General features: G+C 59.4%; 52 protein-coding genes (2 of these 52 running past the window's edge). 30 read left to right on the top strand and 22 right to left on the bottom strand.

The features are described 5' to 3' along the window. From HPDFL43_RS15180 to HPDFL43_RS15165, 4 genes are all read left to right on the top strand, one after another. A protein-coding gene (locus tag HPDFL43_RS15180) for a cobyrinic acid a,c-diamide synthase CobB (RefSeq protein ID WP_007198266.1) crosses the window boundary here: on the top strand, nucleotides 1-769 show its 3' portion. 530 nt of this gene lie to the left of the window's left edge; the window shows 769 of its 1,299 coding nt (coding positions 531-1,299); its start codon lies beyond the left edge, outside the window; the stop codon is at nucleotides 767-769. Continuing rightward, nucleotides 769-1,794, top strand: a complete 1,026-nt coding sequence (gene cobD, locus HPDFL43_RS15175; RefSeq protein WP_007198265.1) for a threonine-phosphate decarboxylase CobD — start codon at nucleotides 769-771, stop codon at nucleotides 1,792-1,794. Before HPDFL43_RS15180 ends, cobD begins: the two co-directional genes overlap by 1 nt. Then, the gene (gene cbiB / locus HPDFL43_RS15170; protein WP_007198264.1) at nucleotides 1,794-2,762 is read left to right on the top strand and encodes an adenosylcobinamide-phosphate synthase CbiB; all 969 of its coding nucleotides are present in this window, start codon (nucleotides 1,794-1,796) and stop codon (nucleotides 2,760-2,762) included. The genes cobD and cbiB overlap by 1 nt, the downstream gene beginning before the upstream one ends. A gap of 131 nt (nucleotides 2,763-2,893) precedes the next feature. Then, a complete protein-coding gene (locus HPDFL43_RS15165) occupies nucleotides 2,894-3,325 on the top strand; it encodes a L,D-transpeptidase (RefSeq protein WP_040449268.1) in 432 nt (143 codons plus the stop codon). Between the two features lie 248 nt (nucleotides 3,326-3,573). Here HPDFL43_RS15165 and HPDFL43_RS15160 read toward each other — a convergent pair whose 3' ends face one another. The 7 genes from HPDFL43_RS15160 to hemN all read right to left on the bottom strand — a co-directional run bounded on the left by HPDFL43_RS15160 (nucleotide 3,574) and on the right by hemN (nucleotide 10,505). Further along, the gene (locus HPDFL43_RS15160; protein ID WP_007198262.1) at nucleotides 3,574-4,500 is read right to left on the bottom strand and encodes a lipid A biosynthesis lauroyl acyltransferase; all 927 of its coding nucleotides are present in this window, start codon (nucleotides 4,498-4,500) and stop codon (nucleotides 3,574-3,576) included. Nucleotides 4,501-4,519: 19 nt separating this feature from the next. Further along, entirely contained in the window at nucleotides 4,520-5,548 is a 1,029-nt protein-coding gene (locus HPDFL43_RS15155; RefSeq protein WP_007198261.1) for a zinc-binding dehydrogenase, read from the bottom strand. A gap of 167 nt (nucleotides 5,549-5,715) precedes the next feature. Then, on the bottom strand, nucleotides 5,716-7,002 hold the full coding sequence (locus tag HPDFL43_RS15150) for a beta-ketoacyl-ACP synthase (RefSeq protein WP_040449266.1): 1,287 nt from the start codon (nucleotides 7,000-7,002) through the stop codon (nucleotides 5,716-5,718). 13 nt (nucleotides 7,003-7,015) lie between these two features. Next, the gene (locus HPDFL43_RS15145; protein ID WP_007198258.1) at nucleotides 7,016-8,224 is read right to left on the bottom strand and encodes a beta-ketoacyl-ACP synthase; all 1,209 of its coding nucleotides are present in this window, start codon (nucleotides 8,222-8,224) and stop codon (nucleotides 7,016-7,018) included. Beyond that, complete coding sequence (locus HPDFL43_RS15140; protein ID WP_007198257.1) at nucleotides 8,221-8,706, bottom strand: 3-hydroxyacyl-ACP dehydratase FabZ family protein; 486 nt, start codon at nucleotides 8,704-8,706, stop codon at nucleotides 8,221-8,223. Before HPDFL43_RS15140 ends, HPDFL43_RS15145 begins: the two co-directional genes overlap by 4 nt. A gap of 24 nt (nucleotides 8,707-8,730) precedes the next feature. Further along, the gene (locus HPDFL43_RS15135) at nucleotides 8,731-9,015 is read right to left on the bottom strand and encodes an acyl carrier protein (protein WP_156970293.1); all 285 of its coding nucleotides are present in this window, start codon (nucleotides 9,013-9,015) and stop codon (nucleotides 8,731-8,733) included. Nucleotides 9,016-9,155: 140 nt separating this feature from the next. Then, the gene (gene hemN / locus HPDFL43_RS15130; RefSeq protein WP_007198255.1) at nucleotides 9,156-10,505 is read right to left on the bottom strand and encodes an oxygen-independent coproporphyrinogen III oxidase; all 1,350 of its coding nucleotides are present in this window, start codon (nucleotides 10,503-10,505) and stop codon (nucleotides 9,156-9,158) included. Between the two features lie 158 nt (nucleotides 10,506-10,663). On the opposite strand from hemN, the gene HPDFL43_RS15125 reads away from it, so the two are divergent. The 3 genes from HPDFL43_RS15125 to HPDFL43_RS15115 all read left to right on the top strand — a co-directional run bounded on the left by HPDFL43_RS15125 (nucleotide 10,664) and on the right by HPDFL43_RS15115 (nucleotide 14,328). After that, nucleotides 10,664-11,389: a Crp/Fnr family transcriptional regulator gene (locus tag HPDFL43_RS15125; RefSeq protein ID WP_007198254.1), complete on the top strand. Its 726-nt coding sequence runs from the start codon at nucleotides 10,664-10,666 to the stop codon at nucleotides 11,387-11,389. Nucleotides 11,390-11,637: 248 nt separating this feature from the next. Further along, nucleotides 11,638-12,372: a PAS domain-containing protein gene (locus HPDFL43_RS21435; RefSeq protein ID WP_007198253.1), complete on the top strand. Its 735-nt coding sequence runs from the start codon at nucleotides 11,638-11,640 to the stop codon at nucleotides 12,370-12,372. 291 nt (nucleotides 12,373-12,663) lie between these two features. Next, a complete protein-coding gene (locus HPDFL43_RS15115; RefSeq protein WP_040449265.1) occupies nucleotides 12,664-14,328 on the top strand; it encodes an electron transfer flavoprotein-ubiquinone oxidoreductase in 1,665 nt (554 codons plus the stop codon). Between the two features lie 106 nt (nucleotides 14,329-14,434). On the opposite strand, the gene HPDFL43_RS15110 is transcribed toward HPDFL43_RS15115, so the two are convergent. Both HPDFL43_RS15110 and HPDFL43_RS15105 read right to left on the bottom strand, forming a co-directional pair. Beyond that, on the bottom strand, nucleotides 14,435-15,100 hold the full coding sequence (locus HPDFL43_RS15110; protein ID WP_007198251.1) for a DNA-3-methyladenine glycosylase I: 666 nt from the start codon (nucleotides 15,098-15,100) through the stop codon (nucleotides 14,435-14,437). Then, nucleotides 15,093-15,698 carry a TetR/AcrR family transcriptional regulator gene (locus HPDFL43_RS15105; RefSeq protein ID WP_084594675.1) on the bottom strand — a complete coding sequence of 202 codons (606 nt, stop codon included), beginning with the start codon at nucleotides 15,696-15,698 and terminating at the stop codon, nucleotides 15,093-15,095. Before HPDFL43_RS15105 ends, HPDFL43_RS15110 begins: the two co-directional genes overlap by 8 nt. Before the next feature lie 101 nt (nucleotides 15,699-15,799). On the opposite strand from HPDFL43_RS15105, the gene HPDFL43_RS15100 reads away from it, so the two are divergent. Both HPDFL43_RS15100 and HPDFL43_RS15095 read left to right on the top strand, forming a co-directional pair. After that, on the top strand, nucleotides 15,800-16,096 hold the full coding sequence (locus tag HPDFL43_RS15100) for a DUF1330 domain-containing protein (protein WP_169743255.1): 297 nt from the start codon (nucleotides 15,800-15,802) through the stop codon (nucleotides 16,094-16,096). 66 nt (nucleotides 16,097-16,162) lie between these two features. Further along, entirely contained in the window at nucleotides 16,163-17,143 is a 981-nt protein-coding gene (locus HPDFL43_RS15095) for a haloalkane dehalogenase (RefSeq protein WP_007198248.1), read from the top strand. 120 nt (nucleotides 17,144-17,263) lie between these two features. On the opposite strand, the gene HPDFL43_RS15090 is transcribed toward HPDFL43_RS15095, so the two are convergent. From HPDFL43_RS15090 to HPDFL43_RS15075, 5 genes are all read right to left on the bottom strand, one after another. After that, nucleotides 17,264-18,160 carry a heme-dependent oxidative N-demethylase family protein gene (locus tag HPDFL43_RS15090; protein WP_007198247.1) on the bottom strand — a complete coding sequence of 299 codons (897 nt, stop codon included), beginning with the start codon at nucleotides 18,158-18,160 and terminating at the stop codon, nucleotides 17,264-17,266. A gap of 85 nt (nucleotides 18,161-18,245) precedes the next feature. Then, the gene (locus tag HPDFL43_RS15085) at nucleotides 18,246-19,745 is read right to left on the bottom strand and encodes an AMP nucleosidase (RefSeq protein WP_007198246.1); all 1,500 of its coding nucleotides are present in this window, start codon (nucleotides 19,743-19,745) and stop codon (nucleotides 18,246-18,248) included. A 94-nt stretch (nucleotides 19,746-19,839) separates the two neighbouring features. Continuing rightward, nucleotides 19,840-20,010 (bottom strand): hypothetical protein, encoded by a 171-nt coding sequence (locus HPDFL43_RS22125; RefSeq protein ID WP_007198245.1) that lies wholly within the window; start codon nucleotides 20,008-20,010, stop codon nucleotides 19,840-19,842. A 19-nt stretch (nucleotides 20,011-20,029) separates the two neighbouring features. Beyond that, nucleotides 20,030-20,206, bottom strand: a complete 177-nt coding sequence (locus HPDFL43_RS15080; protein WP_156970292.1) for a hypothetical protein — start codon at nucleotides 20,204-20,206, stop codon at nucleotides 20,030-20,032. Between the two features lie 233 nt (nucleotides 20,207-20,439). Further along, nucleotides 20,440-20,778, bottom strand: coding sequence for a DUF2147 domain-containing protein (locus HPDFL43_RS15075; protein WP_007198243.1), 339 nt, complete (start codon nucleotides 20,776-20,778; stop codon nucleotides 20,440-20,442). A 472-nt stretch (nucleotides 20,779-21,250) separates the two neighbouring features. On the opposite strand from HPDFL43_RS15075, the gene HPDFL43_RS15070 reads away from it, so the two are divergent. After that, complete coding sequence (locus HPDFL43_RS15070; protein ID WP_007198242.1) at nucleotides 21,251-21,517, top strand: sel1 repeat family protein; 267 nt, start codon at nucleotides 21,251-21,253, stop codon at nucleotides 21,515-21,517. Between the two features lie 159 nt (nucleotides 21,518-21,676). On the opposite strand, the gene HPDFL43_RS15065 is transcribed toward HPDFL43_RS15070, so the two are convergent. Next, nucleotides 21,677-22,789 (bottom strand): pyridoxal phosphate-dependent aminotransferase, encoded by a 1,113-nt coding sequence (locus HPDFL43_RS15065; RefSeq protein ID WP_007198241.1) that lies wholly within the window; start codon nucleotides 22,787-22,789, stop codon nucleotides 21,677-21,679. Between the two features lie 437 nt (nucleotides 22,790-23,226). Here HPDFL43_RS15065 and HPDFL43_RS15060 point away from each other — a divergent pair, with 437 nt between their 5' ends. From HPDFL43_RS15060 to HPDFL43_RS15045, 4 genes are all read left to right on the top strand, one after another. Continuing rightward, the gene (locus HPDFL43_RS15060) at nucleotides 23,227-24,183 is read left to right on the top strand and encodes an AEC family transporter (RefSeq protein ID WP_007198240.1); all 957 of its coding nucleotides are present in this window, start codon (nucleotides 23,227-23,229) and stop codon (nucleotides 24,181-24,183) included. Nucleotides 24,184-24,317: 134 nt separating this feature from the next. Continuing rightward, on the top strand, nucleotides 24,318-25,823 hold the full coding sequence (gene glpD / locus HPDFL43_RS15055; protein WP_007198239.1) for a glycerol-3-phosphate dehydrogenase: 1,506 nt from the start codon (nucleotides 24,318-24,320) through the stop codon (nucleotides 25,821-25,823). A gap of 74 nt (nucleotides 25,824-25,897) precedes the next feature. Continuing rightward, complete coding sequence (gene glpK, locus HPDFL43_RS15050; RefSeq protein ID WP_007198238.1) at nucleotides 25,898-27,385, top strand: glycerol kinase GlpK; 1,488 nt, start codon at nucleotides 25,898-25,900, stop codon at nucleotides 27,383-27,385. Nucleotides 27,386-27,614: 229 nt separating this feature from the next. After that, the gene (locus tag HPDFL43_RS15045) at nucleotides 27,615-28,325 is read left to right on the top strand and encodes a hypothetical protein (RefSeq protein ID WP_156970291.1); all 711 of its coding nucleotides are present in this window, start codon (nucleotides 27,615-27,617) and stop codon (nucleotides 28,323-28,325) included. A gap of 197 nt (nucleotides 28,326-28,522) precedes the next feature. Here the strand turns inward: HPDFL43_RS15045 and HPDFL43_RS15040 are convergent, their stop codons facing one another. Further along, nucleotides 28,523-29,413: an alpha/beta hydrolase gene (locus HPDFL43_RS15040; RefSeq protein ID WP_007198236.1), complete on the bottom strand. Its 891-nt coding sequence runs from the start codon at nucleotides 29,411-29,413 to the stop codon at nucleotides 28,523-28,525. Nucleotides 29,414-29,579: 166 nt separating this feature from the next. Between HPDFL43_RS15040 and HPDFL43_RS15035 the strand changes: the two genes are divergently transcribed. From HPDFL43_RS15035 to HPDFL43_RS15025, 3 genes are all read left to right on the top strand, one after another. Then, nucleotides 29,580-30,527, top strand: coding sequence for an AraC-like ligand-binding domain-containing protein (locus HPDFL43_RS15035; protein ID WP_084594673.1), 948 nt, complete (start codon nucleotides 29,580-29,582; stop codon nucleotides 30,525-30,527). A 101-nt stretch (nucleotides 30,528-30,628) separates the two neighbouring features. Continuing rightward, entirely contained in the window at nucleotides 30,629-31,522 is an 894-nt protein-coding gene (locus HPDFL43_RS15030; protein ID WP_007198233.1) for an alpha/beta fold hydrolase, read from the top strand. A 97-nt stretch (nucleotides 31,523-31,619) separates the two neighbouring features. Further along, nucleotides 31,620-32,018 (top strand): VOC family protein, encoded by a 399-nt coding sequence (locus HPDFL43_RS15025; protein WP_007198232.1) that lies wholly within the window; start codon nucleotides 31,620-31,622, stop codon nucleotides 32,016-32,018. A gap of 33 nt (nucleotides 32,019-32,051) precedes the next feature. Here the strand turns inward: HPDFL43_RS15025 and HPDFL43_RS15020 are convergent, their stop codons facing one another. The 5 genes from HPDFL43_RS15020 to HPDFL43_RS15000 all read right to left on the bottom strand — a co-directional run bounded on the left by HPDFL43_RS15020 (nucleotide 32,052) and on the right by HPDFL43_RS15000 (nucleotide 37,590). Beyond that, nucleotides 32,052-33,455, bottom strand: coding sequence for a L,D-transpeptidase family protein (locus HPDFL43_RS15020; protein ID WP_156970290.1), 1,404 nt, complete (start codon nucleotides 33,453-33,455; stop codon nucleotides 32,052-32,054). A gap of 221 nt (nucleotides 33,456-33,676) precedes the next feature. Further along, the gene (locus HPDFL43_RS15015; protein ID WP_007198230.1) at nucleotides 33,677-34,735 is read right to left on the bottom strand and encodes a 3-carboxy-cis,cis-muconate cycloisomerase; all 1,059 of its coding nucleotides are present in this window, start codon (nucleotides 34,733-34,735) and stop codon (nucleotides 33,677-33,679) included. 1 nt (nucleotide 34,736) lies between these two features. Beyond that, complete coding sequence (pcaF, locus tag HPDFL43_RS15010) at nucleotides 34,737-35,942, bottom strand: 3-oxoadipyl-CoA thiolase (RefSeq protein WP_007198229.1); 1,206 nt, start codon at nucleotides 35,940-35,942, stop codon at nucleotides 34,737-34,739. Further along, the gene (locus HPDFL43_RS15005) at nucleotides 35,942-36,739 is read right to left on the bottom strand and encodes a CoA-transferase subunit beta (RefSeq protein ID WP_007198228.1); all 798 of its coding nucleotides are present in this window, start codon (nucleotides 36,737-36,739) and stop codon (nucleotides 35,942-35,944) included. Before HPDFL43_RS15005 ends, pcaF begins: the two co-directional genes overlap by 1 nt. Then, nucleotides 36,736-37,590, bottom strand: a complete 855-nt coding sequence (locus HPDFL43_RS15000; RefSeq protein ID WP_007198227.1) for a CoA transferase subunit A — start codon at nucleotides 37,588-37,590, stop codon at nucleotides 36,736-36,738. The genes HPDFL43_RS15005 and HPDFL43_RS15000 overlap by 4 nt, the downstream gene beginning before the upstream one ends. Before the next feature lie 239 nt (nucleotides 37,591-37,829). Between HPDFL43_RS15000 and pcaQ the strand changes: the two genes are divergently transcribed. The 12 genes from pcaQ (at nucleotide 37,830) to HPDFL43_RS14940 (ending at nucleotide 53,646) form a co-directional block, all read left to right on the top strand. Further along, entirely contained in the window at nucleotides 37,830-38,747 is a 918-nt protein-coding gene (gene pcaQ / locus HPDFL43_RS14995; protein WP_007198226.1) for a pca operon transcription factor PcaQ, read from the top strand. Nucleotides 38,748-38,866: 119 nt separating this feature from the next. Then, nucleotides 38,867-39,859 (top strand): sodium-dependent bicarbonate transport family permease, encoded by a 993-nt coding sequence (locus HPDFL43_RS14990; protein WP_007198225.1) that lies wholly within the window; start codon nucleotides 38,867-38,869, stop codon nucleotides 39,857-39,859. A gap of 15 nt (nucleotides 39,860-39,874) precedes the next feature. Then, a complete protein-coding gene (locus tag HPDFL43_RS14985) occupies nucleotides 39,875-40,186 on the top strand; it encodes a DUF190 domain-containing protein (protein WP_040450307.1) in 312 nt (103 codons plus the stop codon). A 122-nt stretch (nucleotides 40,187-40,308) separates the two neighbouring features. Beyond that, complete coding sequence (locus HPDFL43_RS14980) at nucleotides 40,309-41,079, top strand: DeoR/GlpR family DNA-binding transcription regulator (protein ID WP_007198223.1); 771 nt, start codon at nucleotides 40,309-40,311, stop codon at nucleotides 41,077-41,079. A 244-nt stretch (nucleotides 41,080-41,323) separates the two neighbouring features. After that, complete coding sequence (locus tag HPDFL43_RS14975) at nucleotides 41,324-42,469, top strand: efflux RND transporter periplasmic adaptor subunit (protein WP_007198222.1); 1,146 nt, start codon at nucleotides 41,324-41,326, stop codon at nucleotides 42,467-42,469. Further along, complete coding sequence (locus tag HPDFL43_RS14970; protein ID WP_007198221.1) at nucleotides 42,466-45,609, top strand: efflux RND transporter permease subunit; 3,144 nt, start codon at nucleotides 42,466-42,468, stop codon at nucleotides 45,607-45,609. The genes HPDFL43_RS14975 and HPDFL43_RS14970 overlap by 4 nt, the downstream gene beginning before the upstream one ends. 165 nt (nucleotides 45,610-45,774) lie before the next feature. Next, entirely contained in the window at nucleotides 45,775-46,494 is a 720-nt protein-coding gene (locus tag HPDFL43_RS14965; protein ID WP_007198219.1) for a DUF1194 domain-containing protein, read from the top strand. Nucleotides 46,495-46,982: 488 nt separating this feature from the next. Next, nucleotides 46,983-48,083, top strand: coding sequence for an ABC transporter ATP-binding protein (locus HPDFL43_RS14960; RefSeq protein WP_007198218.1), 1,101 nt, complete (start codon nucleotides 46,983-46,985; stop codon nucleotides 48,081-48,083). 77 nt (nucleotides 48,084-48,160) lie between these two features. Then, entirely contained in the window at nucleotides 48,161-49,264 is a 1,104-nt protein-coding gene (locus HPDFL43_RS14955; protein WP_040449264.1) for an extracellular solute-binding protein, read from the top strand. Nucleotides 49,265-49,351: 87 nt separating this feature from the next. Continuing rightward, nucleotides 49,352-50,935: an ABC transporter permease gene (locus HPDFL43_RS14950; protein WP_040449263.1), complete on the top strand. Its 1,584-nt coding sequence runs from the start codon at nucleotides 49,352-49,354 to the stop codon at nucleotides 50,933-50,935. Nucleotides 50,936-51,374: 439 nt separating this feature from the next. Next, complete coding sequence (locus tag HPDFL43_RS14945; RefSeq protein ID WP_245271150.1) at nucleotides 51,375-52,118, top strand: ABC transporter permease; 744 nt, start codon at nucleotides 51,375-51,377, stop codon at nucleotides 52,116-52,118. 295 nt (nucleotides 52,119-52,413) lie between these two features. Further along, nucleotides 52,414-53,646 (top strand): M24 family metallopeptidase, encoded by a 1,233-nt coding sequence (locus HPDFL43_RS14940; protein WP_007198214.1) that lies wholly within the window; start codon nucleotides 52,414-52,416, stop codon nucleotides 53,644-53,646. A gap of 93 nt (nucleotides 53,647-53,739) precedes the next feature. Here HPDFL43_RS14940 and HPDFL43_RS14935 read toward each other — a convergent pair whose 3' ends face one another. After that, nucleotides 53,740-54,795, bottom strand: coding sequence for a diaminopropionate ammonia-lyase (locus tag HPDFL43_RS14935; protein WP_007198213.1), 1,056 nt, complete (start codon nucleotides 54,793-54,795; stop codon nucleotides 53,740-53,742). Between the two features lie 209 nt (nucleotides 54,796-55,004). Between HPDFL43_RS14935 and HPDFL43_RS14930 the strand changes: the two genes are divergently transcribed. After that, nucleotides 55,005-56,064, top strand: partial view of a M24 family metallopeptidase gene (locus HPDFL43_RS14930; RefSeq protein ID WP_040449262.1) — the 5' portion only. 140 nt of this gene lie beyond the right edge of the window; only the first 1,060 of its 1,200 coding nucleotides appear in the window; its start codon is at nucleotides 55,005-55,007; the stop codon falls past the right edge of the window.

Raw genomic sequence — 56,064 nt, 5'->3', positions numbered from 1 at the left:
TGAGCGCCTGGAGCTGCCGCAACGGCACCTGGGGCTTGTTCAGGCCGGCGAACATCCGGGTCTCGCGCAGCTTATCGAAGATGCGGCTGAGCTGATGGAAGCGCGTGTTGATCTCGACCAGCTGGTGCGCGTCGCGCAGCGAACCGGAAGCAAGGTTGCCACGGCCAACATCTCTCGGTTGCCGCCGCCGGCGCAGAAGATCGCGGTGGCGCAGGACAATGGCTTTGCCTTTGTCTACGAGCACATGCTGCTTGGTTGGCGCCGGCGCGGCGCGGAGATCTCGTTCTTCTCGCCATTGGCCGATGAAGCGCCTGATCCGGAATGCGGCGCAGTGTTGCTGCCGGGCGGCTATCCGGAATTGCATGCGGGCGAAATCGCTGCCGCAAACCGCTTTAAGGCTGGTATTGCCGCCGCAATTGAGCGCCGCGCCATCGTCTATGGCGAGTGCGGCGGCTTCATGGTGCTGGGCGAGGGGCTGATCGATGCGGATGGCACGCGGCATGAAATGCTCGGCGCATTGCCGCTGGTCACGAGTTTTGCTGAGCGCAAGCGCCATCTGGGCTACCGCCGGTTGAAGCCAATGCCTGGCATGTTCTGGGACATGGAGCTGTCGGCCCATGAGTTCCACTATGCCAGCACCGTGTCGGAAGGCGAGGCGGATCGGGTGTTTTCGGCCCGTGACGCGCTTGGCGGCACGCTTGAACCTGCCGGCCTCATGCGTGGCAACGTGGTTGGCTCCTTCATGCATGTCATCGACCGGATCGATTGATGGCCATACTCCACACGCCTGATCCGATTGCCCATGGCGGTGCTCTGAGCGAAGCCATCGCAAAGCATGGCGGCGAGCCTTCGCAATGGCTTGATCTGTCAACCGGGATCAGCCCGTTCTCGCTGCCCTTGCCGGAGTTCTCCAGGAACATGTGGCGGCGTTTGCCTGAGGCGGCGGAGGTGAGCCGGGTTTGTGAAAAGGCGATGAAGTATTATGGCGGCGCGGTGCTGCCGCTTGCGGTTCCGGGAACGCAAGCTGCCATTCAGCTGTTGCCGTTTCTCAGACCGGATTCGGGTGAGGTTGCGATCGTTTCGCCGACCTATGGCGAGTATGAGAAGAGCTTCCGGCGCGCAGGCATTGAAGTTGATCCGGTCGCCACGCTGGATGCCGCCGCGGCCACGCGCGCGGGCATCGTCGTGCTGGCCAACCCCAACAATCCTGATGGGCGCGAAACCATGCGCGATGACGTGTTTGGTTTCGTCAGAACGCAGCGCCACCGTTTGGTGATCGTGGATGAGGCTTTCGGCGACCTGCGACGGGACCTGTCCATGACAGGTGCTGCGGGTATGGAGCCCAATCTTTTGGTGATGCGGTCTTTCGGAAAATTTTTCGGACTTGCCGGATTGCGGCTGGGCTTTGTTTTTGCCGAACCGGCCCTTGTCGGGATATTGGCGGACCGGCTTGGGCCCTGGGCAGTGTCGGGCCCGGCACTGGCGATTGCTGACCATGCCTTTTCGCGCATGGACCTGGTTTCGGACCTGCGCGAACGTATCGACAAGGTGCATGGACAGACCCGCTCGGCGCTGAACAAGGCAGGCGTCACCATTGTCGGAGAGACGCCTTTGTTTTTCTGCTGCGAGGTCGGCGACGGCGAAGCCGCGCGCGATGCCCTGGCGAGCCATCAGGTGCTGGTGCGCAGTTTCGAGCACAGCCCGTCACATATCCGCATCGGGCTGGTTCCCGATGACCTGTCTGCGGTGCGGCTGCGCGAAACTCTGCGTCTTGTGCTTCCGCGGTCAGCGTGATGGGACATTTGCCGGTCTTGTTTCTGGCTTTGCTGCTTGACCGCCTGGTGGGTGATCCTGACTGGCTGTGGCGCCGGTTCAGCCATCCGGTGGTGGTTTTCGGCCGGGCTATCGGCTGGGCTGACAGGAGATTCAACCGGAGCGATGACAGTGCCGAAGTCCGGCGCCGAAATGGACGGCTGACGATCATTGTTCTGGTGTTGCTGGCAGCGTTCACGGGCTGGCTGTTTTCCGGTCTTTTCGAGCGTATGGGACTTGTTGGCACGGCGCTGGAAATCCTCATCGTTGCGGTCTTTCTGGCGCAAAAAAGTCTGGCCGATCATGTCAGCGCGGTGGCGCAGGGTTTGCGTGTTGGCGGGCTCAAGGGCGGACGCCAGGCGGTTGCGATGATTGTCGGCCGTGACCCGGAGGCTCTCGATGAGGCCGGGGTGTCGCGGGCGGCAATCGAAAGCCTGGCGGAGAATTTTTCCGACGGCATAGTCGCGCCGGCATTCTGGTATGCGGTCCTGGGTTTGCCGGGGCTGATGGCCTACAAGATGCTCAACACCGCGGATTCGATGATCGGTCATCTCAATGACCGGCACCGCGATTTTGGACGGATGGCAGCACGTATGGACGATGTTGCCAACTGGCCGGCCTCCCGTTTCTCCGCGGTTCTGATTGCAATCGGCGCGGGTATCGCCAAAGGCGGTGCTGCGATGAAGCGGGCGATGGAAATGGCGCTTGCAGATTCGGGGCTGCACCGATCCCCCAATGCGGGGTGGCCCGAGGCGGCGATGGCGGGGGCTCTGGATCTCGCTCTGGCCGGTCCGCGGCGCTATCATGGTGAGATGGTGATGGAGCCCAGCCTCAACGCGTCAGGGCGGGGCAACGCCGGTTCAGCCGAGATTGAAGCCGGGCTTGTGGTGTTCCACAGAGCCTGTGACAGCTTGGCGGTGGTGATCGTGTTTCTTGCCATTGGTTTTTGAAAACAATCAATTAGAGCGAAATGCCACTGTCGCTCCGGTTCGGGCTGACAAATTAACTTTACGTCCAATTTTAACTGTCTAAAGTAGCAAGCAATAGTTAAAAGAACATCGGGGTTGCTGGGAGAGTAAACATGCGTAACATGCTTCTGATCGGGGCGCTTGCTCTTGCACTGATGCCATTTACTCAGGCTTCTGCGCTGGCAGCGAAGCTGACTGCAAAAATCGACCTGTCTTCACAGACTATGGTTGTAAGCCACAACGGCGTCGTCAAATACAAATGGCCGGTGTCGACCGGGCGTTCGGGCTATTCGACACCCACTGGCAGTTACTCGGCGAAATGGCTGTCGCGCTACCACCGGTCCCGCAAGTACAACAATGCCTGGATGCATTATGCGGTGTTCTATCATGGCGGATACGCGATCCATGCCACCCGGGATACCAAGCGGCTCGGCCGCCCGGCCTCACACGGCTGCGTCAGACTTGCACCCGAGCATGCGGCGAAGTTTTTCTCGCTGGTTCAGCGCTCTGGCAACTCCAACACGCGCATCGTGATCAAACACTAGAGCGCCGTGCGTCCAATTGGACGCACAAAGGTCGCTCTAACACCTTGATTTGATGCATGTACGTTATCACTCAATTGAATCCAATTGAGTGCGACATGCATTAGAGCCTTCTCAAGTCAGGCGAAACCGCCTGATCGCAGACAAGCTGCTCTCCCCCCTTGCAAGGTGGAGCGTCAGTCGTGTGCAATGGGCGCAGAGCGAGCATGCCTGCTCCGGATCAAACGGGAACCGGTCTCGGTTGGGAATACCTATTTCACCATGTGCTTGATGTTCCAGCGGTCATGGAACCACTGCCACTGGCCGGGATATTCGCGCACCCAGCTTTCGACCTTGTCGTTTAACATTTGGGATGTGGCGGCCACATCAACGCCGCCATTGGCTTCGCGCGGAATGGTGACGGCCGGCTCGACGATCAGCCGGTGACGTCCGTTCGGGAGCCTGACCGAACGGGCGGGATAGACCTCGCAGTCAAACTGCCGGACAAGTTTGGCAAGCAGGGGATTGGTCTGCGCTTCAAGACCGAAGAAGCGGGTCTTGGTGCCCTTGTGGAATTTCTGATCAACCAGCACCCCAACGCCGCCACCGGCTTCGAGCCTGCGGGCGAGCGTGAAGGCTGCGCCGGCGCGCGAGGGGACCAGATGGCCCATCGATGTGCGGCGTGCAGCCAGAACCTTGCGCGCGATGTAGGGATTGTTGGGCGGGCGAAACATCGCCATCACATCCAGCCCGTAGGAGGCGGCGGCAATCGGCAGTAGCTCGAAATTGCCAGTGTGCGCGGTGAAGACAATGAACGGCTTGCCGCTGTCGCGCAGTTTCAAGAAAATATCGACGCCCTCGACCTCGATCCTGCCGGGTTCGGTGGCGTCCGGGTCGAAATCGAAAATCTGATCGAGAAACACATATTCGGCGGCAAGCCGGGCCATGTTTCCCCACATGTCGAGCGCGATCTGCTGCCGCTCCTCGTCGGATTTTTCCGGGAACGCACGTTTGAGATTGAACAGCGCCAGGCGATGCCGCGACGTCCTTGGCCCGATGAGGCGTGCGGCGCGATCGACAGAGTTGCTCGCGCTGGTCGCAGGGAGCAGTGAAATCAGCTTGAGCAGCGAAAGGACGATTGCCGCAATCAGCCAGTCCCTGGCGCGATTGAAGGCGATAACCAGCCGCGTGATTGCCATCCGGAAAGAGTGGGTCATGTCAGCTGATGTTCAGGATGATCTTGCCGAACACGTCACGGCCTTCCATGCGGGCGAGCGCCGTGTCGATTTCATCGAAGCTGACCTCGGTGTCGATGACGGGGTGGACCTGGCCTGCTGCCATTTTCTGCATGGCGTCAGCCATGTTCTCCATCCTGCAGCCAAAGGATCCGAAGATCTTCAATTGACGCTGGAACAGCATCATCAGGTTCATTTCGGTGGAGACGCCGGAGGTTGATCCGCAGGTGACCAGTCTCCCGCCGCGCTTGAGCGACAGGATGGAACCAGCCCAGGTGTCGGCGCCGACATGTTCGAACACGACGTCAACGCCCTGCTTCTTGGTCAGCTTGCGGACGACGCCCTCGAACCGGTCGTCGCGATAGTTGATCACGTGATCGGCGCCAAGTGCCTTGGCTGGCTCGATCTTGGCGTCCGAACCCACCGTGGTGATAACGGTGCAGCCGATCTTCTTGGCGAGCTGGATCGCTGCAGTGCCGATGCCGGAGCCACCGGCATGGATGAGAACCGTTTCACCGGGTTCGAGCCTGGCGTTGTCAAACAGCATGTGTTCGACCGTGCCGAAGGTGACCGGTGCGACAGCAGCGCCAATGGCGCTGACGCCCGGAGGTGCCGGGACCAGAAGACGGGCTGGCAAATTGACCTGCTCCTGGGCAAAGCCATCGAGGTGAAAACCGTGAACGCCGCCCACATGTTCGCACAGATTGTCACGTCCCTCGCGGCAGGGACGGCAGAGGCCGCATGTGCGTGCGCCATAAATCGAGACCAATTGCCCAGGAACCAGTCCGGCCACGCCGTGACCGACCGCATCGACCGTGCCGGAAGCCTCTGCGCCGATCACCAGTGGCATCTTGCGCTTGGCGAATGCCATGCCGCGCCAGCCCCAAACGTCGATGTGGTTGAGCGCGACGGCCTTGATGGAGACGGTCACCTCGCCAATGCCCGGCGGCGGCGGCGGTGGTAGATCCACCGTCTCGAGCTTGCGGTCTTCGATGAGCTGCAATGCGCGCATGATTGTCATCCCTTGCCGTCCGGTGCGACGTTTTTCACCAAGCAATGGTTTGCACGAGTGATCTTGTGCACCGGGTATTGTCTTGAGCGCACCACTCCGCGCGGCCGACGCTGTGAATGAATGCCTGGTTCATTTCGCCCGGCCTATCCGCCCGGGCGCGCCATGCCTTAAGCCGGTTCAGCCGACATGACAAGGCATGCGTTCTGCCCGCCAAAGCCAAAGGAATTGGACAGCACGCTGGTAACCGTCGCGTCACGTTTGACATTGGGGACCGCGTCCAGCGGAATGGCCGGGTCCGGATTGTCATAATTGATGGTGGGCGGGATCACGCCGGTTGCGATGGTCATCAGCGAGAAAACTGCCTCCACAGCACCGGCGGCGGTCAGCGTGTGGCCGATCATCGACTTGTTCGAGGAGACGGGAACCTCGGCCATCCGCTCTCCAAAGACTGTCGACAAGGACAGATACTCCATCTTGTCGTTCTCGGGCGTCGAGGTGCCGTGGGCGTTGATGTAGCTGATGTCATCGGCGGAAAGCCCTGCATCATCCAGCGCCGCGCGAATGGTTGCGATTGCCGGTCCGCCATCGGGCGATGAGCGGGTCCGGTGGAAATGATCCGCCTTCTCGCCACAGCCGCTGATGATTCCGTGAATGCGGGCGCCGCGGGCCAGCGCGGCTTCCAGCGATTCCAGAACCAGAGTCGCGGCGCCTTCTGCAATGACGAAGCCGTCGCGGTCCTTGGTAAAGGGACGCGATGCCTTTTGCGGCGGATCATTGTTGGTCGACAGCGCCGAGAGCAGCGAAAAGCGGATCAGCGCTTCGGCGCTGACCGAACCGTCGGTGGCGACGCAGAGTGCCCGGTCGGTGCGGCCCTGGCGGATGGCTTCGACGCCGAGCTGGATCGCCGTGGCCCCTGATGCACAGGCCGTTGACAGCGTCACCGGAAGGCCGCGGGTTCCGAACTGATCAGCCAGGCGTTCAGAAATCGAACCGAACAGCGCTGCTTCATGAAACACCGGATCGGCGTTTTCCCGCAGAACGGTGAGGAACTGCTCATAGGCATTGCCATTCAACTGCCCGGGCGGCACCCGGTCGCCCAGTTCAAAGCGGGCGCTCCATTCGGGCTCAATCGGCGGGGCTGCCAGAAACAACGGTCCGCCAAAATCGCCGGAGAGACCAGCTTGTGCCAGCGCTTCGATGGTGGTCTCGCGCGCGAATGCGAAGGAGCGTTCAACAGCGTTTGGAGTGGGAATGTCGATAAAATCGACCGTTCCGCAAATTCTGGTCGACAGGCTTTCCGATGGAAACCGGGTGATCGCATGAATGCCGGATTCGCCGGCGGTCAGGCGTGTCCAGTTGTCCTCGATTCCCTGGCCGAGCGAGGTGACGACGCCCATGCCGGTCACGGCGACCAGCGGGCGGCCAAGATGATCCTTGTATGCGGCTTTGGTCATGGTGGGCTCCGGGTCAGGACAGCTTGCTCAGACGGGCCACGCCTTCACCGCGCGCATGTCCGATGGTTGTCACAATAGCCGATTTTGCCGCTTCGGGCATTTCGGCATCAACGCCCGGCGCCATCGGCTTGATCGGGCTGGATTCGTCGAGCGCCAGGCTTGCAAGCGCCAGGCCGGTGATGAATTGCGCTTCGAGGGAATGCCCGAACAGCGCTCCGTAGCTGCGAAGCGGCGCATCGGGATAGCGTGTTTGCAGGAATGCGCGCTCGCGCCCGCTCAACCCGGGAAAGCCGCTCGCGCCGCAGAAGACCAGTGTTTCCGGAGACCCGGCTGCTGCGCCTGTTTCATCGCACAGGCGGGAGAGGCGTTGTTCGAGCTTGCCTTCGTCGCGTGAGCCCCTGTCACCCAGGGCGCCATCAAGACTTGCGTAGATATGCGCTCCTCGCGCTTCGGCATGAGCGCGTGATTCAAGCACAAGAAAGGCGCCGGCGGTGCCGAGGTTCATGCCGGCGGCATCGCCGTTCTGATCCCAGAACGGCTCGAGTCCGCCTTTCGCCAGCCCCTGAATGGCTTCCAGAAGCAGGATCATGTCGTAGCGTTCGGCGACAAAAGCGCCACCGACCAGGCAATGGGTCGATTGCCCCGCCGTAATGCGTGCATGTGCGGTCTCGATCGCGGATATGCCTGCGCCTTCCTCGCCCATCAGGGTTCGTGACGAGCCCGTGACCTTGTGGACGATGGAGATATTGCCGGCCAGAAGGTTGGAGAGCTGCGCCAGAAACAGCGTCGGGCGCAATTCGGTGGTCAGTTTTTCATTGAGCAGAACATCGCGGTCGTTGCGCTTGCGGCTCTCCTCAACGATCAGTGTGTCGACCGCGATGTCGCGTTCGCCGCCGCCGGCTGCGACAATCATGTCCATTGTCGCGCAGGCTTCGAGGTCATCCTTGAAACCTGCATCATCGAGCGCCATTCCTGCCGCGAATACGCCCAGGCGCTGCCAGTTTTCCATCTGCCTCTGGTCCCCACGCCGGGGTATCTGCTGCGACCAGTCGATTTCAGGCAGCGGAAACACGGTGTAGGGCGCGAAGTTTTCGCTGTCACTGATGTCGCGGGGTGAAACCGAGCCGCTTGTCAGTGCAGCACGATGGACATCGCTGCCGACGCCGAGCGCGGTGACAAGGCCTATGCCTGTTACAACAACAGCATTGTCGGGGTTGGTCATTGCCTGTCTCCATTGATGTCGTCCATGGCAGCCAACAGACCAACTTCCTCGGCCCGTTTGCGAACGATCTCGGCCAGTGGAACCTGGTCGAACGCCACCGTCTTGAGCTTGAGCTGGCAATCGGCGGTGCGTTTGCCATCACTTGAGATGCGCGCCTTTGCCACCACATAGCCCGAACCTTCGTGCTCCAACGTGGCCGATATTTCAAGTTTAGCGCCCGGCTTGACGAAATCGCGCATCTTGGCCCCATCCACGGACATCAAGAAGGGCATCGCCGCAAAGCCGGTCTTGGCGAGGATCAGAAAGCCGCAAGCTTGCGCCATGGTTTCGATCAGCAACACACCGGGCACAAGCGGCATTCCGGGAAAATGGCCTTCGAAGACCGGGCTTGCGTCAGGGACCGTGGAAGAGGCAACCAGTGTTGCCGCATCGAGGTCGAGCGCCTCGATCCGGTCGATCATCTGGAAATATTCAAGGTACATCGGACAAACCCGCCGCTTCAGGCGTCAAGCCTTGGCAGCCCTCAGCTCGTCGATCTTGGTGCAGAGATTGCCAAGCACGAAGTACTCTTCTGTCGAGGCCTTGCCGTCATTGACTTCCTGGGTCCACTGCTCAAGCGGAATCTTGATTCCGAATTCCTTGTCGACGGCAAAAACAATGTCCAGGAAATCGAGGCTGTCGATTCCCAGATCGTCAATGGTGTGGCTTTCAGGAGTGATGCTGTCGCGGTCAATCTCGCTTGTTTCAGCGATAATGTCGGCGACCTTGTCGAATGTTGCGGTCACGCTCAATTCCTCATTGGCTAAGGGTTTGGCCGAAGCTATAGAAAAATCCGGCGCAAAAGCCAATGGCTACTTTGCACGCGATTCCGTCCGTTGCTCTTTGATCACGGTTTAAGGCTTGGAAGCGGCCCTACGAGGGTACGCCGGGGCTACACCGCAAGTGAGTGCCTGGCAGCGCCTTCGCCGAAATAGCTGTCGAATGCCGAGGCGATGGAGCGGACAAAGGGCCTGCCCTTGTCGGTGACCTGAAAAAGGCCGCCTGAGAACTCGATCATTCCGTCGGTATCGCAGCCGGCAAGGTATTCCGCTTCATCGAGCACTTGCTCCGCGGCACCGCCGAATTCGTGCCGGATGGTGGAGAAGGAAAACGCGAAATCGCACATCAAAAGTTCGATGATGCGGGCGCGGAGGCGGTCTTCTTCGGACAATTCGAAGCCGCGCACGACTGGCAGCCGGCCCAAATTGACCTGACGCTGATACTCGCCGGTGGAAGGCTGGTTCTGGATGTAGCCCTGGGGCAGCTGTCCGATGGAAGAGGCTCCCATTCCGATCAGGGCATCGGCGGTATCGCTGGTGTAGCCCTGGAAATTGCGGCGCATCGCACCGGAGGCGGCCGCGATCGCGAGACTGTCGGCGGGCAGGGCGAAGTGATCGATCCCGATTGAGGTGTACCCCGCTGCTGTCAAGGACGAGCTTGCGCGGTTCATCTGTGCGAAACGCTCGGTGACATCGGGCAATGCTGCCTCATCAATCATCTTCTGGTGGGTCTTCATCCAGGGCACGTGGGCGTAGCCGAACAGCGCGATCCGGTCAGGCCTGAGTGAAACAACCTGCTCGATGGTGCGATCGACCGATTGCCGTGTCTGGTGGGGCAGGCCGTAGAGCACATCGCAATTGACCGAGCGGACTCCGCGTGCACGGACCTGTTCGACCACTTCGCGGGTCTGCTCAAAGGTCTGTTCGCGGTTGATGGCCTGCTGCACTTTCTCGTCGAAATCCTGGACACCAATGGAGGCACGTGTGAGCCCGATTTCGGCGAGCGCATCATATTTGTCGGCGTCGAGATCATTGGGATCCATTTCGACGCTGATTTCGGCACCGTCGTCGAAATGGAAACGGCTGCGCAGCGCCTTGTCGAGCCAAACCATATCTTCGGGCTTGAGCATGGTGGGCGAGCCGCCGCCCAGATGGAGCGCGGTGACCCTGCAGCCGGGATCGACAAGACCGGAGATGGTCTCAATCTCGTTTTCAAGGGCTGCGAGATAGGTCTTGAGCGGGTCATATCTGCGGGTCTGCTTGGTGTTGCAGCCACAAAACCAGCACAGCCGGTCGCACCAGGGGATGTGAATGTAGAGGGAAAGCGTCTGCCCCGGCTTGAGTTGCCTGAGCCAGCGGGCATAGACATCCCCATCGACGCCTGCATGAAAATGCGGCGCGGTGGGGTAGCTGGTGTAGCGCGGAGCTGGGCCCGCGTGTTTGCGCACATAATCTTTTTGCATCTGCAATTCACTCCCGGTTGTCACGATACAATGCAGATGGCACAGGCTGCTGCCTTGACTTTGATCAAACCCGCCTGTTCTTTGAAGTCATATGCGCGCTCTGGCAGGAGAGCGGAACGCCGTGCTTGCCAGTTGTGCTTCGTGATATCGAGGGTTGAATGGACGCACACCGCAAAGACATCCACAATTCCGACATTCCGGTGCTGTGCCGGGCATGCGAAGCCCGGCATCGCGGCGTATGCGGCGCTTTGACATCGTCCCAGCTTCTCAGTCTGAACAAGCAATCTACGCGCAAGCACATCGAAGCGGGATCGGAACTGATCGGGGAAAGCCAGGAAACCAGCAGCTACGCAAACATCATTACCGGCGTGGTCAAACTCACCAAGATGATGTCGGACGGGCGGCAGCAGATCGTCGGGCTGCAATTCGCTCCGGATTTCCTCGGGCGCCCGTTTCGCATCGACAGCGGAATCTCCGCGGATGCTGCGACCGATGTCAATGTCTGCAGTTTTCCCAAGGCGGCAATCGAGCGGATGATCAAGGAAGCCCCTGAACTCGAGCACCGCCTGCTTGAGCAAACCCTCAAGGAGCTGGACGAGGCTCGCGACTGGATGCTCACTCTGGGGCGCAAGACGGCGTGTGAAAAGGTCGCCAGTTTTCTCTATCTTATCGCCACGCATATCAATCCGGAGGCCGACCCGGATTCGGCAAGTTTCGAACTGCCGCTAACCCGATCCGACATTGCAGATTTTCTTGGTCTGACCATAGAGACGGTGAGCCGGCAATTGACCAAATTGCGCAAGGAACAGGTCATTGTGATTCGGAACAACCGGCATGTCGAGGTTCCTGATCTGGACAAGCTCGCGGAGTTTGCCTCGCAATAATCTTCAGCACAATGTTTCGTTGGCCGCTGCAGGCCCGGTTTTTGGTTAAGCTGTCAACTTGCAAGGGACTTTGACAGCCGTTGCTGTTTTGCAGGCTGCACTGTTGGAGATTTCAACGCGTTTCAGTGTTCAATTTTTCTGCGTATTTGAACGAAATGGATCATGCTCGTGTTATGCTTGGCGAGGTCGACAAACAGTCCTTGTGGATGTAGTGATGGCTGTCAAAAAGAAAATATTCTGAGGTTTGGATGCTGCTGAAACTTATTGGTACATTTGAAGATCAGTGTTCAGAATTGCTGTCGGCTGTTCGTCGTGGTGACGAAGCTGCAGTCAGTCATCTCGATTCAGAGATCCAGCCGTTGATTCAGCGGATTTTCCGTTTCTATGCATGTGACAACAAACAGGCGATCCAGCAGTTGCGTTTTTTTGCGCGGCTTGCTGTGCGAAACAGCGAAGATGATGACAGTGTCTCCCGCTACACAGATATGATGGCGGTCTTGTTCGAACGTTATCTCAGCGCGGGGCTTGTTTTCTCGCAGCCGGAGATTGCGCAGATAAAGGACTGGATGAGCGTGTCGCCAAAGGCGTCAGCCGATCCGGCTTTTGCGGAGGGTTATGATCCTTCGCCGCATGAACTGGTGCTTGATTCGCTGCCAGAGCGAATTGCCGTGGTTGGGCTCGATTACCGGTATATCTACACCAATAAGCGCAATGGCGAGTTTCATGGAAAGCCGCCATCGGCATTTGTGGGCAGACACCTTGCCGAATTCATCGACAAGCAACGCTTTCTATCCCGCGCCAAACCAAGGCTTGACCAGTGCTTTGGCGGCGCTCGGGTTTCCTACATCTATGAAATTGCGGATCTCCGTGGACGCATGTTTGAAGTCAATTGCACCATGACGCCATTTTTGGGGCCAGACAAATCCATCATCGGCGCATTGTTGACGCTGAGGATGAATCCGCTGTTCGCCCGGGTCGCCTGAAGCAGCCGCCCGAGAAAAAAGGGGCAACGGTTCTGAAGGGCGTTCGCCTGCGTCAAAATTGACTTTTACGTTCACGTCAATTTCTGATATCTGCTGGAATTGCTTCTTGCTGCCGTCTCGACTCTGGCCGCGTCTTTTGACATGAGAGTGCGAGGCCGTTGAGTTGTACGGAGCGGCTGCATTGCCGTTCTGCCGGACCGGACAGGGTGGCTGTGGCCGAAAGATGAAGAAGGTTAGCTTGCATGAGCCAGGTGAGACCGCTGCGCAGCAGCCAGAATGTGAGGGATTTTGATGACTGAAGTGGCTGAACTTGCCGAGCGCGAGAGCATGGAATTCGATGTGGTGATCGTCGGCGCAGGCCCTGCGGGTCTGTCGGCTGCGATCCGGCTCAAACAGCTCGATCCCGAGCTTACGGTGGTGGTGCTGGAGAAGGGCGGCGAAGTCGGGGCGCATATTCTCTCGGGCGCGGTGGTCGACCCTATCGGCATCGACAAGCTGATCCCCGATTGGCGCGACGACCCGGACCATCCGTTCAAGACCGCGGTCAATGCTGACCATTTTCTGGTGCTTGGCCCGGCTGGCTCGGTCAGGCTTCCCAATTTCATGATGCCGCCGCTGATGAACAATCACGGCAATTTCATTGTCTCGCTGGGCAATGTCTGCCGCTGGCTTGGTGAACGCGCCGAGGCCCTGGGCGTGGAGATTTATCCCGGCTTTGCGGCGAGCGAAGTTCTGACCAATGATGATGGCGCCGTGATCGGGGTTGCCACCGGTGACATGGGTGTCGAGCGCAATGGCGAGCCCGGCCCCAACTACGCCAGGGGCATGGCGCTGCTTGGCAAATATGTGCTGATCGGTGAGGGCGTTCGCGGCTCGCTCGCCAAGCAGTTGATCTCGAAATACAAGCTTGATGAAGACCGCGAGCCACAGAAATTCGGCATTGGCCTGAAGGAGCTGTGGGAGGTGAAACCCGAGCATCACAAGCCGGGTCTGGTGCAGCACTCATTCGGCTGGCCGCTCGACATGAAAACCGGCGGTGGCTCGTTCCTCTATCACCTCGAGGACAACCAGGTGGCCGTTGGTTTCGTGGTCCATCTCAACTACAAGAACCCCTATCTTTCGCCGTTCGAGGAATTCCAGCGCTTCAAGACTCATCCGGCGATCGCTCCGGTGTTCGAGGGCGGCAAGCGGCTGAGCTACGGTGCGCGCGCGATCTCCGAAGGTGGCTGGCAGTCTGTGCCCAAGCTTGCTTTCCCCGGCGGCGCGCTGATCGGCTGTTCGGCCGGCTTCGTCAATGTTGCCCGGATCAAGGGATCGCACAACGCGGTGCTGTCGGGGATGATGGCGGCCGAGCATGCGGCCGAGGCCATCGCGGCAGGCCGGACGCAGGACACGCTCGACGGTTATGATGCGGCATGGCGCGCCTCCGAGATCGGCAAGGATCTCAAGAAAGTGCGCAACGTCAAACCGCTGTGGTCGAAACTCGGCACCATTGGCGGTGTGGCACTCGGCGGTCTCGACATGTGGCTCAACACGCTGTTCGGCGTCTCGCCCTTCGGCACCATGTCCCATGGCAAGGCCGATTATGCGGCGCTTGAGCCGGCCTCCAAGCACAAGCAGATCGACTATCCCAAGCCTGATGGCGTGCTGACCTTTGACCGTCTGTCCTCGGTGTTCTTGTCCAACACCAACCACGAGGAAGACCAGCCGGTGCATCTCCAGCTTCAGGATTCGGCACTGCAGAAGTCGTCGGAACTTGATGTCTATGCCGGACCATCCAACCGCTATTGTCCGGCCGGCGTCTATGAATGGGTGGAAACCGACGGCACGCCGACCTTCGTGATCAACGCGCAGAACTGCGTGCACTGCAAGACCTGTGACATCAAGGACCCGAACCAGAACATCAACTGGGTCCCGCCCCAGGGCGGCGAGGGGCCGGTCTATACGAACATGTGAGGGCAGCGGTGCGGGCTAGGGCGGTCCGCACCTTCTCACTCTGTCATCTGGATTGGTTTCAAGCCAAGATCGCCGTTTCGCCCCAAGGGCGGACGGCTGCCTCAATTCATATGCTATACGCCAAAATCTGACTTATCTGGGTGAGGCAGTGGCCGGATTGTGCCATCCAGTCATTGAAGGCCTTCTGAATGGCCGCAAGGTCCCGTTTTGAAGCGGGCGGCTTGCCCACAATGCCCTCCGCCTTCAAGCGCGCAATCACATCGGGTGAGAGGATATAGCCGTCACGCCCCATTTGTCTGAGCATGCGCTGCCCCGTTACGGAACCCAGTCGGGCGCCTTGCTTGGCGATGAAATCGAGCAGCTCGTTGTGTGTCTCGGCGGGCCAGTTGGCGATGAATTTGCCGAAACCACCATGGTCACCGGCAATGTTGTGAACAAAGCGGGCGTTCTCGATCACCGCCATGATTTTCGCGCCGTTTCTGACAATCCTTTTGTCAGACAGCAGGCGATCAACATCGCCTTCATGATAGGCAGCGACTTTGGCTGTTGCGAAGCCGTCGAAGGCGGCCTCCATGTCCGGCCATTTTGCCTCGATCACTTTCCAGTTGAAGCCCGCCTGGAACAAACATTTCGCCATGGCAGCGAGCCAGCGATCATCGTCTGTTGCCGCCAGTTGTGCCGCCGTCAGAGGTGTGATCAGCAGCTCTTCAAGCGCATCCGGCCCCCCCTTCCGGTCAACAGCGATGGCGTAGATTTCTTCAAAGTCACGCATTCTCATCCTCACAATCAATGCCCAGCGCAATCAGGGTTGTTCTTGCGGTCAGCCAGAGTTCGGCCTCATCGCGCAATGCCTTGGAAAACACGTTCAGGCCGATCATCAGGTTCTGAAGGGCTAGTGCAGTTGCATGCGGGTTGGTCTGTTCAGGCAGTTCCTGTCTGCTGACTGCCAGTTCCAGCAGTTCTTCGAGGCGGGCTGCGCTGTTGAGGATGGCGTTTGCAATGGCGATGCCAAGCTCATCCTGTGTGGTGTCGAGCTCAGTCAGACTGTTTATGGCCAAACACCCGCGTGCTTCGGGGTCATCGGCGCGCGCTTTGCAGATTGCGCGGAACGTTCGGGTCAGCAGATTGCAGACCGGCATGTCCGGCAGGTCACCGTGTAAAACTGCGTCGGGTGACTGGGCGAAGTAGACGGCGAGCGCCTCCTTGAAGAGGTCCTCACGCGTGCCGAAGGCATTGTAGTAGCTGGAGCGGGTGATCCCGAGTTTCTTGGAAAGCGCCTTCACCGAACTCGCTTCATAGCCATCGCGCCAGATTTCCTGCATTGCTGCTTCGACGGCAGCTTCTCGATCAAAACCGGATGGTCTCGCCATTTCAGGCTCCTGATTTTTATTTTGTACACATGTGGACAAAATAAATGAAACATGTTTTATACATGGCTGTACAAAACGCTGAAGTCAAGGAGACAGACCCAATGACAGCCTTTTTCGTGTCGCGGATCAAAGTGAAGGATCCTGCCAAGATGCAAGACTATGCCGCTGCAACGGGACCAACCATCGCCGGGCATAAGGGGGCGCTTGTTCTTCGCGGCCGCGCCGTTCAAACGCTTATCGGAGAAGACGCAGGCCTGCACATGACGAGTGTTGTGCAGTTCCCTGATATCGAAGCCTTGACCGCGTGGTTTAATTCACCGGAATACCAGCAACATGCCGGCTTGCGCGATGAAGCGGGAGACATGCAATTCGTCGTCTACCAGGATCCCTCAGCCTAGCCCTCTTTTCCAGACATTTTGAACACGAACAATCGGGTCGCCGTCGTGCCCCGAACAGGAGAGATCATGTCGAATTTACTGAAAATAGCAGCGGTCACGACGCTGATCGCCTTGTCGTCCACACTGGTTGTCGCAGAAGACGCAGCGCCAAAGTTGCCCGCTGTTGCGGTCTCGGAGGAGCTGGTCATAGACCGGCGCGAGATTGCGGTTCTGGGCTCTACCATGTCCTATCTGGAAGAGGGGGAAGGTGACGTGGTGGTTTTCCTGCACGGGAACCCCTCGTCGGCATACCTCTGGCGCAATGTGATACCCTACGTCAGCAGCACCCATCGCGTGATTGCGCCTGACCTGATCGGCATGGGGGAATCCGGCAAGCCCGATATAGCTTACACCTTTGCAGATCATGCGCGATATCTTGAAGCGTTTGTGGACGAGTTGAACTTGCCGGCGATCACGCTGGTCAGTCACGACTGGGGCTCAGCCCTTGCATGGGATTTCGCCCGCAGGAACCCTGATAAGGTGGTCAGACTGGCATTTATGGAGGGTGTATTGCCTCCGGCCTTTCCACAGGACAGCTATCAAGCCATGGGCGAGGAAATGGGCGGCATGTTCCGGGCTCTGCGGGATCCGGAAAAGGGCCGTGAGATGGTCATGGAGGGCAACATGTTTGTCGAGAGCATCCTGCCGATGATGGCCAATCGGCCCTTGGGCGAGGCTGCCATGGAGACTTACCGCGCGCCCTACAGCACCGTCGATAGCCGCCTGCCGACATGGATGTGGCCACGGGAAGTCCCTATCAATGGGATGCCTGCCTCAAACGTCCAGCTTATGCAGGATATCCAAACGTTCATGGGTAAAACCGACATGCCGGTGCTGCTTGCCTATGCGGAACCGGGTGTCCTGGTGCCTCCGCAAGCGGTCCCATTTTACACCGATCTGATCGACAATCTGGAAACAGCCTTCGTTGGCCAGGGCCTGCACTTCATTCAGGAAGACCAACCCGATGCAATCGGGCGGGCAATCGCTGACTGGTTGCGCCGTAATTAGGGCTGGGCCCCGGCTAAATGGGGCGCCTTCTCCGGCGCCCCTTCCATACCTTGAATGCATATATTATCTTGAATGCATATATTGGCTGGATGGCGATCAGATTCCGGACAGCATGCCCCTTCAACCCGGCTCACTTGCCCCAATCCTCGCCAGCCGCGTGAGCAACCTTTCCTGTTCGGTGGCCAGCCCCTTGTAGGCGCGTTCGGCGGGGCTCAGCGCCTTAACCTGATCTGCGATGGCTGAGGCCAGTCTTGGGCCTTCGGGATGGGTTTCGAGCACGGTCAGCGGATCGATGTAGATCCGGATGGTGAAGACAATATCGCCGCTTTCGGGCAGTTTGCGCAGGGTCTGGCGCTCGAGCCGCAGATAGACGTTGCTGGCGATTGGGCCCGGACCGAAGCGGCCTTCGCCTTTCTCGTGGCCGTGCTGATGGAACAGCTCCGCATCGCCATAGACCGACCAGTTCCAGCGCACCACCGGCATGTCGACACGCAGATTGTCGAACATGCGCTCGATCAGCCCGGCATTGCGGGTGCCCTGGGCAAAGCCAGGGACCGGCCCGTGTATAATGTGCATCGGATGGCCGAACTTCTCCCGAAGGTTCCACGACGAGGGGAAGCAAACGGAAGCAGCGGCCAGCAGCCATCCGGTCTCGCCCTTGCGCATCAGCACCAGGTCTTCCTGAACGCCGAGAGCCGCCTGATGCAGAAGGGGCAGCGGTGTGCCATCCGGCGCTGTCAGCGCGGTGCCGGGCGGGGTGGGTCCGGCTGACGGGAAGCGGCCGCCGAGATGAGAGCGGATGAGGTCATGGACCTCGCGCTGGGCATCTTCGGTGCCCGGCTCGGCCACGAAGACATCCTCGTAGCGCTCGCGGGTCAGTCGGTGTTTTTCGGCGATGTAGCTTGGAAGGTTGCTGTCGATGTCGAGCCAGGTCTCGGGATCAAGCCGGGCCAGGCCGATGGCAAAGGGTGGCGCCGATCCGTCATAGGGCGTGTGAAGATCCGGCTTGTCGGTCATATGGCTCGGTCTGTCATCTGTCGTGCGGATGAAACCCGTTGCCGCGGCCCATGGACAATCGTCACCACGGGCCGCCCCAAGGGCTTTACTGGAACGCGGTTTCGAAGAAGCTTCTGAGTTTGCGCGAATGCAGGCGTTCGGGCGGCATGGCGGCTAGCTTTTCCATCGCCAGCAACCCGATCTTGAGATGCTGGTTGACCTGGGTCTTGTAAAACGCTGACGCCATGCCCGGCAGCTTCAACTCACCATGCAGCGGCTTGTCGGAGACGCAGAGCAGCGTGCCGTAGGGGACGCGGAAGCGGAAGCCGTTGGCAGCGATGGTGGCCGATTCCATGTCGAGCGCGATGGCGCGCGATTGCGACAGCCGCTGCACCGGGCCGCGCTGGTCGCGGAGTTCCCAGTTGCGGTTGTCGATGGTGGCGACCGTGCCGGTGCGCATGATCCGCTTGAGATCGTAGCCTTCAAGCCCGGTCACTTCCGCGACCGCGTCCTGGACTGCGACCTGAACTTCCGCCAGCGCCGGGATAGGCACCCATGCGGGGAGGTCGTCATCAAGCACGTGGTCCTCGCGCACATAGGCGTGGGCCAGCACATAATCGCCCAGCGCCTGGGAATTGCGCAGGCCCGCGCAATGGCCCAGCATCAGCCAGGCATGGGGCCTGAGCACGGCAACATGGTCGGTTATGGTCTTTGCGTTGGAGGGCCCGACGCCGATATTGACCATGGTGATGCCGCCATGATCCTTGCGCTTCAGGTGATAGGCGGGCATCTGCGGCAATCGCGGCGGAGCCAGGCCCTCGGTCGGGCTGCCATGGCCCGATGGCGTGATCAGGTTGCCCGGCTCTACAAAGAACTCATACTCGGAATTGCCTTCGGCCATCAGCGCGCGGGCATGGTCGCAAAACTCGTCGATGTAGAACTGGTAGTTGGTGAACAGCACGAAGTTCTGGAAATGGTCCGGCGCGGTCGCGGTGTAATGCGACAGCCGGGCCAGCGAATAGTCGACGCGTTGCGCCTTGAACGGGGCCAGCGGCAAGAGTTCACCCGGGCCTGGCTCGTAAAGCCCATTGACGATTTCATCATCGGTGGTGGCGAGATCGGGCGTGTCGAACAGGTCGCGCAGCGGCATGTCGAGCTTGTCGGCGACGGCGGCCTCGACATAGGCGCCTTCACCAAAGGCGAAATGCAGCGGGATCGGGGTGTCCGATTCTGACACTGTAAGGGGTGTGCCGTGGTTACGCAGCAGCAGCTCGAGCTGGGTCTTGAGGTAGGTTCGAAACAGTGAGGGCCGCGTGATGGTGGTTGCGTAATGCCCGGGCGAGACCACGTGGCCGTAGGAAAGGCGGGAATCGACCATGCCGAAGGAGGTCGTGGAAAGCCCTACCTGAGGGTAGAAGGCGCGGTAGCGGCCTTTTGGCTTGTCTGTCGCAAGGCTTTGGAAAGCCTCGCACAGGAAGCGGGTGTTGCGTTCATAAATGGCTTCAAGTGCGGCGACTGCTTCGGCCGCATCGGAAAATTCCTGCGGGGCGATCGGGTCGGGTGAAATGAAGCCGTTGGCGGTGTGTGAAGAGATTCGTTGGTCCATGCACCATCATATACGAGAAATCTTGACAAGGAAAAGACGAGCAGCGGCGAAAGGTGTTTCGGACAAAAGGCGCCAATCATTCGCCATGCCATTCTCAGCGGCCGCGTTGAATGCTCATGTAAAGCACAAAGCCGGCTCCTGAGAGACCCGGCCCCTTGTCGCCGGTCTGGGCATAGGCGAAGGCTCCGACCGGGCCGACGAAAAAGGCCGTGAAGGCGACGATGCGCAGAAGTGTCGAGAGTGTGCGGTGGGTGCGAATACGCATGGTACAGTTTCCTCGAAGGTCAGGATTGTTGGTTGAACCGGCACTGGGTGGTGGCTTGAAACGCACAGGTGTCGATCAGACCGCCGCGCCAGGCGCGGCTGTCGCGATCCGAATTGGCGACGGCGGCGGCCATCAGCATGGCGAAGATCACGAAGATCAGGCAGATGATTGTGAAGCGTCTTGCGATCGTGGCCATGCGTCTCATTCCCCAGTTGATGAGCGCATAATCGCACCGGCTGGCTGAACCAGTGCTGAGGGGGCCGTTCATGTTCGGTTCAAACAGGTTAACCGGGCGCACTGGTCTGCTCCGGTCAGGCCCGCCCGGTCCGGTGACGGGCCTGCTGCATCAAAAAACCCCGCACTGGCAGGCCAGTGCGGGGTTTGAGACAGACCGGCCTTGAAGCCGGTGCCGGATCGGGTGTCGGGCGGTTACATCTTGGCCCAGCTTTCCGAGCGGCAGAGAACGCCGAGCACGCAGCCGCGCATCTTCAGGCTGTTGCCGGAGATCGTGGCGGAGCCGGAATAGGTCTTGTCCTTGGATGGATCGGTGATGGTGCCCGAGTATTTGCCGCCGTCGGGGCTCATCTTGCCAATCTGCTTGCCGGCATATTCGCCTGTCTGCAGCTTGACGCAGAAGGCGCTGCCGCAGGCGGCGATGGCTGCGGTCTCGCCGCTCTTGGTTTTCCAGTTGCCGACAATCGGGTCAGCGAGCGCGGGGGCCGTCATGGCTGCGACAAGCGCGCCGGCGGCGATCAGTTTGCGGATCATGGTTTCCTCCCAGGTTGACGCCTGCGCACAGGCGAATTTCTTACTTAACTCAGAGCTACGTAAAGGTAAACTGGGTGAAATGCGGGAAATACACCATTGCAACCATGGTTTTGAGAACCGCGAACCATGCCAAATGACATGCAATTTCCGCTGTCCGGAAAGATTTTCAGAAAATGCGATGGATCTTTGGTTAGCCGTCCGTAACTTTTTTCGCGTGCCCTCAAACGGCCGATTTGACAGCTTCGGCGGATTCGCAACGGCTTTGATGTTTAACAAAATTGCAAATTTACCAAGCGTTTGAACTTTGTTCGGTTCCTCTTAAGCATGCCGTTTAACGTAGCTTTCAGCCGATACCCCCACACTCCAACTCAACAACAAGGCGCCGGGCCAAACCGGACGTAAGCATGAAGAAGATGGCTCCTCAAGAGCTGACAGGGACAACGAAATCGAACTTTTTACGGGGACTGGTAAAATGGCACGTTATGAAATTCACGATCAGGATCAGGCCAGCATCGGCGGTGAAGCCAAGGCTGACGTCTTTTGCGAAATGGGGCTGATGTATGCGACCGGACGCGACTGCGAGGTCGACTTCATCGCCGCACACAAATGGCTCAACATCGCAGCCATCAAGGGCTCGGACCGCGCCGCAACTTTGCGTGCCGAACTGGCTGAAAGCATGAGCAAGCCCGAACTCGCCGCGGCTCTTCGCGCCGCCCGCGAATGGATGACCATGCACTGATGCGGTCTCGGACGCCGTGTCGACGGCAGAGCCGAACCCAGATTGAATTGCCTCGAGGGGAACGGGGCGGGGGCCGAAACTCCGAATATAATGGAGAGGCTTTCTGCGAAGGCCGCAACTGACCGGAACGGGTTGGCTGCGGCCTTCTTTCTTCCAATTCTACATGAGCGCCGCCAGCACGTCGGGCAGGCGCTGCTCGAAGATGGCCAATTCCGCTTCGGGGGCTGCCGAGACCCGGATGCAGCGGTTGAGCGGGGCGACGCCGGGCATGCGGATGAACACACCGCGGCTGACCAGGCCGTCAAGAATGGCCTTGGCGCGGGCGCCGTCGCCGCCGCAATCCATGGTGACGAAATTGGTGGCCGAGGCAATCGGCGCCAGGCCGTTGGCGCGGGCGATGTCAGCGATCCGGTCGCGCGCGGCTGCAACCCTGGCGATGACGGATTGGAGCCAGGCCTGATCCTCAAGCGCTGCAAGGCTTGCCGCCTGGCCAAGCCGGTTGACGCCGAAATGATTGCGCACCCGATGAAACCGCGAGACGGTTTCCGCCTCGCCAAACACGTATCCCACCCGTTGCCCGGCCAGCCCATAGGCTTTCGAGAAGGTGCGGAAGCGCAGCACATTGGGCATGGACGAGAGGGCGTCGATCGCGGGGATGGCGCCCGCCGGGGCGGTTTCGCCATAGGCCTCGTCGAGCACCAGCATGGTGGTTTCGGGCAGGCTCTTTGCGAAAGCCACGATGTCAGTGGCCGGGTGCCAGGTGCCCATCGGGTTGTCGGGGTTGGAGAGATAGACGATCGCCGCGTTTTCGCGCATGACCGCATCAAGCAGCCCGTCAAGATCCTCCCGGTCATCGCGATATGGCACGGTGACCAGCTTGCCGCCAAAGCCCGCGACATGGAAATTAAAGGTGGGATAGGCGCCGAGAGAGGTGATAACCGGCGTTCCCGGTTCGACGATCAGCCGCGCCAGCAATCCCAGCAGCCCGTCAATGCCTTCACCGACCACCAAACACTCCGGTGAAAGCTCCAGATGGGCACCAAGCGCCATCCGCAGATCGTGGTTTTCCGGATCGCCATAGCGCCAGCTCAACGGCGCCTCGCGGGCAATCGCCGCAATCACCGATGGCGACGGGCCAAAGCCGCTTTCATTGGCGCCGAGCCGCGCGTCAAACACCTCGCCCCGGGCCCGTTCCTGGGTCTCAGGCCCGACAAACGGCACGGTGGGCGGCAGCGATTCTGCAAGGGCGGTGAAACGGGGGAAGGCTGTCATGGCTGGGGTTTCCGTATGTGAATGGCCGGAAATCTCTAAAGGCAATGGGGTCCGGCTTCAAGCGGGGATGGGGTTTGTGCGGCGCGGGGCAGGGGCGAAATGCAGCATCGCCACATGGAGGGAGCGCGTACTCAATGCCAACAAATGCCCCTCCCCAACCCCTCCCCACAGGTGGGAGGGGCCTACCCGGCTGCACCTGTCTTTGTGTCTCACCGCTCTCAACGACACGGGACTTCCCTGTCTTGAATCGGAACGAGCCGCACAACTAGCCCCTCCCACCTGTGGGGAGGGGTTGGGGAGGGGCTTTGGGCCGCTGCTGGCACGGACCGCGCGGCCAGCACCGGTCCCGCGCCCCGCGCCAATTGACCCCGGCGCTTTGCGCGCAAGCCCGGAGGGTCTATGAACAAGGTCTCGCCACCCTTCTGAGTCTCCCGCCCATGCCCGCCTTTGTTGAAACCATCCTGGTCGTCTTTGCGTTGATTGCCATCGGCTTTGGGGCTGCATGGGTGCGGCTGATCAGGAGCGAGACCGGCGACGGGTTGTCGGATTTCGTGTTCACGATCGCGGTGCCGCTTTTGCTGTTTCGCACCATTGCCACAGCAAGCTTTGATCACGGCGCGCCCTGGGCGCTTTGGCTGACCTATTTCACCGCCGTGCTGGTCACCTGGACAATGGCGCATCTGACAATCCGAAAAGGGTTTGGCCGTGATGCGCGCTCGGGCGTTGTGGCTGGGGTGACGGCGGCGTTTTCCAATCTCGTGCTTCTGGGCATTCCGTTTATCAGCGGACTTTATGGCGAAGCGGGGCTTGTGGTGCTGGCGCAGCTGGTGACGATCCATCTGCCGATCATGATGGCGGCGTCGATCATCCTTTACCAATGGGCGCTCAGGCGCGATGGTGCGGCGGGCAAGGCGGAGAGTGTCTCTGCGCTTGTGACTGGTTTCCTGCGGCAGCTGTTCTCCAACCCGCTGATCATCGGCATTCTTGGAGGGAGCCTGATGCGGTTTACGGGATTTGCAATTCCGGGTCCGGTGGATCGGGTGATTGCCAGCCTGGCCGGGGTCGCGGGCCCGGTGGCGCTGTTTGCCATGGGCGTATCGCTGTATGGCTACGGTATTCGTGGCCAGGTGCGTCAGGCGCTGTCACTGGTCTCGCTTAAGCTGTTCCTGATGCCCGCAGTGGCGCTCGGCATGGCGCTGGCGATCGGGCTACCGGAGTTTCAGGCGAAGATCGCCGTGGCAGCCGCGTCGCTGCCGGCCGGTGTCAATTCCTGGCTGATCGCCAGCAGGCTTGGCACCGGGCAGCGGCTCGCGTCAACCTCGATGACAATTGGAACCGCGCTGGCCGCGCTGACAACCGGGATCTGGCTGGCAATCGCAGAGGCACTGCTGTGAGGCCGGGGCGGCTGAACGTGTCTTGAGGCCTGCTGCTCTTGGTGACTGTTGGGCTTTCGTTTGTTTTCTTTTGACATTCGTATTTGGTTCGATTTAGAGAGTGACACCTGATCGCCGCAGGGCTGGAGAGATGGATGGCCGAGACCAAACTCTATGATGTTTTCGTCATTGGTGGCGGTATCAACGGCTGTGGCATAGCGCGCGACGCAGTCGGGCGCGGTTACTCGGTGTTTCTCGCCGAGATGAATGATTTGGCATCAGGCACCTCGTCCTGGTCCTCAAAGCTGATCCATGGCGGTTTGCGCTATCTCGAACATTACGAGTTCCGGCTGGTGCGCGAGGCCTTGAGCGAGCGTGAAGTGCTGCTGGCCAATGCGCCGCACATCATCTGGCCGCTGAGGTTCGTGCTGCCGCATCACAAGGGGCTGCGGCCGGCTTGGCTGCTCCGGCTCGGGCTGTTCCTTTATGATCACATCGGCAAGCGCAAATTGCTGCCCGCCACCACCACGGTGGATCTTAAGGATTCGGCCATGGGCAAGCCGCTCAAACCACTGTTTTCGAAGGGCTTCGAGTATTCCGATTGCTGGGTCAATGATGCGCGTCTGGTGGTGCTGAACGCCCGTGATGCCGCCGAGCGCGGCGCAGAAATCCGCACCCGTACGGAAGTTGTGAGCGCCGAGCGCAAGGATGGAACCTGGGAGGTCACGGTTGAGGACCGCGCCACCGGTGCGCGCGAGACGGTTCATGCGCGGCTGATGGTCAATGCCGGCGGCCCCTGGGTCGACCATATCCTGACCGGCGTAGTCGGCCGCAATGATGCGCAGAATGTGCGGCTGGTCCAGGGCAGCCACATCGTGGTGCCGAAACTGCATGCGCATGACCGGGCCTATATTTTCCAGAATGCCGATGGCCGAATCATCTTCGCGCTGCCCTATGAAGAGGACTTCACCCTGATCGGCACCACCGACCAGGATTACAAAGGCGACCCGAAGGAGGTGGCGATCACCGACGCGGAGATCGAGTATCTGTGCGCTGCGGCGAGCGAATATTTCGCCAAGCCGGTGGAGCGGTCCTCGATTGTCTGGACCTATTCCGGTGTCCGTCCGCTTTACGATGACGGCGCGAGTGCCGCGCAGGAAGCCACGCGCGACTATGTTCTCAAACCCGACCCTGCAGAGGGCGCGCCGCTGATCAACATTTTTGGCGGCAAGATCACAACCTATCGCAGGCTGGCGGAATCCATGCTGGATCTGATCGAGGACAGGCTTGGCAAGAAATCGGCGTGCTGGACCCATCGTGCGGCCCTTCCGGGGGGCGATTTCGCAGTGCATGACTTTGATGCCGAGGTCGACCGTTTGATAAAGGACTACCCGTTCCTCGCGGCCAATCAGGCGCGGCGCTATATGCGCCATTACGGCAGCCGGGCGCGGGTTCTGCTCGGGCAGGCGAGGGCACTTGAGGATCTGGGCCAGGAATTCGGCCACGATCTCTACGCGGCCGAGGTGGATTACCTGATCGCGCAGGAATGGGCGGTGGAGGCCGCTGATGTGCTTTGGCGGCGGACCAAGCGGGGGCTTCGGCTTGACGCATCACAGGTCGCTAAGCTTGAGGCCTATATGGTGGAGAAACGGGCAGTCTGAATGAAAAGGGCGCGGGCCGGGGCTTTTCGCGGGCACTGAATTCGGCTCAAATGTGAAGGCAAAGGGAGGACAGCATGAGCGGATACATTCTGGCGATCGATCAGGGCACCACATCAAGCCGGGCGATCGTGTTTGATGGCGACATGAAAATCGCGGGTGTCGGGCAGAAGGAATTCACCCAGCATTATCCGCAATCGGGTTGGGTGGAACACGATCCCGAAGAAATCTGGAAGTCTGTCGTCACCACAATCCGCCAGGCTCTCAAGAAAGCCGCGATTGAGGCTTCCGATGTGGCCGCGATCGGCATCACCAACCAGCGCGAGACGGTCGTGGTCTGGGACCGGGAGACTGGCAAACCGATCCACAATGCCATTGTCTGGCAGGACCGCCGCACGGCGTCTTTTTGTGAAAAGCTCAAGCGGCAGGGGCTCGAAAAGACCTTCACAACCAAGACCGGACTTTTGCTCGATCCTTATTTTTCGGGCACAAAACTGTCCTGGATGCTGTCCAATGTGAAAGGGTCACGGGCGCGGGCTTCGCGCGGCGAACTCTGTTTTGGCACCATCGACACATTCCTGATCTGGCGGTTGACGGGCGGCAAGTCCTTTGTCACCGACGCCACCAATGCCTCGCGGACGCTGATGTTCAACATCGCCACTCAGGAATGGGATGCGGAGCTGCTCAAGACGCTTCGTGTTCCCGCCGAAATGCTTCCGGAAGTGAAGGATTGTGCGGCTGATTTCGGGATCACCGACGGCAAGCTGTTCGGGGCCGAAATCCCGATCCTCGGCGTTGCCGGCGACCAGCAGGCGGCAACCATCGGCCAGGCCTGTTTCGAGCCGGGCATGCTCAAATCCACCTATGGCACTGGCTGTTTCGCGCTTTTGAACACCGGCGACGACATGGTGCGTTCCAGGAACCGGCTGTTGACCACAATTGCCTACCGGCTTGATGGAAAGCCGACCTATGCGCTGGAAGGATCGATCTTCATCGCGGGCGCCGCGGTGCAATGGCTGCGCGACGGCATCAAGGTGATCAAGAAGGCTGAACACAGCGGCGAGCTGGCGGCGGAGGCCGATCCGACCCAGGATGTGTACCTGGTGCCGGCCTTTACCGGGCTGGGCGCGCCGCATTGGGATGCGGAGGCCCGCGGTGCGATCTTCGGCATGACCCGCAACACCGGCCCCGCCGAATTCGCCCGTGCGGCGCTTGAAGCGGTCTGCTACCAGACCCGCGACTTGCTCGACGCCATGCGCAAGGACTGGAAGAGCTCAAACGCCGGAACGGTGCTGCGGGTTGATGGCGGCATGGTGGCCTCCGACTGGACCATGCAGCGGCTGGCCGACATTCTCGATGCGCCGGTGGACAGGCCGACAATCCTGGAGACGACAGCGTTGGGAGCCGCCTGGCTTGCGGGCCAGCGCGCCGGTGTCTGGCCCAAGCAGAAGGCTTTTGCAAAAGCCTGGGCGCGTGACACGACCTTCAAGCCAAAGATGGACGACAAGACCCGCAACGCCAAGCTCAAGGGCTGGCGCGATGCGGTGCGGCGTACGCTGAGCTAGAATAGTGGCCTAAAATCGTTTAAAAACAAATAGGTAAATTTTTTTTAAATTTTCGAGTTTGATTGTTTTCAGATTTCAGTTTATTTTTCCACATAGTCGCAATTGTTTTATTGCTGTTTTATTACTTCGAAAGTAAGTTGAATTTATAGTTTGATTCGATTTATGGGGGGGTACTATGTTTAATAAGGTGTCGATCTCGCTGTCATGTGCCGTTTTGATTTCAGGTTGTATGAGCGTTGCGGAGCAGGCTCTAAAAAGCGAAGAAAATGTAATTGATATTTCAGTGAATTCGGAATTTATTGCTTCGAGTCCAGGTATTTACAGGCTTTCAAAATCCAAAAATGGAAATTATAGGCTGTTGTCAATATGCCCGAAAGATACAAATTTGCAGATGGCTTTCAAGGCCATCGAAATATTTGGAAAGAAGTCAAGCGATAAGCTTATTGATGAGGATGCTTCTGACTATTTTAGTTTCACAGTAAACCCTGTTCAAACGGAGAGGAATATTGAGGGGGTATTGTTTGAGGCTGGCTTGAAATTTAATGGAATTCCAAAATATAAACGCATAGTTGAGGGGTATTCGGTTTCTGGTCAAAAACGAGTAATCGCAGAGCTGGATGATGTTTTATCTGCAAATTTTGTGGAAGATGCGATGGGAGAGAAATGTTCTGAGCATGTCTCCAACCCAGCGGGATTCACAAATCGCGGTAAGCCGGTATATGTATTCGAAATAGCAAAGGCCGATAAAATTTATACAGATCTAGTTAATCTCCCAACTATTAGTGCATCTGCGGCAAAGGGTGATGTTAAAAGAGGTGATATTGAGTTGAAGATTGGCGAAGGGTGGCGGACCGAGAAGGCCAATAATGCAGTATTTGGAATAAAATATTTTAGTATAGGGCCGCTAAAAGATAGACCTATACCAACAACCAAATTTTAAGATGTGTTATTGGGAGTTGTGGGGGTGATGTTCAAGTTTTCTTGAATTGGAATTGGATAGCTCTAGTCTATCGGTTTTTTGTGTTTAAATGCGCAAATTTCGCCCTTCAAACCGATCATTTATAGAATCTCCGCAATAGCTGTCTTTACAGCCGCGGTATCGAGTGCAGCTGCAAAGACAGCGGAGTATCTTGACATCTACATCAGATGCTTGGTGAACCAGCTGCACTGTTCCGGCGCCGAAATTGCAAATGCATCACCGACATAGGCGTTGAAATGGCCGCAGTCGAGGATCAGCAGTTTTTTCGGTTCAAGAGCTTCTTCATAGGCTTTCAGAGTGAGGTCGGCCGGGGTCAGGTGATCCTTGTCTCCAATGACGATCATCAGCGGCGTTGGTGCAATACGGGCAATGTATTCGCCGGGCTCATACTCGGTGAACATTTCCATGGACCGCAAGGTGATCTCGTTTTGCCACCTTCCGAGGTTCTCCGGTGGCAGTTTTGTAAAGAAGGTCAGACTGTCTTCGGTCGGCAGCGCGCAGGGGCCGCCGTCTTCGGCGACAACCGGCAGCGTCAACGGTGGCTGGCCCGCAAGACGGCCTGCACGGTCTGCGGCGAATCCTTCGCGCAGCCCGGCCCAGTGATCGCTGCGGACAAGGCGTTGTGCATTGGCAAGTCCGGCCACCAGCGGCACTTGGGAGACGACGCATTTGACCCGCCGGTCCATCGCCGCAACCACCAGAACATGACCGCCGCTGTAGCTTGATCCCCAGATGCCGATCTTGTCGGCATCCACATCATCCCGGCCCTGCACATAGGTGATCGCATCGCGGAAATCGCGGATCTGCTGGATCGGGTCGATTTCGCCCCTGGGGGTGCCGGCACTGTCACCCAGATTGCGATTGTCATAGACCAGAACGTTCATTCCTGCGGCGTGGAATGTCTTGGCAAAGCCTTCCAAGTGCATCTCCTTGGTCGCGGAGAAGCCATGGCACATGACGATGGTTGGAGCCGGAGAACTTCCGGCGGCAAAGAACCAGCCGGCCAGTTTGGTTCCGTCTTCTGTATGAAATGAGATGTCGTGTTTCATTTGATTTCCTCCCGTGCATGCAAAACCCGTCCTGGTTATCGCGCCGGATTTCCTTCTGCTTGACCGGACGTGCGCTAATCGACATCATTTTGTGCAGTGGCATGGAGAGTTGGCGGCTGGAGGAGCAGCTGACATTCGTCGTAGCGCCGTTATTTGGGGGACCACCATGGAATGGGCAACAGCGCAGTTTCAGCCAGGCGACCGGTATGAGGCATGGAGACATGCGCTCAACGACACGCATTTGCCATGGAGCCTCGGGCGGCCAAAATCGGCAGATTTCTCCGCATCCCTTCGAAGCCTGGAAGTGGCTGGGTTGAGCATTATCGATTGTGTTTGCGATCCGTGCCACGGTTCGCGTGACATGCGGGACATACGCAGCGGAGATGATGGCTGCTTTGGCGTCCTGATGGTGCGCAAGGGGCGTGAACGGGTCGAGCAGGGCGGCGAAGTTGTTGAGTTGTCGGCCGGTTCAACCTTCATATGGGATGCAAGCCGGCCGATCTCGTTTGAGGTTCTGGAGCCTCTGGAAAAATGTACGCTTCTGGTGTCCCGCGACATGCTCAAACGCGAAACAGGCCTTTCGGAATTGCCGGTCGGTGTTCTCGACAGTTCCCGCGGGTTCGGCGCATTGCTGCACGAACGGGCCAGCGGTCTGGGGCCGGTGTTCGCAGATTTCGATGCGCGGGATCAGGTCCGGCTCGGGTCCGCCATGTTGATGGATCTCACGCATGCGGTTGAAGGTAGGTTGCACCCGGTCGCCGTGGCGCCGCGAGCTCTGCTTGTCCAGCGTATCAACCGGATCATCGATACGAGGTTTGCTGATCCAGGTCTTGATCTGAGCCGGGTGGCGGAGAGTGCTGGCATTTCGCTCCGCTATCTGCATCAGGTTCTCGAGGGCGCTGCGGAAACCGGGAGCAACCGGATTGTTCGCCGCCGGCTTGAGGCTCTGCGGCACGCCTTGGCCGAGCCGGCCCTGGCAAGTGTCAGCATCACCCAGCTCGGCTTTGCCAGCGGTTTTTCCAGTGTGACACACATAAGCCGGACCTTTCGCGGACATTATGGCGAGACGCCGTCAGCGTTTCGCAAGAAAGCGCTGTCGGGTTCGATACTTTAGGTGAAAACCGCGGTTTTGCACCGGATGGTCGAATCCGACTTTGCATTCCGCCAGGTTTTGCTCGGAACCGGTTCTGGCTGCAACAATGCTCAGGAGACGTGATGCAATATTGCAGACACCGCTTTGTCGAATTGAACGGCAACCCGTTTCACTATGTCGAATGGGGCGCGCCGGGTGCGCCGGTCTTGCTGTTTCTGCATGGGTTTCCCGAATATGGGGGTGCCTGGAGCGAGGTGGCGGAGCGGCTGGCGGATTCCTACCATTGTGTCGCGCCCGATCAGCGCGGGTTTGGCCAAAGCTGGGCGCCGGCTCACGTCGAAGCCTATGGCTTGCGGGATCTGGTCGGGGACATGGCCGCACTGATCGGCATTCTGGGAGGTCCGGTCACGGTTGTCGGGCATGACTGGGGCGCGGCGGTGGCCTACGGGCTGGCAATGTTCCGTCCGGAACTGGTGTCGAAGCTCATCATCATAAATGGCGTTCACCCGGTTCCGTTCCAACGGGAACTCGCTGCCGGAGGCGCGCAAACCATTGCCTCGCAATATATTCTGTATCTGCGCGCCGAAGGGTCTGAGGACAAGCTGTCCGCAGATGACTTCTCGGGGCTGATGAAACTGTTTTCGGCGCGGATGGATTTGAGCTGGCTGACGCCGGACCGGCTGAAGCTCTACAAGGCGGAGTGGTCGCGGCCCGGACGGCTGAAGGCGATGATCAATTGGTACCGGGCCTCGCCCCTGCAGGTCGCCAAGCCCGGCGAGCCGCTGACGGATCTCCCCTCACTGCCAATAGGCAGATTGCAGGTTCGTTGCCCGCATTTCCTGATCTGGGGTGATGATGACACCGCTTTGCTCCCAAGCTGTATCGAAGGGCTGGATGAGGTTGCTTCAGACCTGACGGTTCATCATGTGAGCGGTGCGGATCACTGGATCTGCCACCAGAAACCGGATGTGGTGGCAGGATTAATCAGGTCATGGATGGACCCGGTTCAGGCATAGGCTCTCCGTGGCGCGCTGGTAAGTGAATTGCTTGTTCCCGGCAGGCCCCTCCCATCGCCATCTTCGCACCCTGTTTGCGCTTGCAGGATCGTCGAGTATGCTGATCTCAGGGAGGAACGAAGCGATGGAGCTTGGTGCATTTTCCATGAGTCTTGCGGTGAAAAACCTCGCCGCGTCAAAGGCGTTTTACCTAAAGCTCGGCTTCAAGGTGTTTGGCGGCGACGAAAGCCAGAACTGGCTCATGCTTCAAAATGGCGGCTGTGTGATCGGGCTGTTTGAAGGCATGTTCGAGAAGAACATCCTGACCTTCAATCCGGGCTGGAAGGAAACGGCAGAGCCGCTCGAAAGCTTCACCGATGTGCGCGAGCTGCAGAAGCAGCTCAAGTCGGAGGGCGTTGCCTTCGAGGCCGAAGCCGATGAGGCAAGCACCGGTCCGGGCAGCTTTCTGATCCATGATCCCGATGGCAATCCGGTTCTTGTCGACCAGCACCGCTGACATGGCCTGATGCGGCTCAGCACCGATGTCTGTCTATTCGACGAAGCTGACGCTCACGCCCGGGGCGACCATGCCCGCCAGTTCCTCTGCGTCCCAGTTGGTCAGGCGAACACAGCCATTGGAGCTGGTCTTGCCGATCTTTGAGGGCTCGGGTGTGCCGTGAATGCCGTAGGTGGGTTTGGACAACGCGATCCAGACGGAACCGACAGGGCCGTTCGGCCCGGGCGGGACCTCGAGAATCCGGTCATTGTCGCCCTGCTTGAAATTGATCTTGGGATTGTAGGTGTAGCCGGGATTGCGGGCGATGCGCTCGATGGTCACTTCGCCGGTTGGCGAGGGTGTGGAGGAGGAGCCGATGGTGGCCGGGTAGGCGGCGACAAGCTGGCCTGCCGCATCATAGGCGCGGAGCTGCTTCCGGGCCTTGTCGGCGATGATCCGGGTGACAATCCCGGACTTTTTCTCGCCGGTGCTCACAACCTTGATCTGAACGCCGGGGCGGCTGAAATCCACCCCGGGATTGAGTTCCTTGAGATAGCGTTCGTCCATGTGAAAGCGCTCGGCCAGCATCTCTTGCGTCGAGGTGAAGGCGAGCCGTTCGAGCTTGGCCTTTTCGGCATAATCAGCGGGAACCGAGGCGATGAAGGGGCCGGCGGCATCTTCGGCCGTAATCGTGTAGGTGGTGAACGCCAAGCCGCCATCGGCTGCAAGCCGGCTCAGGATCAGATCGGTGTCCGTTGGGTCTATCCGTTCGCCTGTTGCCTCGCGCCATGCGGCAAGTGCTTTTTGAACATTGGACCCCATGCGGCCATCGATGACGCCCGGCGAAAAGCCGTTGCGGTCGAGATAGACCTGCAAAGCGGCGACTTCCGCCTTGCCAAGTCTGGGTGCGGCAAATGGCTTTGATGGTTCGCCCGCAGTGCCCTGATTGTCGGGCCGTGTTTCGAGATCGGGAGCCTCAATGATGCGTGGCGCATTGCCCCGCTCGGGCACGGTTCCGGTTGAGGGATTGAGGTCGCGCCGCTCGATGCTTGCGCGGGGCTCAAAATCTGTGCGGGGTTCGGCGGTCGCGAAACGGTCGCGGGGCGGAGGCGGAGCGGCAGGGAAGGTCTCACGTCCGAGCCCTCCATCATAATCACGATCCTGGCTCCAGCCGCGATCACGATCAATTTCCGGGCCGCCGCTTTGCTGACGGTACTGCCAGGCGGGGATCTCGAAGCCAATGACGGTGTTCGAGCGGTCAATCAGCAGCCGCCGGCCTTGCGTGTCGATGACAACGCGCACCGAGCCGTACTCGGGCATGTCGCGCATCAATCGTCCATCGGTGGTGACAAGCACCATTCCGCCGCGATCATAGGGTCCGGCATTGGCCGCAAGCGGAGCTGATACGGCAATTGCCAAGGCGGCTGCTGCAAAACGGAATCTGGTACTGGTCAACATGGCTGAGCCCTGCGTCTGATACTGTGATTGTGCACCCAGCATCGCTGATTCATGGTGAATGCAATCTGAACAAATCGTGCGAAACGGGCATCAGTGTGGCGGGCCGAAGACAGGGATATGCGATAACGCATCTTGCCGCGCCTGGACAATGCGAATTGTGCCGGTGGGAGCGCGGCCTTCGATCTTGCGGGCAAGCGGGAGCCGGCAAGGACATAGGGCTTCTAGGAACGTGTGCCGATGCGGTTGATGGATTGCATAAGAGCAATGGCGGCTGTCAGGCCTGCGCCTGCCGTTTCACAGATCTGCGGCAGGATCATCCATTCGAGCGTCATGGCTGCCCCCGAACGCTCCATCTCGTGAAGCTGGGCCTGGTGCATGGCGCCCATTTGTGACGCGTTGAAGCGTGCAAATGCCACCAGCCGCTCGGCTGCGACCGGGTTTTGCTTGTGTGGCATGGCCGAAGACGTGCCGCCGCCGGAGAGCTCAAGGTCGCTTTTACCGCGCAGTGCCATGATCGCCGCATCCTGACCGATCTTGCCGAGCGCGCCGGAGAGTTCCGTCATCCAGCTTGCGGCTGCGATCAGCGGTGCGCGCGAGGTTTGCCAGCTGTGACCGGGCCAGCGCAGCCCCAGATCGCTGGCGATGGCCTTTGCGACCGTGTCTGCATCGTCACTCAGGGTCTGGAGGTCCCCCACCGCGCCGCCGAACTGCAGCACCATGACTTGCTCGCGAACTGCGGGCAGCCGGTCACGCAGAGCTTCGAGTGGAAGCCTCCAGCCAGCGAGCCGGGATGATGCACGGATGTTCAGCGCCTCCTGCATCCGGGTGATGGCCTTGAGCGCATTGTTGCCGTCGCGTGCGGTCATTGCTTCGAGTGCAGTGATCAGCTGATCAAGCCGTTTGGACAGGATGGAGATGGTCTTTGCCAGTGTCTCGATGGTTGCGGTGTCGACCAGATCCTGGCTGGTGGCGCCGAAATGCAGCTTTTCAGCGCCCGGGCCTGACACATGGTTGCGCAGTTGCCTGACATATTCGGGCACAGGAACCCCGTCGCTGACCGCGGCTTCGGCGATCCGCCCGGTGGCTGGCGCGAAGGTCTTGATCTGGGCAATCAGTGCGGCCGCATCCTGCTTGTCGATGCGGCCGGCTTTTGCGAGGCCTAACAGCAGGGCGCTTTCGAAACGGGCGAAGCTGGCGAGTTGTGCCTGATCGCAAAACAAAGCTGCGATCTCCGCATCACCGGTCAGCGACTTGATCCAACCCTCTCCGTCCGTTGTCATCTCAAACCCGCTCAAGGGCGATGGCGATGCCCTGGCCGACGCCGACACACATGGTGGCGAGCGCCAGCTTTTCGTTGCGGATGCCAAGTTCCAGCGCCGCTGTGCCGGTGATCCGCGCGCCGGACATGCCGAGCGGATGGCCAAGCGCGATGGCGCCGCCATTGGGATTGATGTGCCCGGCGGACGGGTCGAGACCGAGTTCGCGCAACACCGCGATGCCCTGGCTGGCAAAGGCTTCATTGAGCTCGATGACGCCGAAATCGGAGGGCTGGAGACCAAGGCGCTGGCACAGTTTCTTTGTCGCGGGCGCCGGTCCGATGCCCATGATGCGTGGTTCGACACCGGCGGTCGCGCCGCCCATGATCCGGGCGATCGGGGTCAGACCGTGGGCCTTGGCGGCTTTCTCGCTGGCAATGATCAGCGCTGCGGCGCCATCATTGACGCCTGACGCGTTGCCGGCGGTCACGCTGCCACCCTGGCGGAACGGGGTTGGCAGCTTGGCAAGCTGCTCGGGCGTTGTGCCGGGCCGCGGGTGTTCATCGGTGTCGACGACCACGGGATCGCCCTTGCGGCGGGGGATTTCGACGGCCACGATTTCCCTGGCGAACCGGCCGGATTCCTGCGCGATGCCCGCCCGGGTCTGGCTTGCGAGCGCAAAGGCATCCTGATCCGCGCGGCTGACGGCAAAGTCCTCGGCCACGTTCTCGCCGGTTTCGGGCATGGAATCTACACCGTATTGCGTCTTGAGCAACTTGTTGACGAAGCGCCAGCCAATGGTGGTGTCGTAGATCTCGGCGTTGCGGGAGAATGCGGTGTCGGCCTTGGGCATGACGAAGGGTGCGCGGGACATGCTTTCCACGCCGCCGGCGATCACCAGGTCAGCCTCTCCCGCACGGATCATCCGCGAGGCCGCGAGAACCGCGTCCATGCCCGAACCGCAAAGCCGGTTCATGGTGGTGCCGGGGACTGTGACCGGAAGCCCGGCCAGAAGCGTCGACATGCGGGCGACATTGCGGTTGTCCTCTCCGGCCTGGTTGGCGCAGCCGTAGATCACTTCGTCGACGGCTTCCCAGTCGACGCCAGCGTTGCGTTCGGTCAATGCGCGCAGCGGGATTGCGCCCAGATCGTCGGCGCGGACCGTGGACAGCGCTCCGCCAAAACGGCCAATCGGGGTGCGAATGAAATCGCAGATAAATGCATCGGCCATCAGGCGGCTTCTCCGGTCTTGGCGCCACTGGAATGGGCGGCCTTTGTGCGGGCTCTGAGATCGCGCAATGTGCTCAGTTCGATCTCAGTGGGGTGCGGGGTCTCGGACAGTTCGTCAGCGAAGCGGACCGTCCAGCCGCAGGTGTCCTGGACCATGTCCCGGCTGACACCGGGATGCAACGAGACGACGGTGAATTCAGATGTTTCCGGGTCGGCTTTCCACACCGCAAGATCGGTGACCATCAGTGTCGGGCCCTTGGTGGTGATGCCAAGACGGGCGCGGTGATCGCCGCCCTCGCCATGGCCGAAGCTGGTGAAGAAGTCGATCTTTTCGACCATGGCGCGCTTGGACTGCTTGAGCGTGATGAAGATCTCGCCGCAGGACGAGGCGATTTCAGGTGCGCCGCCGCCACCGGGGAGACGGGTCTTGGGAGCATCGTAATCGCCGATCACGGTGGTGTTGATGTTGCCGAAGCGGTCAATCTGAGCTGCACCGAGGAAACCGACCGTGACCCGTCCTCCCTGCAGCCAGTAGCGGAACATCTCGGGCACCGAGACCGTTGTGACTGCCGTTTCGCACAGTTCGCCATCGCCGATCGATAGCGGCAGCACCGTGGGAGCCGTGCCGATGGTGCCGCTCTCATAGATCAGCGTGACATCGGGCGCGTGGGTGAGGCGGGCGATGTTGCAGGCGGCCGAGGGCGCACCGATGCCGACAAAGCAGACATCGGTGTTCTTGAGCGCCCGGGCGGCTGCGATGGTCATCATTTCGTCCGGGGTGAAATCAAGCTCGCTCATGCCGCGCTCCTCAAATCTTTGGTGCGCTCTGCGAAATCCTCAGGCGAGGCGTCGAGCACGTTGTGTTTCATCCAGGCCAGGAATTCCCCCCGGTCAGCGGCGATCTTGTCCCAGGCGATGTAGCTTGCATTGTCGCGCGGGTAGTAGCCATGGGCGTAGGAGGGATGGGCGCCGCCCGGCACCACGGAGATGGCGCTGACAGTCCAGCCCGGCAGAACGCAGGCATTGGGATGGGCCGCCAGATCATCGACAACCTCTTCCACCGTCACGACAGCGCGCTTGGCGGCCAGCACCGCTTCCTTCTGCACGCCGACAATGCCTTCGATCAGGACATTGCCCTTGCGGTCGGCTTTCTGGGCATGGATGAAGGTGACATCGGGCCGGATTGCGGGTACCGCTGCCAGTTCCTCGCCGGTAAAGGGGCAGGTGACCGATCGGATGTTTGCGTTGACGCGGGCGAGTTCGGCGCCCTTGTAGCCCCGGAAGGTGGCAAAGGGCAGTCCCGCGGCGCCTGCTTCATAGGCATTTGCCATGGCGGCGTGGGAGTGTTCCTCGATCTCGATCCTGTGCGGCCAGCCGTTCTCCACCGCATCGCGCAAGCGGCGCAGAAGCCCGACGCCGGGATTGCCAGCATAGGAGAAAATCAACTTACGCACCATGCCCATGCCGATGAGCTGGTCATATATGACGTCCGGTGTCATGCGCACCAGCGTCAGGTCCCGGACGTCCTGGCGGATCGCCTCATGGGCGCTGGCGTGCGGAATGAGATGGGTAAACCCTTCGAAGGCGACGGTATCGCCTGATTTGAGGTTTTGCGCCACCGCATCGGGCAGCGGCAGGAAATGGGCCATGGCTTGATCCTAGTTGTCGACGAGAATGGTTTGGTTTGGGCCCCGGGTGCAACACCCCGTTTGGCTGGCACCCGCTCGGGGATAAGGCAGCACCGGTGATGACGCAGTGCCTGCAACTGTCTTGAATGCGGTAGCGGTCATCTGCTCCTCCGGACCGGTTCCGATTTAGGAAAGAGATTTACATATTGGAATGGAAATGAATAATGATTTTTGAGCCTATTAATCATCCCGGAACTGGTATGGATATTTCCCGACGCATCAAGATCCGCCATCTCGAAGCCTTTGTTGAAGTGGCCCGGCAAAAGAGTGTGGGCCGTGCGGCAATCACCCTGTCGCTGACCCAGCCGGCGGTGACCCGGACCATCCGCGAGCTCGAAGAGATTGTTGGTGCCGCGCTGGTGGAACGCGATGGCCGGGGCATCAAGCTGTCACACAAGGGCGAGGTGTTTCTGTCCCATGCGGGGTCAGGGCTGGCGGCGGTGCGCGGCGGAATTTCAGCGCTTGCCAATATCGCCACGTCGTCAGGCCCGCCGGTTCGGATCGGTGCGTTGCCGACGGTTTCGGCCACCGTGATGCCCGGAGCGGTGGCGGATTTTCTGGCGTCCGGATTGAAAAGTCCCCTGCGTGTCGTCACCGGAGAAAACCGGGTGCTGCTTGATCAGCTGCGCAAAGGGGATCTCGATCTGGTGATGGGCCGGATGCCGGCACCGGAAATGATGGAGAGCCTGCGCTTCGAACCGCTCTACCGGGACCGTGTGATCTTTGTTGTCTCCCGCACTCATCCGCTTGCCGGGCAACGGCAGGTGGGCGCCGATATCCTGAGCCGCTATCCGGTGCTGGTGCCGCCTGAAGGCTCGATCATCCATCCCTATGTCGAGCGGGTGATGCTGGAGCAGGGCATGGCGCGGCCGGTTCAAGCTGTTGAGACTGTCTCGGATAGTTTCGGCCGGGCGTTCGTGCGTTCAGGCGATGCGATCTGGATCATTTCACGTGGCGTCGTGGCGGCGGAAATTGTCTCGGGAGAGTTCGTCGAGCTTCCGATCGACACCGGCTCGACGCTGGGTGCGGTGGGGTTGATCTCGCGGGAAGCCGACAGGCAGAACGATGCTGCGGGATTTTTCGCCGATATTCTCAGGCGGCGAACCATGGGAAGCTGAGATCGGCACCAAAGCCAAGGATCGACCGGAGTTGCTGTGTGAAACCGGGCCGGGCCTCTGGTGCAGGGCGCACAATGCGGCTAAATCGACCGCGACGCGAAAAAGGGACTGACAATCTGATGCAGGACATTCTGGCGCTCGCGACCGCAAACCTTCTTTCACCGGCCGTGCTGTTTTTTGCCCTGGGCTTCCTTGGCACCATTGCAGGATCACATTTGACGTTGCCCGAAGCGGTGGCGAAGACATTGTCGATCTATCTGATGCTGGCAATCGGCTTCAAGGGCGGCGTCGCGGTGGCCGAGCACGGGCTCGGCATCGACATCGCGCTGGCTCTGATTGCTGGTGCTATGCTTTCGGCGCTGATCCCACTTGTGGCTTTTGCTTTGTTGACTGTCATGGCGCGGCTTGACCAGGTTGATCGCGCGGCGGTGGCGGCGCATTACGGCTCGATTTCCATCGTTACATTCGTTGCCGGCAGCGAGGCGCTGCGCCTTGTGGGACTGAGCTTCGAGGGATATCTGGTCGCGGTGGCGGCGGTGATGGAAACGCCGGCGATCCTGATGGCGTTGTTTCTGGCCCACGCCGGACGCCAACCGGCGAAGGATTCTGCAAAGGCTCACGCCAAGGAAGAAGGCTTGATGTCGGAGGTGATGCTCAATTCCTCGGTTGTCGTGCTGATCGGGTCGTTCGTGATCGGATATCTTGCGGGTCCGAAGGGATTGGCAGACATCGGCCCCTTCATCGTCGATCCTTTCAAGGGTGTGCTGTGCCTGTTCCTGCTTGATATGGGCGCTGTCGCGGGCCGTGGCATTCGCTCCGGCTGGAAGCACATGAGCCCCGGCCTGGTCGCTTTCGGACTGGTGATGCCCTATGTCGGCGCGGTGTTCGCGCTTGCCGCGGGGCTGGTGATCGGGCTTTCCACCGGCGGTGTGGCGTTGCTGATGGTGCTTGGCGCCTCCGCTTCTTACATCGCGGTTCCCGCCGCGCTCCGGCTTGCGTTGCCCGAAGCACGACCCGCGATCTATCTGACACTTTCTTTGGGTATTACATTTCCGATGAACCTTACAATCGGGATCCCGGCCTATATTGCGATTGCGCAAATGGCGGCGTAGAATCGGAGCATGGTCATGCATACTTTTGCCAAGAAACAGATCCAGATCATCTGCGAGAGGCCGATCCTCAAGCGCGTGCAGCGACATCTGGCCGCCAACGGGGTTACGGGATTTACCGTTTTTCCGGCATTGTCGGGCTCAGGATCGGAAGGTGAGTGGGACCGCGAGGGCATGATCGGGGACGCCGGTCAGATGGTGAAGGTCCTGGTGGTGCTGGACGCTGAAGAGCTCGATCATGTGCTCACCGATATATTTGACGTCGTGAGCCCGCAGATGGGCGTGATCACGATTTCCGATGTGTCCGTGGTCCGGCCCGACCGATTCTGAGTGCCGAACGTCACCCACGGTCCCTTGGCTGGGGATTCAGCAGTGCCAACCGCTTGTGCAGACTGATCGCTTCGCTTTAATGTGTTGCCGAAACCGAACCATTATCTGGCCTGCTTTTCTTGATGTACCTTACACCCCGTCACTCCGAAATCATCGACCTTGCCAAGCTCGAGGGCCGTGTGCTGGTGGAGGATCTTGCGAACCGCTTTGAGGTCACGCCGCAAACGATCCGCAAGGATCTCAATGATCTGTGCGAGCGCCAGTTGCTGACCCGGATCCATGGCGGTGCCGTTGTGCCATCGGGCACGCAAAACATGGAGTACGAGCAGCGCGGCCAGATCGCGGCGGATGAAAAACAGGCGATCGGCACCGCGGCTGCAGCACTTATCCCCGACAATGCGTCGCTATTTATCAATATCGGCACCACGACCGAGGCTGTGAGCCAGGCCCTGCTGAAGCATGGGCAATTGATGATCATCACCAACAATATTAATGTCGCCAACCGGATGCGGCCTTTCGGGCAATTCGAGGTGGTGATCGCCGGAGGTGTGGTGCGGTCATCGGATGGCGGCATTGTGGGAGAAGCGGCGGTGGATTTCATCCGCCAGTTCAAAGTGGACTACGCTGTGATCGGCGCCTCGGCGATCGACGGCGACGGGGCTCTGCTCGATTATGATTTCCGCGAAGTGAAGGTCGCCCAGGCGATCATCGCCAATGCCAGGCAGGTGGTTCTGGTCGCCGATTCGACCAAGTTCGAACGCACGGCACCGGTTCGCATCGGCCATCTCGAGCAGGTCGATACCTTCGTGACCGATCGCTGTCCCGATGATGCGATACGCAATATTTGCCGGGACTATGACGTAGAGCTGATTGAAACCACTCGCCTGCCATAAGGGCTTGCTGGGAGAATCGTCCTCACAGGAAAACCTGTGTATGTTGCAGTCAAGCCACCGGCGAATTTGAACGGTTCCGTGCCGATCAAATGTTCATCGTTGGTCTTTTTCTTACCTAATCTTGCCACTATATAAGCGTCTTTAAGTTCCTCGACACGGCTTCCATCGGTCGCTGTTCGTTTTTATGCTGCGGTGTTGGCGGTCTTCGGACACCGGGCGCGTTATCCAGAGAGCAGGTTTAAGAATGGCCAGGCCAAGGTTTCACACCATAGCAGCATTTGTGGTTCTCGCCGTATCGGCAACCTGGGTGCTGACCGGTGAATTCTCGTCCATCGGGAGTGCTGCAAAAGATACCGGTGAGACGGCCGCCGAGAGCCCTGCAGTTGAGGCCCAGGAGCCCACGACGCTGCGAACGGTGGGCGTGTTGACGCCTGACTTTATCGAGCACAACCGCATCATCCGGGTTTCGGGTGTGACGGCTCCCGACAAACGCTCGACACTGGCCACGCGCAGTGCCGGTATTCTTGGTGAATTGCGGGTTGAGAAGGGGGACCGGGTCAACGCTGGCGACGTGATTCTGGTGCTTGAAGGTGATGAGCGTGGCGCCATGGTGGAGACCGGGCGTGCGTTGCTCGAACAACGCAAGAAAGAAATGGAAAATGCCGAGCGGCTGGTGGCAAGTGGTATCTTGCCGTCGACCCAGGCCGACAATGCGAGATCAGCGCTGGCATCAGCCCGTTCGCAGCTCGAGACTGCGGAGGCCGATGTCGACCGGCTTACCGTTGTAGCGCCGTTTTCGGGAGTGATCGACCAGGTGCTGGTCGAAGAGGGCGCCTGGATGCCATCCGGTGAGGCGGTTGCCGTTCTGTTGCAGCTTGATCCGGTGCTTGCGCTTGGTGAGGTCAGCGAGCGCGACATCGTTCATGTCCAGGTTGGCAGCGAGGCCGATGTCCGGTTGATCAGCGGTGCTGTTGTCACAGGCAAGGTCCGTCACATCAGTCTTGAAGCCACATCGGGAACCCGCACCTTCCCGATCGAAATCGCCATCCCCAATCCGGAAAACCGGACGCCCTCCGGCATGACCGCCGAGATCATGATCAAGTCGAAGGCTGTTACCGCGGTCAAGCTTCCACGTTCGGTGGTCACGCTCGACGCCGCAGGCGATCTCGGGCTGCGGATCCTGAACGCGGACAATACGGTCGGCTTTGTGCCGATCGATCTGATTGACGATTCTCCCGATGGCCTGGTGCTGAGCGGCGTGCCGCTGAATGCAAAGATCATTGTTGCCGGGCAGGATCTTGTCAGCGATGGTGAGACAGTCGCGGCGGTGCCGGTGGGCGCCGATGCGTTGCTGGGGTCTGACGCGCTTGCCGCTGGTCTTTCGCAATGAATATCGTTGACCTCGCCATCCGGAACGCGCGGCTGACGCTTGCCGTTCTGATGTTCCTGATTGTTGCGGGGACCATGTCCTATATCTCGATTCCCAAGGAAGCCGAGCCGGACATCAAGATCCCGATCATCTATGTCAGCCTGAGCTATTCGGGTATTTCTCCGGAAGATTCGGAGCGGCTCTTGCTGCGGCCGATGGAAACCAAGCTCAAGAACATCACCGGCATCAAGGAGATGCGCTCGGCGGCCTATCAGGGCGGCGGCAATGTGGTGATCGAGTTCATGGCAGGCGCCGATCTCGCCAAGGCGCTGGACGATGTCCGCAACAAGGTCTCCGACGCCAAACCGGACCTGCCGCAAGGGGCCGACGAGCCGACGGTCAACGAAGTCAACCTGTCCGAATTCCCGGTGCTGGTGGTCACGCTTTCCGGCAATGTGCCCGAGCGGGCGTTGACCAAGGCTGCGCGCGAGCTGCGTGACCGTATCGAGGAAGTCACTGGCGTGCTTGATGCCTCGTTGCAGGGTGCGCGGGATGATCTGGTTGAAGTGATCATCGATCCGGTCAAGCTTTCATCCTACGGAATGCAGCTCGATCAGATGATCGCTGCCGTCAATGCCTCCAATTCCCTCGTTGCGGCCGGAGCGCTTGAAGGGTCGGAAGGCCGCTATGCCGTCAAGGTGCCGCTGTTGATCGAGACGGTTGAGGATGTTGCCAATCTGCCGATCATCGCCGGGCCCAATGCCGTGGTTCGTGCGCGTGATCTGGCAACCATCCGGTCGACCTTCAAGGACGCGGAGACAATTACCCGTCTTGATGGCAAGCCGGCAATTGCCATCGAGGTTTCCAAGCGAACCGGCGCTAATCTGATCGAAACAGTCGATGCGGTGAAGCTGGTTGCGGAAGACTTCCAGGCGATGCTTCCCGAGGGCGCGGAAATCGGCTTCAGCCAGGACAAGTCGACCTCCATCCGGCAATTGCTCAGCGACCTTCAGAACTCGGTCCTGACCGCGGTGATCCTGGTGTTCATCGTGATTCTTTATGCTCTGTCAGGGCGTGCTTCTTTGCTGATCGGTTTTGCGATTCCTGCCTCATTCCTGATGGGCATGTTGGGGCTGTCGCTTGCGGGTCTCACCGTCAACATCGTGGTTCTGTTCAGCCTCATTCTTGCGGTTGGCATGCTGGTTGACGACGCAATCATCGTCACCGAGTTTGCAGAGCGGCGAATGACCGAGGGCATGGATCGCAAGGAGGCGTTTTCGCTTGCCGCCAAGCGGATGGCCGGTCCGGTGGTCGCGGCGACGTTGACCCGGGTTGCTGCTTTCTCGCCATTGCTGTTCTGGCCTGGTACCGTCGGCGAATTCATGAAGTACATGCCAATCACGCTGATCGCGACGCTTTCCGCATCTCTGTTCTATGCGCTGGTGTTCACACCGACCTTGGGGGCGATGTTTGCCAAGCCGATGGTGGAAGACGGGCCAAAGCGTGACGGGCTTTACATGCGTTTTGTCGCGCGGGCCGTGCGTCACCCGTTCATCGTCGTGGCCTTCACTCTTGCGACCTTGATCGCGGTTCCGGTGGCTTATGGTAAATACGGATCGGGTGTCGAGTTCTTCCCCGACGTCGAGCCGGACTACGGCCTTCTTTACGTCCATGCACGCGGAAATCTGTCGCTCGACGAGAAGGACAGTGCGGTGCGCATGGTTGAGCAGAGGATCCTGGGTTGGCCTGGTTTGACCAGTGTTTACACCCGCGTCGGCAATGTTGGCGGTGGCGGAAATGATGTTGCTGCGGATGTGGTCGGCGTGATCCAGTATGAGTTCGTTGATTGGCGTGAGCGCAAGCCGGCGGGGCATATTCTTGAGGATTTCCGCCGTGAACTGACAGGCTTTCCGGGCGTCGATATCGAGGTCAAAGTCCCCGAAGGCGGGCCGCCTACCGGCAAGGCCATACAAATCCAGCTTTCTTCCGCGAACGATCCGGATGCGTTGAGCGATGTGGCACGCAAGGTGGCTGCACAGCTTGAGCAGATCCCCGGTGTGATCGACATTTCCGATGGTTTGCCGCCGCCGGGTATTGATTGGGAAATCAAGGTCGACCGCTCCGAGGCCGCGCGCTATGGCATCAGCCCGTCCTCGGTGGGCACCGTTGTGCAATTGGTCACTTCGGGCCTGAAGCTTACCGATTACCGGCCGGCTGGCGTTGATGATGCGGTGGATATCCGCCTGCGTTTGCCTGAGGACCGGCGCACACTGTCGACGCTGGATGAACTCAGGATCGAAACCGCAGAGGGTTCGGTGCCGATTGCCAACTTCGTGAGCCGCGAACCGGCCCCGAGTGTGGGCACGCTGAATCGTATCAATGGTGTGCGCACGATTACGGTGGAGGCCGGTATCAGTGAGGGCATTCAGGCCGATCCGCTTCGTCAGGGCGTTGTTGCAGAACTGGAAGAGGCCAATCTGGAGGCGGCAGGCATCCGTTGGAAACTTGCCGGCGAAGACGAAGAGCAAAAAGCTGCCGGTGCGTTCCTTATGAAAGCGTTCGGCGCGGCGATCTTCTTGATCTTCGTGGTGCTGTTGGCGCAGTTCAATCGCTTCCTCTCGGTCGGGCTGGTGCTGTCCGCCGTGGTGATGTCGACCATCGGTGTGCTGTTGGGCCTCATGATCATGGGGCAACCTTTCGGCATCGTCATGACCGGGATTGGCGTGATCGCGCTTGCCGGCGTGGTGGTCAACAACAACATCGTGCTGATCGACACTTTTGACCACCTGCGCCGTGAGAACGGGCTCGACAAGCTCGAAGCCATTCTTGAAACCTGCCGCGAGCGCGCGCGTCCTGTGGTGCTGACGGCCGTTACCGCCATTCTCGGCGTGCTGCCGATCGCCTTCGGGTTCAACCTCGAACTGATGGCGCATGAAACCACCTATGGTGCTCCCTCGACGCAGTGGTGGATTTCTTTGTCGAGCGCCATCGTTTTCGGTCTTGCCTTCTCGACCGTGCTTACTCTGGTGGTGACGCCATCGTTGCTGATGATCGTCACGCGTTCCAAAGACAGCAAGATCACTGCCTGGTGGGAGCGGGTGAAGGCCCGTGTAGGGCTTGGCAAGGGCCGTGATGGTGGCGTGGCCGAACCGGCCGAATAGGCCGTCTCTGTCACCATGGTCGCCAGTGTTTTGTCTATGGCGTTGTCGTTTGCAGCAGGCGTGACCGCAGACGCCGGTTTCGGCCAGGTTTGGTTTTTTCGCTGGCTTGCTGCATGATCATGTAAGCCGCGTCTGCGGCACAGGTGCGGGTCCAATGCTCCAAGCATGGAAGGTCAGAACATCCTGTTTTTCAAACTTCCAGCCGTCTTCATCGGTGTTTTTCCCGCTCTGATTTTCTTTATGGCACCCCAGGCGCGCTCGCAGCCTCTTTGTGGGCTTTCCCTGGTGTTGGCGCTGGATGTGTCTTCCAGTGTCGATGACGAGGAGTTTGCACTGCAGAACCGCGGCCTCGCGGCGGCCCTGCGTGATCCCGCCGTGCGCAGTTCGATCAGGGCAGCCGGCGGCATTCAGGTGACCGCGTTTGAATGGAGTGGCCGTCGCCAACAGGTCGACATAGCGCCGTGGTCGCTGCTCAGTTTTGATGAAGATATCTTTGCATTTGCAGACCGTATCGAGGCATATGAGCGCGCCTACAAGGAATTCCCCACAGCACTTGGGTACGCATTGGGTCACGCTGCAACCCGTTTGCGCGATGCGCCGCTCGATTGTGTTCGCTCGGTCGTCGATGTGTCCGGCGACGGGGTCAACAATGATGGTTTCGAGCCGGCGCTGGCATACAGGCATTTCAATTTCTCCGGTGTGACCGTCAACGGGCTGGTCATAGAGGGAGCTGATCCGGACCCTGTTGCCTATTATCGCTCTGAAGTGGCTCGCGGCCCTGGTGCTTTCGTCATGGTCGCTACCGATTTCAAGGATTATGAATCCGCGATGAGGCGCAAATTGTTGCGTGAGATCAACGGTGCAGGTCTCGCTCACGCCAGGTGAGCTGCTTGGCGGGATGGGTTTTCGGCACCTGAAGCATGATTGGAATTGCGGCTTTGCAAGCTGGGAAGGCTGAATGCTTGAGTAGGCACTCCCATTTTTGGGCGCCCTGCAGGACGATCCAATTTTCTATATTTCCCCGTCCAGACTCGCTCCGCGAAAATACGTAAACAATTCTGATTTAAAAGAGATAAATCCGGGATCGTCCTTCAGGTGCCGGGAAAAGACTTTGAATTATTGCTGATACTTGCGCTGTTTTGTGTGGTCGCATGTAAGATGAAATTTTTTTTCTGAAACTTCTTGATGTTGAGTAATTCAACAATTCAAGTGTGTGGACCGGGTGGACAGCCTCCCCCATGATCTGTAACGATAAGGCGTGCCTATCAAGTGGGTGCTAAATAATCAGGCAGTTGGCCACCACGCGGAAAGTGTAGGGGCTTGGTGCACAGGGGAAGGGCGCAACAGCCCGCAGTAACAGTAGGGAGCGTGTTTTGGTCTCAACCAACACGGATGACCATTTCGTCGTATTCGACGGTGTGCAAAAGAGTTATGACGGGGAAAACCTCGTCGTCAAAGACCTCAACCTTTCAATTGCCAAAGGCGAATTCCTGACAATGTTGGGGCCGTCGGGATCCGGAAAGACCACGTGCCTGATGATGCTGGCCGGTTTTGAAACCGCCACCAACGGCGCGATCAGGCTGGGCGGCAAAGAAATCAACAACATTCCTCCGCACAAGCGCGGCATCGGCATGGTTTTCCAGAACTATGCCTTGTTCCCGCACATGACCGTGGCTGAGAATCTGTCGTTTCCCCTTGAGGTCCGCAAAATGGGCAAGGCGGAACGAGAGAAGAAGGTCCAGCGTGCGCTCGATATGGTTCAGATGGGCGCTTTTGGTGGTCGACGGCCGGCGCAACTGTCCGGTGGACAGCAGCAGCGCATCGCCTTGGCGCGCGCTTTGGTCTTCGAAGCTGAACTGGTGCTGATGGATGAACCGCTCGGTGCGCTCGACAAGCAATTGCGCGAGCATATGCAGTTCGAGATCAAGCACATCGCAGACAATCTCGGCATCACGGTGGTGTATGTGACCCATGACCAGACCGAGGCTTTGACCATGTCTGACAGGGTCGCCGTTTTTGAGGATGGCCGGATCCAGCAACTGGCGCCGCCCGACGAGCTTTATGAACAGCCGAAGAACAGCTTTGTGGCCCAGTTCATCGGCGAGAACAACACGCTGATGGGCAAGGTCGAACAGATCAACAAGGATCTTGCTGTGGTCCGACTTGACAATGGTGACCTCATCGACACGGTCCCCGTCAATGTCAGCAATGTTGGCGAACGCACACTCGTTTCCATTCGTCCGGAACGGGTCGAGTTCAATCGTGAGCGTCTGCTTCCAGACGCGCACACATTGAAGGCTGAAGTGCTTGAATTCATCTATATGGGTGACATCTATCGCACTAGGCTTCGGGTTGCGGGCAAGGAAGACTTCATTGTCAAAACCCGCAATGCCCCCGATCAACGCCGGCTTCAGCCGGGTGAAATGATCGAAATTGGTTGGCGTCCGCAGGACTGTCGGGCACTCGACGCCTAAGCTTCGAACCATACCCCCAGTGACAACCCGATCCGTGGGGGGATTGAGAACCGGGTATCCTAACAAGGAGAACAGACATGAAATTGAAACTTGCAATTCTAATGTGTGGAGCCGCACTGGCGACCACCGGCGTCCAGGCCGAAGATATGGCCGACTCCATGACCCTCGTCAGCTGGGGTGGAGCCTACCAAAAGAGCCAGATCAACGCCTATTCGGATCCCTACAAGGCTTCGCATCCTGGCCTTGAAGTTATCTGGGACGAAAGCTCGGCCGAAGCCGTTGCAAAGCTGCGCGCCATGAATGAAGCCGGCAACATCACATGGGACCTCGTCGATGTGGTTGCTGCTGATGCCATCCGCCTTTGCGACGAAGGCCTCGCAATGGAATTCGATGCTGACGAGCTGCTGGCTCCAGGTGATGACGGAACTCCGGCATCGGAAGACTTCGGCGATCTGATCGTCAGCGACTGCTTTATTCCACAGATCGTGTATTCGACCACCTTCGGCTACCGCACCGATATGGTTGGCGACACTCCGCCGACAAACATCTGCGATGTGTTTGACCTCGAAAAGTATCCGGGCAAGCGCGCGCTGGAAAAGCGTCCGATCAACAACATGGAATGGGCTCTGCTTTGCGACGGTGTTGCCAAGGCTGACGTCTACGACGCGCTGGAAACCGAAGAAGGCCAGGCTCAGGCACTTGCGAAGCTCGACACCATCAAGGACCAGGTTGTCTGGTGGTCTGCCGGTGCTGACACCCCGCAGTTGCTCGCCGATGGCGAAGTCGTGATGGGCTCGACCTACAATGGCCGTCTGTTCGCGCTGATCGAAGAGCAGAAGCAGCCTGTTGCCATGCTCTGGGACGCTCAGGTGTTTGACCTTGATGGCTGGATCATCCCGGCTGGTCTCCCCGCAGACCGTCTTGCTCGCGTCAAGGACTTTGTGAAGTTCGCCACCGACACGCAGCGTCTCGCAGACCAGGCCAAGTTCATTTCGTATGGCCCGGCACGCAAGTCTTCGGCACCGCTGGTTGGCAAGCATGCCGATCTCGGAATCGAAATGGCTCCGCATATGCCGACCGATCCGAACAACGCGAAAAACACCTTCCTGTACAACTACACATGGTGGGCCGATTATTGCGATGACATGGATGCAAAATTCCAGGCATGGCTTGCTCAGTAAGAGCTCGAACTTCGGGAGGGGCGGCTTGCCGGCCCTCCCACACCAAAGCGAATTGAAGTGATGCGATAGCAGGATGGAGCCGGCCGGATGACCGATGCCACGACAACCCCTTCAAACGGGCCGATGCTGTCCGCTGATGGCGTGCCGTTGAAGAAAAGCCTGCAAATTGCGTTGCGGCGTCAGAAGCTCCGCGCGCTGGCTCTGATTGCGCCCCTGCTTCTGTTCGTGCTGATCAGCTTTATTGCGCCGATTGCCGATATGCTGTTTCGTTCGGTGGAGAACGACATTGTATCGCAGACCATTCCGCGGACCGTCATTGCCCTGAATGAATGGGACTATCAGGACGGCAACGCCGCTGCACCGAGTGAAGACATATTCGCGGCTTTTTATGTGGATCTGTCTGAAGCCGAAGAATTCAAGACTCATACGCGGCTCGGTTCCCGCCTGAACTACGAAACCACCGGAATGTCGTCGCTGCTGCGCAAGACCGGCCGCGGCATTGGCCGTATGGACACCGACGAATACACCAAGCAGTTTGAGGCGCTCGATCCGAAGTGGGGCGATCCCACCGCCTGGGTTGCGCTTATGGAATCACCGGGGATTGCGGCGGTATTGCCCGAGACGGCATCCGCCTGGGGATCCTGGACGCGCATCGTCGCCAACAAGAACGACGTGCTGGCCGAAGAGCAGCCGGAAGATTTTGTCTACACGATGCTGTATCGCGATCTTGCCAAACAGCCTGAATCGGTTGTCGCAGCCTACTCCGGCTCAGGGGCAGATATGCTCAAAGCTGCCGATGCCGCGGTAGACGGATTTGAGACGGTTTCTCTCCAGCAACAATTCCTCGACATCGACAAGGATTGGGCTGACGCCGAAGTCTGGGGTACGATCAAAGCCTTTTCATCGCCTTACACGGCCGGATACTTTCTGTCCTCTGTTGACCTGCAACAGACCCCGGCCGGTATCGAGAAACAGCCCGAAAACCAGCAGATCTATATGCTGTTGTTCGGGCGAACCCTGTTCATGAGCATGGTGATCATGGGGTCCTGCATCCTGTTGGGATACCCTATCGCTTTCCTGCTCGCTACATTGCCGCTGAGAACGTCGAACCTGTTGCTGATCCTGGTGCTGTTGCCATTCTGGACGTCGCTGCTGGTGCGGACTTCCGCGTGGAAGGTTTTGCTGCAGCAACAGGGCGTGATCAACGACATTCTGGTCTGGCTGGGCATGGTCAATGACGCGGACCGGCTGGTGATGATCAACAACCAGTTCGGCACCATTGTTGCGATGACGCACATCCTGCTGCCGTTCATGATCCTGCCGCTCTATTCGGTAATGAAGACCATTCCGCAAACCTATGTGCGCGCAGCAAAATCCCTTGGCGCCACCAACTGGACTGCATTCTGGCGGGTCTATTTCCCCCAGTCGGTGCCGGGCATTGGTGCCGGGTCGATCCTCGTGTTCATTCTGGCCATCGGCTACTACATCACACCTGAACTGGTTGGTGGCACGACGGGTACCTTTATTTCCAACCGGATCGCCTACCACATATCGTCATCGCTCAACTGGGGCCTTGCGGCTGCGCTGGGGACGATCCTGCTGGCGGTCGTGCTGTTGCTCTACTGGGTCTATGATCGGATCGTGGGCATCGACAATGTGAGCCTGGGGTAGACCAATGCGCAATTCAACAAAGCCTGAAGTCGACCTCATCCGTTTCGTATTGCCGTTGATGGCGGTTGCCGGAGCCTTTTTCGGCTTTCTGGTCGGCACGGCAAACGGGTCGTCGTTGCTGGGAATTGTCATCGGTGCGGTCTGCGGCGTGGCGCTCGGCTGGCTGCTCACCAGCTTTGTGCCCTCCAAGCGCACCGGTATTGGCGCTGCATCCGTCATTTTCGGAATTGCCGGTCTGATCTTCGCCGGCACAAGCGGCGTTGTTGGTGGGCTGGTGATTGGCTTCGTGCTGAGCTGGTTTTCCTACTGGCTCTCGACCGGAGGCTACCGTTCCGGAACACCCATCTATGCAACGCCTGGACAGGTTCTGTGGCACAACACATTCAAGTTCATCTGCGGCGCGATCTTCTTTTTTCTCATTGCGCCGATTATCACCGTGATGCCGCTAAGCTTCAACGCTGAAGACTTCTTCACCTTCACGCCGGCGATGCTGGCGTTTGATCCTGAAGGGTATTCGCTCAAGCACTACCGGGACTTCTTTACCAATCCCGACTGGCAGCAGGCGATGGTGAATTCGGTGCAGATCGCACCCGCCGCGACACTGATTTCGGTTACGCTGGGCACACTCGCCGCCATTGGCCTGTCCCAGTCGCATGTGCCGTTCCGGCGGGCCATCATGGCGATCCTGATTTCGCCGATGATTGTACCGCTGATCATCTCGGCTGCGGGCATGTATTTCTTCTATTCCCGCATTGGTCTGCAGGGCACCTATATCGGTGTTGTGTTGGCCCATGCAGCGCTCGGTATTCCCTTTGTGATCATCACGGTGACGGCCACGCTGGTTGGCTTTGACAAGTCGCTGACCAGAGCCGCGGCCAACATGGGGGCTGATCCCGTCACCACATTTTTCAGGGTCCAGATGCCGTTGATTTTGCCGGGCGTGATTTCGGGCGGTCTGTTCGCCTTCATCACCTCGTTCGATGAGGTTGTGGTGGTGTTGTTCGTCGGTTCCGCCGGCCAGAAGACGCTGCCCTGGCAGATGTTCACCGGCCTGCGCGAGCAGATCAGCCCGACCATTCTTGCCGTCGCCACCATCCTGGTGATCATCTCTATCATCCTGCTGACTGTGGTTGAGCTGTTGCGCCGCCGTTCGGAGCGCCTGCGCGGCATGTCGCCGGGCTGAGGCAGCAATGCACCTTGCTCTCAATTGGTTACGATTGAGCGACAGGGTGCATGCATTCTTTCAAAGCGTTCTTTCAAAGCGTTGCAGCTTCTTTTGCGCACCCGCTTTGATGCGCGGCGCTGTACGCCAACGGACTCTGATCTGACGTCGCGAACCGGCCAAATCATGTCAATTTGGGGGATGCCCGACGCGTGAATTCGGCTACATTGAGCCTGCCGGTTTCACTTCCCGGTCAGGCCAACGTTCGCGGCAATAGGGTCGCGGGCCATCAGGCCCAATTGAAGCGATCCTCATCATGACACATCCCAACAGCACCGACGACATGCTGCACGTCTTCCAATGGAAGAACGGAGAAAAGGAATTTTCGCCGTTCACGGCGGCTGAAATGGACCGTCGCCAGAATGACATGCGCGCGCATCTGGCCGCAAAGAACATCGATGCCGCGGTTTTCACCTCCTACCACGGCATTTGCTACTATTCAGGGTTCCTCTACTGTTACTTCGGCCGCAAATACGGCTTCGTTCTGACCCAGGACAATGCGACCACCGTATCAGCCGGGATCGATGGCGGGCAGCCCTGGCGGCGCAGCCACGGCGACAACATCATCTATTCCGACTGGCGGCGGGACAATTTCTTCACAGCTCTGAAATCCCTCATTCCGGCGGGAGCGCGCCGGGTCGGTATCGAGTTTGACCATGTCTCACTGGATTTCCGCAAGCTGCTCGGTGATGCGTTTCCCGGTATCGAGTTCGTTGATGTCGCCGAAGCCTCGATGTGGATGCGAACGATGAAATCGGCCGAGGAACACGCCTTGATCCGCGAAGGTACCCGGGTGTGCAATGTCGGTGCGCGTGCGGTGATGGAAGCCATTGGCGAAGGCGTGCCGGAATATGAAGTGGCGCTGGCATCGACCCAGGCCATGGTGCGCGAGATCGGGAAGAGCTTCCCCTTCGTCGAGCTCATGGACACCTGGACCTGGTTCCAGTCCGGCATCATGACCGATGGTGCCCACAATCCGGTCACCAACAAGAAGATCGCGCGCGGCGACATCCTGTCGCTCAACTGCTTCCCGATGATCTTCGGCTACTACACGGCCATTGAGCGGACGCTGTTCTGCGCGGAGGCGTCGGATGCCCATCTCGATCTGTGGGAAAAGAACTGTGCGGTGATGAAAGCCGGCTCCGACATGATGGGGCCGGGCAAGAAATGCTCTGATATCGCACTGGCGCTCAACGACATGTACCGCGGCTGGGATCTCCTGAAGTACCGGTCCTTCGGCTATGGCCACTCCTTCGGGGTGCTGTCGCACTACTATGGCCGTGAAGCGGGCGTGGAGCTGCGCGAGGACGTCGACACGGTGCTCGAACCCGGCATGGTCGTCTCGATGGAGCCGATGATCATGATCCCGGAAGGCATGCCCGGTGCCGGTGGGTACCGCGAGCATGATATCTTCATCATTACCGAGACCGGTGCGGAAAACATCACCAACTTCCCCTACGGGCCGGAAGAGATGATCATCCGGCGCTAGGTCAGGCGCATGAAAATAAAAGAAGCCGCTGTTCGCAGCGGCTTCTTTGTTTTTGCTCCAAGTCCTTGGGGATGCATGTCCAACATGTTGGCGTCAGGCTGTTTCCGGGCCTTCGGTGGCGATCAGCAGGCAGCGGGCAGTGTGCCCGAGGTTGAGTTGCTGGAGAGCGGCGAGCGGCGCTGCGCCGCTGGGCGTGGTCTGTATGCCGTGGTGCTCATAGAGGCGCGCTGCGGCTTGCGCATCTTCGTCGCTGACTGTGACGAACAGATCGGCGTCATGGCGCAGCGCCTCGAATGCAATCAGCGATGCATCCTTGCAATCGAGCCGGCCCATGTTTGATTCCGGCCCCTCCGCGCGAGTCATCTTGCCAGCCTTGGCACTTTTCAAAAGGCAGGGTGCAGCTTCGGGCTCTACGATGATGATTTGCGGCTGCGTGGCCCAGTGATCGCGAATGTGCGCTGCCATGGCGGCTGCAAGGCCACCGACGCCTGCCTGGACCAGAACATGTGTCGGCCAGTCTCCACTTTGGGCGATCTCGTGCCGGCATTCCTCGGCCAGCACGGTGTAGCCCTCCATGATCAGGGCAGGTGGCGCGGTGTAGCCTTCCCAGGATCCGTCAGCGAGCAGCTGCCATCCGTTCTGCTCTGCGGCGTCGATCGCATATTGGACGCTGTCCTCGTAAGACCCGTCGACCCGAACCACCTGGGCTCCCGTCTTGCGTATGCGTTCGGCGAAGCCTTCCGGAACGGAACTGGACAGGACAATGACGCCGCGGGCGCCAAAAATTCTGGCCCCGGCGGCGACCGACAGGCCGTGATTGCCGGCGCTGGCGGTGATGAAGGTCATGCCGGCTGCCAGTTTGCGGGCTTGCGCGCTGTCGAGGTCGGACGTGCCAGACGCGTCCTCGATCATTTGCGCTATCGCATAGACACCGCCCAGAGCCTTGAAGCTGCCCAGCCGCATGCGGCGGGTTTCGTCCTTGACCCTGAGCGCGCCAATCCCGAGATCCGCGGCCAATGCCGGCATCGCGCGCAACGGGGTTGGTTGATAGGCCGGGCACAGCTGCAACATCGCCAGCGGGCGATCGGGTTCGGTGCAGAACAGGCGTGGTACGCCCGGCTTGTTCCGTCGTGGGTTTTCATATCTCATGGTGGCAGGATACAGCAGGCAGGCGATCGGCTTGCATCAAGTTTGAGGATTATCTGATCAACTCCCGTCAAAAAAGACCATGCTACTGATGTGTGAAAATCAACAAAAAGCGGCAAACTCAAGAAAGCCCTGTCCTTGCAAGATGGCAATTCCGATGAACCCGCAATGTGCAGTGTCAGAACGCTAACCTCTGTCTGAATGCGAGTCCCATGAGCCTTGATCCACATCACCCAAAAGCTGAAGCCGGACCAGGGCGTGGATTTCCCGTTTCCGAATTCGAATCCCGGCTTGCCCGGGCGCAGTCCGCAATGGCGGATCTGGGCGTGGACGGGCTGTTCCTGACAACCGAGCCGGAGATCCGCTACTTCACGGGGTTTCTGAGCCGCTTCTGGCTGAGCCCGACCCGACCGTGGTTCCTGCTGGTACCGGCCACCGGCAAACCTGTCGCGGTCGTTCCGTCGATAGGCCGGGAGTGTTTCGACGCCACCTGGCTTGATGATGTGCGCAGCTGGGAGTCTCCACGGCCTGAAGATGAGGGCGTCTCATTGCTTGCCAGCACGATCGGCGAGGTTTTGGGGCATAACGCCCGGATCGGTGTGCCGCAGGGGCCGGAGACGCATTTGCGCATGCCGGTCGGCGATTTTCACAGGCTGCGGGACATGCTGCGAGGCTGCGAGTTCGTGGATGCGAGCGGCCTGATCAGTTCGCTGCGGATGATAAAATCAGCTGCGGAGATCGAGAAGATCGCCCATGCCTGCACCATGGTCTCGGATGTGTTCGAGGCTTTTCCGGACCAGCTTCGTATGGGGATGAGCGAGATCGAGATTTTCCGGCGCTTCAAGATTGCCTGTCTGGAGCGCGGTATCGACGATGTCGATTACCTCGTGGGTGGGGCAGGGCCGGGTGGCTACATGGATATCATCTCGCCGCCATCGCCGCGCGGTGCGCGCGCAGGAGACATCCTGATGCTCGATACCGGGGCTGTCTTCGATGGCTACTTCTGTGATTTTGACCGCAACTTTGCCTTTGGGCCTGTGTCGAGTGCGGCCGAGAAGGCCTATGGGGTGCTGCTAGATGCGGCACAGGCGGGTCTCGAAGCCACGCGTCCGGGGTCGACTTGCGCCGAGATCTACCATGCCATGCAGCGTGTGCTCGACAAGGATTTTCCGGGCGGCAGCGGCGTTGGACGGATGGGGCATGGTTTGGGCATGCAACTCACCGAATGGCCATCAATCATGGCAACGGACGAGACACCCGTTCAGGCCGGCA

The organism is Hoeflea phototrophica DFL-43 (assembly GCF_000154705.2).
GTDB lineage: Bacteria > Pseudomonadota > Alphaproteobacteria > Rhizobiales > Rhizobiaceae > Hoeflea > Hoeflea phototrophica.
This window is presented reverse-complemented; position numbering and strand designations above follow the sequence as displayed.

Excerpts from the sequence above, each read along its gene's own strand:
- cobD (WP_007198265.1), top strand. The coding sequence starts at position 769 with ATGGCCATACTCCACACGCCTGATCCGATTGCCCATGGCGGTGCTCTG.
- cbiB (WP_007198264.1), top strand. The coding sequence starts at position 1,794 with ATGGGACATTTGCCGGTCTTGTTTCTGGCTTTGCTGCTTGACCGCCTG.
- HPDFL43_RS15165 (WP_040449268.1), top strand. The coding sequence starts at position 2,894 with ATGCGTAACATGCTTCTGATCGGGGCGCTTGCTCTTGCACTGATGCCA.
- HPDFL43_RS15160 (WP_007198262.1), bottom strand. The coding sequence starts at position 4,500 with ATGGCAATCACGCGGCTGGTTATCGCCTTCAATCGCGCCAGGGACTGG.
- HPDFL43_RS15155 (WP_007198261.1), bottom strand. The coding sequence starts at position 5,548 with ATGCGCGCATTGCAGCTCATCGAAGACCGCAAGCTCGAGACGGTGGAT.
- HPDFL43_RS15150 (WP_040449266.1), bottom strand. The coding sequence starts at position 7,002 with ATGACCAAAGCCGCATACAAGGATCATCTTGGCCGCCCGCTGGTCGCC.
- HPDFL43_RS15145 (WP_007198258.1), bottom strand. The coding sequence starts at position 8,224 with ATGACCAACCCCGACAATGCTGTTGTTGTAACAGGCATAGGCCTTGTC.
- HPDFL43_RS15140 (WP_007198257.1), bottom strand. The coding sequence starts at position 8,706 with ATGTACCTTGAATATTTCCAGATGATCGACCGGATCGAGGCGCTCGAC.
- hemN (WP_007198255.1), bottom strand. The coding sequence starts at position 10,505 with ATGCAAAAAGATTATGTGCGCAAACACGCGGGCCCAGCTCCGCGCTAC.
- HPDFL43_RS15125 (WP_007198254.1), top strand. The coding sequence starts at position 10,664 with ATGGACGCACACCGCAAAGACATCCACAATTCCGACATTCCGGTGCTG.
- HPDFL43_RS21435 (WP_007198253.1), top strand. The coding sequence starts at position 11,638 with ATGCTGCTGAAACTTATTGGTACATTTGAAGATCAGTGTTCAGAATTG.
- HPDFL43_RS15115 (WP_040449265.1), top strand. The coding sequence starts at position 12,664 with ATGACTGAAGTGGCTGAACTTGCCGAGCGCGAGAGCATGGAATTCGAT.
- HPDFL43_RS15110 (WP_007198251.1), bottom strand. The coding sequence starts at position 15,100 with ATGCGTGACTTTGAAGAAATCTACGCCATCGCTGTTGACCGGAAGGGG.
- HPDFL43_RS15105 (WP_084594675.1), bottom strand. The coding sequence starts at position 15,698 with ATGGCGAGACCATCCGGTTTTGATCGAGAAGCTGCCGTCGAAGCAGCA.
- HPDFL43_RS15100 (WP_169743255.1), top strand. The coding sequence starts at position 15,800 with ATGACAGCCTTTTTCGTGTCGCGGATCAAAGTGAAGGATCCTGCCAAG.
- HPDFL43_RS15095 (WP_007198248.1), top strand. The coding sequence starts at position 16,163 with ATGTCGAATTTACTGAAAATAGCAGCGGTCACGACGCTGATCGCCTTG.
- HPDFL43_RS15090 (WP_007198247.1), bottom strand. The coding sequence starts at position 18,160 with ATGACCGACAAGCCGGATCTTCACACGCCCTATGACGGATCGGCGCCA.
- HPDFL43_RS15085 (WP_007198246.1), bottom strand. The coding sequence starts at position 19,745 with ATGGACCAACGAATCTCTTCACACACCGCCAACGGCTTCATTTCACCC.
- HPDFL43_RS22125 (WP_007198245.1), bottom strand. The coding sequence starts at position 20,010 with ATGCGTATTCGCACCCACCGCACACTCTCGACACTTCTGCGCATCGTC.
- HPDFL43_RS15080 (WP_156970292.1), bottom strand. The coding sequence starts at position 20,206 with ATGGCCACGATCGCAAGACGCTTCACAATCATCTGCCTGATCTTCGTG.
- HPDFL43_RS15075 (WP_007198243.1), bottom strand. The coding sequence starts at position 20,778 with ATGATCCGCAAACTGATCGCCGCCGGCGCGCTTGTCGCAGCCATGACG.
- HPDFL43_RS15070 (WP_007198242.1), top strand. The coding sequence starts at position 21,251 with ATGGCACGTTATGAAATTCACGATCAGGATCAGGCCAGCATCGGCGGT.
- HPDFL43_RS15065 (WP_007198241.1), bottom strand. The coding sequence starts at position 22,789 with ATGACAGCCTTCCCCCGTTTCACCGCCCTTGCAGAATCGCTGCCGCCC.
- HPDFL43_RS15060 (WP_007198240.1), top strand. The coding sequence starts at position 23,227 with ATGCCCGCCTTTGTTGAAACCATCCTGGTCGTCTTTGCGTTGATTGCC.
- glpD (WP_007198239.1), top strand. The coding sequence starts at position 24,318 with ATGGCCGAGACCAAACTCTATGATGTTTTCGTCATTGGTGGCGGTATC.
- glpK (WP_007198238.1), top strand. The coding sequence starts at position 25,898 with ATGAGCGGATACATTCTGGCGATCGATCAGGGCACCACATCAAGCCGG.
- HPDFL43_RS15045 (WP_156970291.1), top strand. The coding sequence starts at position 27,615 with ATGAGCGTTGCGGAGCAGGCTCTAAAAAGCGAAGAAAATGTAATTGAT.
- HPDFL43_RS15040 (WP_007198236.1), bottom strand. The coding sequence starts at position 29,413 with ATGAAACACGACATCTCATTTCATACAGAAGACGGAACCAAACTGGCC.
- HPDFL43_RS15035 (WP_084594673.1), top strand. The coding sequence starts at position 29,580 with ATGGAATGGGCAACAGCGCAGTTTCAGCCAGGCGACCGGTATGAGGCA.
- HPDFL43_RS15030 (WP_007198233.1), top strand. The coding sequence starts at position 30,629 with ATGCAATATTGCAGACACCGCTTTGTCGAATTGAACGGCAACCCGTTT.
- HPDFL43_RS15025 (WP_007198232.1), top strand. The coding sequence starts at position 31,620 with ATGCTGATCTCAGGGAGGAACGAAGCGATGGAGCTTGGTGCATTTTCC.
- HPDFL43_RS15020 (WP_156970290.1), bottom strand. The coding sequence starts at position 33,455 with ATGTTGACCAGTACCAGATTCCGTTTTGCAGCAGCCGCCTTGGCAATT.
- HPDFL43_RS15015 (WP_007198230.1), bottom strand. The coding sequence starts at position 34,735 with ATGACAACGGACGGAGAGGGTTGGATCAAGTCGCTGACCGGTGATGCG.
- pcaF (WP_007198229.1), bottom strand. The coding sequence starts at position 35,942 with ATGGCCGATGCATTTATCTGCGATTTCATTCGCACCCCGATTGGCCGT.
- HPDFL43_RS15005 (WP_007198228.1), bottom strand. The coding sequence starts at position 36,739 with ATGAGCGAGCTTGATTTCACCCCGGACGAAATGATGACCATCGCAGCC.
- HPDFL43_RS15000 (WP_007198227.1), bottom strand. The coding sequence starts at position 37,590 with ATGGCCCATTTCCTGCCGCTGCCCGATGCGGTGGCGCAAAACCTCAAA.
- pcaQ (WP_007198226.1), top strand. The coding sequence starts at position 37,830 with ATGGATATTTCCCGACGCATCAAGATCCGCCATCTCGAAGCCTTTGTT.
- HPDFL43_RS14990 (WP_007198225.1), top strand. The coding sequence starts at position 38,867 with ATGCAGGACATTCTGGCGCTCGCGACCGCAAACCTTCTTTCACCGGCC.
- HPDFL43_RS14985 (WP_040450307.1), top strand. The coding sequence starts at position 39,875 with ATGCATACTTTTGCCAAGAAACAGATCCAGATCATCTGCGAGAGGCCG.
- HPDFL43_RS14980 (WP_007198223.1), top strand. The coding sequence starts at position 40,309 with ATGTACCTTACACCCCGTCACTCCGAAATCATCGACCTTGCCAAGCTC.
- HPDFL43_RS14975 (WP_007198222.1), top strand. The coding sequence starts at position 41,324 with ATGGCCAGGCCAAGGTTTCACACCATAGCAGCATTTGTGGTTCTCGCC.
- HPDFL43_RS14970 (WP_007198221.1), top strand. The coding sequence starts at position 42,466 with ATGAATATCGTTGACCTCGCCATCCGGAACGCGCGGCTGACGCTTGCC.
- HPDFL43_RS14965 (WP_007198219.1), top strand. The coding sequence starts at position 45,775 with ATGGAAGGTCAGAACATCCTGTTTTTCAAACTTCCAGCCGTCTTCATC.
- HPDFL43_RS14955 (WP_040449264.1), top strand. The coding sequence starts at position 48,161 with ATGAAATTGAAACTTGCAATTCTAATGTGTGGAGCCGCACTGGCGACC.
- HPDFL43_RS14950 (WP_040449263.1), top strand. The coding sequence starts at position 49,352 with ATGACCGATGCCACGACAACCCCTTCAAACGGGCCGATGCTGTCCGCT.
- HPDFL43_RS14945 (WP_245271150.1), top strand. The coding sequence starts at position 51,375 with ATGCCGCTAAGCTTCAACGCTGAAGACTTCTTCACCTTCACGCCGGCG.
- HPDFL43_RS14940 (WP_007198214.1), top strand. The coding sequence starts at position 52,414 with ATGACACATCCCAACAGCACCGACGACATGCTGCACGTCTTCCAATGG.
- HPDFL43_RS14935 (WP_007198213.1), bottom strand. The coding sequence starts at position 54,795 with ATGAGATATGAAAACCCACGACGGAACAAGCCGGGCGTACCACGCCTG.